General features: G+C 53.0%; 44 protein-coding genes, 1 tRNA gene, 1 other RNA gene and 4 pseudogenes (2 of these 50 running past the window's edge). 33 read left to right on the top strand and 17 right to left on the bottom strand.

The annotated features are described in order from the left end of the window. The 11 genes and pseudogenes from PREDE_RS08960 to PREDE_RS08905 form a co-directional block, all read left to right on the top strand. Positions 1-671, top strand: partial view of a putative zinc-binding metallopeptidase gene (locus tag PREDE_RS08960; protein WP_005846683.1) — the 3' portion only. The gene continues 283 nt to the left of window position 1, outside the view; only the last 671 of its 954 coding nucleotides appear in the window; the start codon falls outside the window, past its left edge; it ends in the stop codon at positions 669-671. A 1-nt stretch (position 672) separates the two neighbouring features. Continuing rightward, positions 673-1,698: a DUF4302 domain-containing protein gene (locus tag PREDE_RS08955; protein ID WP_005846681.1), complete on the top strand. Its 1,026-nt coding sequence runs from the start codon at positions 673-675 to the stop codon at positions 1,696-1,698. Between the two features lie 26 nt (positions 1,699-1,724). Next, entirely contained in the window at positions 1,725-2,357 is a 633-nt protein-coding gene (locus tag PREDE_RS08950; RefSeq protein ID WP_005846679.1) for a hypothetical protein, read from the top strand. An 18-nt stretch (positions 2,358-2,375) separates the two neighbouring features. Continuing rightward, positions 2,376-3,551 carry a DUF4856 domain-containing protein gene (locus tag PREDE_RS08945; RefSeq protein WP_005846678.1) on the top strand — a complete coding sequence of 392 codons (1,176 nt, stop codon included), beginning with the start codon at positions 2,376-2,378 and terminating at the stop codon, positions 3,549-3,551. A gap of 42 nt (positions 3,552-3,593) precedes the next feature. Further along, positions 3,594-4,697 carry a fibronectin type III domain-containing protein gene (locus PREDE_RS08940; protein ID WP_005846677.1) on the top strand — a complete coding sequence of 368 codons (1,104 nt, stop codon included), beginning with the start codon at positions 3,594-3,596 and terminating at the stop codon, positions 4,695-4,697. A gap of 10 nt (positions 4,698-4,707) precedes the next feature. Then, entirely contained in the window at positions 4,708-5,619 is a 912-nt protein-coding gene (locus tag PREDE_RS08935; protein WP_005846676.1) for a hypothetical protein, read from the top strand. 46 nt (positions 5,620-5,665) lie between these two features. After that, positions 5,666-7,156, top strand: a complete 1,491-nt coding sequence (locus PREDE_RS08930) for a leucine-rich repeat domain-containing protein (RefSeq protein WP_235777519.1) — start codon at positions 5,666-5,668, stop codon at positions 7,154-7,156. Between the two features lie 326 nt (positions 7,157-7,482). Continuing rightward, positions 7,483-7,656: a hypothetical protein gene (locus tag PREDE_RS08925; RefSeq protein WP_005846674.1), complete on the top strand. Its 174-nt coding sequence runs from the start codon at positions 7,483-7,485 to the stop codon at positions 7,654-7,656. Positions 7,657-7,900: 244 nt separating this feature from the next. Then, positions 7,901-8,233, top strand: a pseudogene (locus tag PREDE_RS13320) (IS5/IS1182 family transposase); the annotation flags it as partial. A gap of 370 nt (positions 8,234-8,603) precedes the next feature. Then, on the top strand, positions 8,604-9,539 hold the full coding sequence (locus tag PREDE_RS08910; protein ID WP_005848087.1) for an IS3 family transposase: 936 nt from the start codon (positions 8,604-8,606) through the stop codon (positions 9,537-9,539). Positions 9,540-10,002: 463 nt separating this feature from the next. Then, positions 10,003-10,983, top strand: coding sequence for a histidine kinase (locus PREDE_RS08905; RefSeq protein ID WP_015310395.1), 981 nt, complete (start codon positions 10,003-10,005; stop codon positions 10,981-10,983). Positions 10,984-11,018: 35 nt separating this feature from the next. On the opposite strand, the pseudogene istB reads toward PREDE_RS08905, so the two are convergent. Beyond that, a pseudogene (gene istB / locus PREDE_RS08900) lies at positions 11,019-11,809 on the bottom strand (IS21-like element helper ATPase IstB). Positions 11,810-11,820: 11 nt separating this feature from the next. Next, positions 11,821-13,392: pseudogene (gene istA, locus PREDE_RS14065) on the bottom strand (IS21 family transposase). A gap of 462 nt (positions 13,393-13,854) precedes the next feature. Between istA and PREDE_RS08885 the strand changes: the two are divergent. From PREDE_RS08885 to PREDE_RS08865, 5 genes and pseudogenes are all read left to right on the top strand, one after another. After that, positions 13,855-14,763: pseudogene (locus tag PREDE_RS08885) on the top strand (VapE domain-containing protein); the annotation flags it as partial. A 179-nt stretch (positions 14,764-14,942) separates the two neighbouring features. Further along, the gene (locus PREDE_RS08880; RefSeq protein WP_005846670.1) at positions 14,943-15,899 is read left to right on the top strand and encodes a toprim domain-containing protein; all 957 of its coding nucleotides are present in this window, start codon (positions 14,943-14,945) and stop codon (positions 15,897-15,899) included. A 4-nt stretch (positions 15,900-15,903) separates the two neighbouring features. Further along, entirely contained in the window at positions 15,904-16,365 is a 462-nt protein-coding gene (locus PREDE_RS08875) for a DUF3408 domain-containing protein (RefSeq protein ID WP_005846669.1), read from the top strand. Between the two features lie 363 nt (positions 16,366-16,728). Further along, the gene (locus PREDE_RS08870; RefSeq protein WP_005846667.1) at positions 16,729-17,160 is read left to right on the top strand and encodes a plasmid mobilization protein; all 432 of its coding nucleotides are present in this window, start codon (positions 16,729-16,731) and stop codon (positions 17,158-17,160) included. After that, on the top strand, positions 17,144-18,208 hold the full coding sequence (locus tag PREDE_RS08865; protein ID WP_005846665.1) for a relaxase/mobilization nuclease domain-containing protein: 1,065 nt from the start codon (positions 17,144-17,146) through the stop codon (positions 18,206-18,208). The genes PREDE_RS08870 and PREDE_RS08865 overlap by 17 nt, the downstream gene beginning before the upstream one ends. Positions 18,209-18,574: 366 nt before the next feature. Here PREDE_RS08865 and PREDE_RS08860 read toward each other — a convergent pair. The 4 genes from PREDE_RS08860 to PREDE_RS08845 form a co-directional block, all read right to left on the bottom strand. Continuing rightward, positions 18,575-18,645: transfer RNA gene (locus PREDE_RS08860), tRNA-Cys, on the bottom strand. A gap of 106 nt (positions 18,646-18,751) precedes the next feature. Continuing rightward, positions 18,752-19,822 (bottom strand): bifunctional histidinol-phosphatase/imidazoleglycerol-phosphate dehydratase HisB, encoded by a 1,071-nt coding sequence (gene hisB, locus PREDE_RS08855; protein ID WP_005846662.1) that lies wholly within the window; start codon positions 19,820-19,822, stop codon positions 18,752-18,754. A 10-nt stretch (positions 19,823-19,832) separates the two neighbouring features. Then, a complete protein-coding gene (locus tag PREDE_RS08850) occupies positions 19,833-20,708 on the bottom strand; it encodes a hypothetical protein (RefSeq protein ID WP_005846660.1) in 876 nt (291 codons plus the stop codon). Between the two features lie 59 nt (positions 20,709-20,767). Next, the gene (locus tag PREDE_RS08845) at positions 20,768-21,601 is read right to left on the bottom strand and encodes an RNA methyltransferase (protein ID WP_005846657.1); all 834 of its coding nucleotides are present in this window, start codon (positions 21,599-21,601) and stop codon (positions 20,768-20,770) included. A 44-nt stretch (positions 21,602-21,645) separates the two neighbouring features. Between PREDE_RS08845 and tamL the strand changes: the two genes are divergently transcribed. After that, positions 21,646-23,874 (top strand): translocation and assembly module lipoprotein TamL, encoded by a 2,229-nt coding sequence (gene tamL, locus PREDE_RS08840; RefSeq protein WP_005846655.1) that lies wholly within the window; start codon positions 21,646-21,648, stop codon positions 23,872-23,874. Positions 23,875-23,956: 82 nt separating this feature from the next. Here tamL and PREDE_RS08835 read toward each other — a convergent pair whose 3' ends face one another. Further along, a complete protein-coding gene (locus PREDE_RS08835) occupies positions 23,957-24,772 on the bottom strand; it encodes an MBL fold metallo-hydrolase (protein WP_005846653.1) in 816 nt (271 codons plus the stop codon). Between the two features lie 132 nt (positions 24,773-24,904). On the opposite strand from PREDE_RS08835, the gene PREDE_RS08830 reads away from it, so the two are divergent. Then, entirely contained in the window at positions 24,905-25,381 is a 477-nt protein-coding gene (locus tag PREDE_RS08830) for a hypothetical protein (protein ID WP_005846651.1), read from the top strand. Here PREDE_RS08830 and PREDE_RS08825 read toward each other — a convergent pair whose 3' ends face one another. Then, positions 25,382-26,269, bottom strand: coding sequence for a glycosyltransferase family 2 protein (locus tag PREDE_RS08825; RefSeq protein ID WP_005846649.1), 888 nt, complete (start codon positions 26,267-26,269; stop codon positions 25,382-25,384). It abuts the gene before it with no gap. Then, a complete protein-coding gene (gene uvrA, locus PREDE_RS08820) occupies positions 26,266-29,103 on the bottom strand; it encodes an excinuclease ABC subunit UvrA (RefSeq protein WP_005846647.1) in 2,838 nt (945 codons plus the stop codon). The genes PREDE_RS08825 and uvrA overlap by 4 nt, the downstream gene beginning before the upstream one ends. A gap of 600 nt (positions 29,104-29,703) precedes the next feature. Here uvrA and PREDE_RS08815 point away from each other — a divergent pair. Together PREDE_RS08815 and PREDE_RS08810 are read left to right on the top strand one after the other, a co-directional pair. Next, positions 29,704-31,917: a S9 family peptidase gene (locus PREDE_RS08815; protein WP_005846643.1), complete on the top strand. Its 2,214-nt coding sequence runs from the start codon at positions 29,704-29,706 to the stop codon at positions 31,915-31,917. Then, positions 31,914-33,131 carry a DUF4861 domain-containing protein gene (locus PREDE_RS08810; RefSeq protein WP_005846641.1) on the top strand — a complete coding sequence of 406 codons (1,218 nt, stop codon included), beginning with the start codon at positions 31,914-31,916 and terminating at the stop codon, positions 33,129-33,131. The genes PREDE_RS08815 and PREDE_RS08810 overlap by 4 nt, the downstream gene beginning before the upstream one ends. Position 33,132: 1 nt before the next feature. Here the strand turns inward: PREDE_RS08810 and PREDE_RS08805 are convergent, their stop codons facing one another. From PREDE_RS08805 to PREDE_RS08785, 5 genes are all read right to left on the bottom strand, one after another. Then, positions 33,133-33,420 carry a PqqD family protein gene (locus tag PREDE_RS08805; RefSeq protein WP_005846637.1) on the bottom strand — a complete coding sequence of 96 codons (288 nt, stop codon included), beginning with the start codon at positions 33,418-33,420 and terminating at the stop codon, positions 33,133-33,135. A 106-nt stretch (positions 33,421-33,526) separates the two neighbouring features. After that, on the bottom strand, positions 33,527-34,027 hold the full coding sequence (locus PREDE_RS08800; protein ID WP_005846635.1) for a S24/S26 family peptidase: 501 nt from the start codon (positions 34,025-34,027) through the stop codon (positions 33,527-33,529). Next, on the bottom strand, positions 34,000-34,902 hold the full coding sequence (locus PREDE_RS08795) for a hypothetical protein (protein ID WP_005846632.1): 903 nt from the start codon (positions 34,900-34,902) through the stop codon (positions 34,000-34,002). Before PREDE_RS08795 ends, PREDE_RS08800 begins: the two co-directional genes overlap by 28 nt. A gap of 8 nt (positions 34,903-34,910) precedes the next feature. Further along, positions 34,911-35,324, bottom strand: a complete 414-nt coding sequence (locus PREDE_RS08790; RefSeq protein WP_005846629.1) for a hypothetical protein — start codon at positions 35,322-35,324, stop codon at positions 34,911-34,913. Between the two features lie 156 nt (positions 35,325-35,480). Then, positions 35,481-36,956, bottom strand: coding sequence for a Do family serine endopeptidase (locus PREDE_RS08785; protein WP_027952455.1), 1,476 nt, complete (start codon positions 36,954-36,956; stop codon positions 35,481-35,483). 240 nt (positions 36,957-37,196) lie between these two features. Here PREDE_RS08785 and rnpB point away from each other — a divergent pair. From rnpB to PREDE_RS08765, 5 genes are all read left to right on the top strand, one after another. Then, an RNA gene (rnpB, locus tag PREDE_RS13345) (RNase P RNA component class A) lies at positions 37,197-37,578 on the top strand. A 54-nt stretch (positions 37,579-37,632) separates the two neighbouring features. Next, positions 37,633-38,058 (top strand): hypothetical protein, encoded by a 426-nt coding sequence (locus PREDE_RS08780; RefSeq protein ID WP_005846625.1) that lies wholly within the window; start codon positions 37,633-37,635, stop codon positions 38,056-38,058. Positions 38,059-38,115: 57 nt separating this feature from the next. Then, entirely contained in the window at positions 38,116-38,520 is a 405-nt protein-coding gene (locus PREDE_RS08775) for a YkvA family protein (protein WP_005846624.1), read from the top strand. Positions 38,521-38,565: 45 nt separating this feature from the next. Continuing rightward, positions 38,566-39,216: a carbohydrate-binding family 9-like protein gene (locus PREDE_RS08770; protein WP_005846622.1), complete on the top strand. Its 651-nt coding sequence runs from the start codon at positions 38,566-38,568 to the stop codon at positions 39,214-39,216. A 58-nt stretch (positions 39,217-39,274) separates the two neighbouring features. Further along, a complete protein-coding gene (locus PREDE_RS08765) occupies positions 39,275-40,363 on the top strand; it encodes a phosphotransferase enzyme family protein (RefSeq protein WP_005846621.1) in 1,089 nt (362 codons plus the stop codon). Positions 40,364-40,593: 230 nt separating this feature from the next. Here the strand turns inward: PREDE_RS08765 and PREDE_RS08760 are convergent, their stop codons facing one another. Then, positions 40,594-41,466: a sigma-70 family RNA polymerase sigma factor gene (locus tag PREDE_RS08760; RefSeq protein ID WP_005846618.1), complete on the bottom strand. Its 873-nt coding sequence runs from the start codon at positions 41,464-41,466 to the stop codon at positions 40,594-40,596. A gap of 196 nt (positions 41,467-41,662) precedes the next feature. Here PREDE_RS08760 and PREDE_RS08755 point away from each other — a divergent pair, with 196 nt between their 5' ends. Further along, positions 41,663-43,102 carry a potassium/proton antiporter gene (locus PREDE_RS08755; protein WP_005846616.1) on the top strand — a complete coding sequence of 480 codons (1,440 nt, stop codon included), beginning with the start codon at positions 41,663-41,665 and terminating at the stop codon, positions 43,100-43,102. A 128-nt stretch (positions 43,103-43,230) separates the two neighbouring features. On the opposite strand, the gene xylA is transcribed toward PREDE_RS08755, so the two are convergent. Both xylA and PREDE_RS08745 read right to left on the bottom strand, forming a co-directional pair. Further along, positions 43,231-44,550 (bottom strand): xylose isomerase, encoded by a 1,320-nt coding sequence (gene xylA / locus PREDE_RS08750; RefSeq protein ID WP_005846615.1) that lies wholly within the window; start codon positions 44,548-44,550, stop codon positions 43,231-43,233. An 18-nt stretch (positions 44,551-44,568) separates the two neighbouring features. Next, positions 44,569-46,068 (bottom strand): xylulokinase, encoded by a 1,500-nt coding sequence (locus PREDE_RS08745; RefSeq protein WP_005846613.1) that lies wholly within the window; start codon positions 46,066-46,068, stop codon positions 44,569-44,571. Positions 46,069-46,324: 256 nt separating this feature from the next. Between PREDE_RS08745 and PREDE_RS08740 the strand changes: the two genes are divergently transcribed. The 7 genes from PREDE_RS08740 to PREDE_RS08715 all read left to right on the top strand — a co-directional run. Beyond that, the gene (locus tag PREDE_RS08740) at positions 46,325-47,911 is read left to right on the top strand and encodes a glycoside hydrolase family 43 protein (protein WP_044127037.1); all 1,587 of its coding nucleotides are present in this window, start codon (positions 46,325-46,327) and stop codon (positions 47,909-47,911) included. A gap of 211 nt (positions 47,912-48,122) precedes the next feature. Continuing rightward, the gene (locus PREDE_RS14275; protein WP_235777518.1) at positions 48,123-48,908 is read left to right on the top strand and encodes a fasciclin domain-containing protein; all 786 of its coding nucleotides are present in this window, start codon (positions 48,123-48,125) and stop codon (positions 48,906-48,908) included. Then, the gene (locus PREDE_RS08735) at positions 48,859-50,589 is read left to right on the top strand and encodes a fasciclin domain-containing protein (protein WP_235777517.1); all 1,731 of its coding nucleotides are present in this window, start codon (positions 48,859-48,861) and stop codon (positions 50,587-50,589) included. Before PREDE_RS14275 ends, PREDE_RS08735 begins: the two co-directional genes overlap by 50 nt. A gap of 13 nt (positions 50,590-50,602) precedes the next feature. Beyond that, positions 50,603-53,887 (top strand): SusC/RagA family TonB-linked outer membrane protein, encoded by a 3,285-nt coding sequence (locus PREDE_RS08730; protein WP_015310388.1) that lies wholly within the window; start codon positions 50,603-50,605, stop codon positions 53,885-53,887. A gap of 33 nt (positions 53,888-53,920) precedes the next feature. After that, positions 53,921-55,651 carry a RagB/SusD family nutrient uptake outer membrane protein gene (locus PREDE_RS08725; protein ID WP_005846605.1) on the top strand — a complete coding sequence of 577 codons (1,731 nt, stop codon included), beginning with the start codon at positions 53,921-53,923 and terminating at the stop codon, positions 55,649-55,651. A gap of 17 nt (positions 55,652-55,668) precedes the next feature. Next, on the top strand, positions 55,669-57,597 hold the full coding sequence (locus PREDE_RS08720) for a fasciclin domain-containing protein (RefSeq protein ID WP_005846603.1): 1,929 nt from the start codon (positions 55,669-55,671) through the stop codon (positions 57,595-57,597). Positions 57,598-57,648: 51 nt separating this feature from the next. Continuing rightward, positions 57,649-57,671, top strand: partial view of a fasciclin domain-containing protein gene (locus PREDE_RS08715; protein ID WP_005846602.1) — the beginning only. It continues 1,576 nt past the right edge of the window; 23 of the gene's 1,599 nt are visible here — the first part of the coding sequence; the start codon lies at positions 57,649-57,651; its stop codon lies beyond the right edge, outside the window.

Raw genomic sequence — 57,671 nt, 5'->3', positions numbered from 1 at the left:
TTAGGAGTATTCAAATAGAAGGCAAAGGCTGCCTGCTTAACTACTGTTTGCCAGTACGCATTACTTTATATGGTGGTGGAAACCCAGACAAGAATGGTGTTGAGCGCATGTACAACATTGCGTCACAGCCGGTAGAGATGAGTATATACCATGTTAATGATTTTGATGCAAATGACAAGCAGAAAGTTCATAGACTTGTTCGTAGCGTATATCACCAGATGATGAAACGAGTGTTAGAGCAGATGCCATACAATAGGGCTAAATTTGCTACCATCAGTGAAGGAAAATATATCACCGACACTCAGCTTCTCTCCGAGATAAATGGTGCGAACAACGATATTGGGTTAGTGGGATATGCCAACAAACGTGGATTTTACACCTATCTTTCCATGCTAAATCCTGAGGACGACATGGCAGAGATGTTAAGCGTTATCTTGACATCTACACCTGCAAGACTTAAACAAGCAGAAGATGAAGCACGTACGCCAGACGAAGACTCTGACCCCGAGGTGAATAAACGCTATGAACAAGAGGCCGATCGTGCCTATCATGATTTTATGGCAAAAAAAATGTTTGTCGAGCAGTATGCTTGGAATAACTGGCACGTTAAATTGCTCACATTGCAACTTAAGAGTGTCAGGACCTTGAATAAATATCTAAATACAAAATAAGATGAAGTATCTTTCATACATACTCCTCACTATACTTGGTTGCGTTTTCTACAGCTGCCATGATGAAGAAAGAGAATTTGTGAACACACCTACCCAGCGCAAGAGGCGAGCCATTGAGGCGTTGAACACTGAGCTGGTTAACAACAAAGCAGGATGGTTGGTTATGTATTTCCCTAAAACAGACTCTTTGCTGTTTTCTAATATCAGTGATAAAATAAAAGCCGAATACCAATACGGTACCGATAGATATGGTTATGGAGGTGTTTGTTTTACCATGCGTTTTTTACAACATGGGAAAGTAGAGATGCGTGCCGACTTTGACCCCAAAAGTGTTACTACTTCCATAATGGGCGAATACAAAATAGGGGCAAATAGTTGCACCCAACTTACTTTTCTTACCACAAACTATATACACAAGCTGGTTAATGATAGTTATGGAGGCGCATGCGACTGGTTATACCAAGGACGTGATGAAGATGGGTTACTGGTATTCAAAACAGCCTCATACCTTAAGCCAGCATGCGAATATATTCTGATGAAGCCCTTGCAAGATGTGCATGAGTTTGCCGATGCAGTAAAACAAGCATACGATAACAGACGAGTGTTTGAGCGAATGAAAAATCCACAGTTATATATACACAGAGGTGGCCGTGTTTACTTTCAGAGCGATTACTATCTCGGCAGAAACGGTGGACGCGTGGCCACCACTGAGAAACAAAGATATTATCTATTTATGGAGGTGACGAAACCTAATCCTATCCCAGACTATCCACCTAAAGAATTTTCCGTGTTGGGTTCTGGGTATTGTGGCACGTCTAAGGGTATTACTTTTAGAGCAGGGTTGCGGTTAAACAACAAACAGGTGTTTGCCGACTTTCAACGTGTTGGCAACCATTTCGAAGCCGAATTGGTAGAAGTGTATAATCCGGAATGGAAAAGCATTAGGTTAGTAAGTAAGCATTTGCACCCGGAAGGAAAAATAACAGGCTTAAAAGCGGTTATTCAAGATATTCCTACCAATGAATAAAATATAAACAGATAACAACGAACGGTATGAAAATGAAATTATATATAATACTCTTTGTCTTTGCCATGATATTATTCTCAGCATGTTCACCTGCCGTAAACGACGATGCCGATGAAGATTACGACAAATTATTTCCATTTAAGGGAATAGAAAAACCAAAGATATCGTACGATGATCAAGCCTTGCAATTAGCAAGCATCGATATGAATGAGCATAGCTACATCTACCCGGGAGTTGAGATTAGCGGTGAGAAGCGTACTTATACGGTAACCCTGATCTGTTCTTTTTTTGAAAAGGAATTACAAGGCAGCTTGGTGCCTGATGGTGAACTTTCCTCGACTTATACTATTAGATACATTGATGCTGACAAGACGTTGAAAACCATTTTCACAAAAGGTTATGGTTTTGATGATAGCGAGGTAAAATTGCTTAAAAATGGAGAGGAGCAAAAAATTACTTTTCAAGCCATGTCAGGTTTCCCCATGTTTTTGCAAGTAAAGGGCGGAGGTCCAAGCAACTCATCAGTGCGCGCCACTATTTCGGCAGTATCCAATGATGGACTTACCATTGTGCGTCCTTTACATGTAGAGCAATTTCAAAATGAAGAGGGTATCAATTTAATTAAAAATCCATTTTGTGGATATATCATATTGCCATAAAGATAAAGGGATAAAACTATGAAAAATAAACCTAACATTTTTTTTTGTATGTTCATGCTGTGGTTGGCACTGTGTTCCTCCATAACATCATGCACAACATGGCAAGACGAAACCATTGAGTCATCGTACATCATGCCTACATGGCCTGACCCGGAATATAAGTTTGTCAGGAATGATGAAAGCAGTGTTAATACATTAGAGTGTGAGCTATTAAAAGAGCCTGCTGATATTGTATATCACTCGTTTATGAAAGAAGCTCGTATATCAAGTGTCGTACAGCAAGAGCGGATGAACGAATATTTTAAGCAAGGGGTGTATGGAAAAGCACCATTTGATGAAATAGCTAAATCTACAGTTCACAGTGTTGACAGGGAGCGCATTCTCGCTACTTTTCAACAATTATTCGATGAATCGAGAGCATTAAGTGGTTATGGCTACCCTCGCCCTGCTGATATACGCAACACCAAGGCACAAATGGGCAAAGGAGGATACTTAGGCTATAATATTGGCGATGAAAACTTAGCGTTTGTTAATGCCAAAGGTGTAGCCGTGGCGGAAGTGTACTATGAGATGATTAGGGGAAGCATTTATTTGGATAAAATCCTGAATGTACACCTTAACCCTGAGTTATACAACGACCAACAGCTTTTGAAAGATCAAGCAGCTTCTAATCTGGTAAACGGACATAATTACACAGAACTGGAACATCATTGGGACTTAGCTTATGGTTATTACCAATACTGGTTGCTCATTGTGCAAAAAAATGAGCACAGTGCGTTAAAGGGAAGTCGTATTAAACTTTACAACGCTTTTGCAGCTGGACGATTGGCCATGACCGAGTATAGGTTTGACGAGATGAGAACATGTCTTCATACCATTAGGCAAGAACTGTCTAAGGTGGTCGCCGTGCATGCCATACAGTTATTGTCAGGCGAAGTGACAAATGCGAATTTACACGAGGACATAAGCAATGCCCTGGTATTCCTGTCACGTGCATATGGTGCCGTGTTCTCGTTGCAGTTTGCCGTGAATACAGAAGGGAAACCATTATATACCTTTGATGAGATACAAACGCTTTTAGATGCACTTACCCAAAACTCTGGATTGTGGGATAAGCAGCGTCTGGAAGGCGATTCCACTATCCCTGGATCCATTGCCTATACTGTAGCGCAAATCAAGCAGCGCATAAAATGATAAGCATATATGCGATAACTCTTATAAGAAAAAAGTAAAACTATGAATTTATATAAACTATTATTGTTGGCGTTCCTATGTTGTACGTTAGACGTAACAGCTCAAACACATCCCAACTTGATATTGAACGGTGGGTTTGAAGAGTGGCGCACCGCCGGTATCTATGAGAAACCTGTGTGTTGGTATTTTTCAGTGGGTAGTATTGAAAAATCAAATCAAGCGCATGGTGGCAGCCACGCTGTCAAGTTGGTAGCAATCCCGCATACGCTTTCTATAATTGACCGAGAAAACAACTATTATTATATGAACATTGAGGGCGGAGCAACTTATCGCCTTACCTATTGGTATAAAGGTACGTTACAGCGTGCCAATTGTGTTTCCACCGTGATATGGTGCAAAGAAAAGCGCAAAGTTAAAACGACTGCAAAGAAAACATCAAGGGATATGATCACAGATGCCTCCCCTACTGAATGGAAACAAAAAACTATTGATTTTGTCGCTCCGCAAGGAGTGGATTGCGCGGGATTTTGTTTTGAAATGAAAGAAGAAAATACCGATGCCAATAACTATCTATTGATTGACGATGTAGTTTTTAAGAAAATAAAAAGTAGTACTGTTACCGAGGATGTACCGATGCCTTACGAGGTAAAGGTTTCTGCACAACAACGCGAAATTTTTATATCGTGGCATCCTGTGCAAGGCAGTGGCATCAAATACAATATTTTACTCAATGGAAGACAGGTGTCTACAATAAGCGCCACCGACTATATCTTGCAAAAACTGCAGCCTAACACTACCTACGAAATAGGCGTGCAGACGATTATGCCTAACGGAAAGAAGTCGAAAGTGGTAAAAAAAAACATTACCACAGAATTAATGATGACAAGCAGGGAGGATGAAAATCGCATTCCCTACATCTATCAAATCAAGAACTATGGTGATTGCCCACGAAGCATAGAGCTGTTTTTCAACGATTTGTATGATGTCAACGCTCAAATTAAATATACGCTTGACGGCATTGCCTTCGTCCCTGTCGACGGATACAAATTGGTTTTCAACAAAACGGGTAAACATATATTGGTTGTGGACATCATTGAGAGTGATGGCAAGGCTTGGACCTTGGAATATAACTTAAATGTGAAATAAGCTAATCAACATGAAGCATATATATATTTGGCTATCAGTGATAATACTTGGCATGTCGTTAACCGCATGCCACAATGAGTCGGATTTAGAACCGTCTAAAATATTGATAGGGGATAACAACTTATCATCTATTGATGTGTTTACGCACACGACCCGCATGTTAATCTTAAAGGGTGGGACAGGTAAATACAAGTGCAATGTCAACAACTCAAAGTTGGCTACCGTCAGCATCAACGAGGATACATTACGTGTTACTGGTATTTTAGAGGGTGAAACGTATGCCTCTGTTTGGTCGGGAGATGAGTGTCGCAAGTTGGATATAAATGTTATAGTGCCCAACATTACCTCTACCGAGGATGTCATACGATTGTTCCCTCGGGATGAGAGCCGATCAGTAAGCGTCAATGGTGGAGGCGGCATGGCACAAATGAGTGTGGAAGACCCTATGCGTGTTCTGAAGAAGGTTAAGTGGAACGCCAAGACCAACATCATAGAAATAGATACCTATTGCGAGGGCGACGCTTATCTCCACATCACAGGGCAGGATCACCAAACCAAAACGATTAAAGTAGAAGTGCGATGCAAGGGCGAGTCTGATGAGTCGGGAGTATACAGCACCACGTCGAGAAGTTTAAGCGCTTTGATGCGCAACACGTTGGTGGTACATCGCAAAGGTGTGGGTGTATGGATATTTAATGAGGCCAACCCAACAGCCTCCAAGAAAACCATCAAGATTACGCCTGCTATCATAAATCCTCAGCAAGGCTCCTATGTTGATGTTGAGCTCGGTTTTCGCTATCCAGACGAGTTCAGCTCTCTAAAAGAGGGCAAATACAAATTATACGTCCAGGAGGTCAGGGCGAACCATGTTGTACTTGCCGGGCGTGGATTTAAATTTGTAATACCTTACGAGAAAAAATAATATATCTAATTTTCTATCTATGTTTGCCATCTATCCTATATAACTGTTGGCAATAGAAAGACGTATTCAAATTATTAATCAAATATTACAATACAACATGCAAATCTCAACAATTAGAAAAAGCATAACAACCTTGGCGTTGTTACTGGTGTTTAGTGCGTCTCATGCGCAGAAAGTAATAAAAGTTGAAAAGCCCGGTGAACTTTCAAAACAAATCACCCCGTCCGAAAAGTTCTCCATTACAGATCTTACCGTATCGGGTAGTATTAATGGTGCCGATATCTTGTGCCTTCGCGAGATGGCTGGGCGGGACATAGAGGGGAAACCTACAGAGGGGAAACTTTCCACACTTGACCTCTCTATGGCTAAAATTGTTGCCAACGGTGGCAATTATTATCAGGTAAAGAGAGGTATGTCTACCAAATACTACTCATCTGCCTATGATGACGAGGTGAGTGCCTACATGTTCTACCAATGCCAGGCACTTATAACACTAAAATTGCCTACAAATACAAAGAGTATAGAACAACACGCTTTTAGCGGTTGCACTTCGCTTACGGAATGCATCATTCCGCAAAGCGTCGCTACGATGAGGGAGAATGCCTTTAAAGATTGTAGCAGATTAGCCTCAATAGCGCTTCCCAACTCGCTCAAGGAAATAAGTAAGTGTGCCTTTGCTGGATGCAAATCACTTACTTCGGTGACTTTTCCATCACAGTTGGAGAAAATTGGCGCACAAGCTTTCGAGAATTGCACCTCGCTTGCTACCCTTTCCGAATTTCCTCAATCATTGTTAGATATAGAGGACAAAGCTTTCTACAATACTGCTGTTACGGCGTACACGGTGGCAGAAGATAACGACTATTATTATGCCAGCAATGGAGTGCTTTACGATGCCGATAAAATATCAATACAACTGTATCCTGCAGGCAGCAGTGCAACTTCGTTTGAGATACCTGGAAGTGTTGCAGAAATAGACGAGTATGCCTTTGCTTATGCCCAAAACCTGAAGAATATCAGTCTTCCGGAAGGACTCACCAACGTGGGCAAATATGCTTTTGAGCATGCTGGGATTGAGCAACTTACTTCACTTGCCTCTAATCTTTCCATTGGAGAGTCGACATTCAGCGACTGTGCCGAGTTGCAAACTGTTGACTTCAAAGGGGCAATTGGTGGAATAGGAAATTATGCATTCAAAAACAACAAGAAACTTTCTGTCGTGCAGTTTACTGGTTCAGCCATACCTGAGTTCGGCCAGTACGTATTTACGCCTAAGACCGTAAAACTCAAAGTCTATGTAGAAAAAGACTTGATTGACAAATTTAAAGATGCTTTTACCACAAAAAAAGTGGCGTTAGGTAAAATGTACGAAATCCTTGACATCACAACCTCTGGAATTGCGAAGCAGTCTGTCTATGAGTTGAACATAGATAAAGTACACTTCGACGTGTGTGGTAGAAAGATAAGCAAACATGACAAAGGACTTCACATTATTCAGTCTTCTGATGGACGTGTTGTCAAGCGTATGGTAAAATAAAATTAGAACCCGAACTCTGCCACTCACTGTTCTTTCAATTAAGAATGATATTTTTACAACGAAAAATACGAATGGATCAAAAATTCTTTTACGTATATGGTTGTAACGAAAGAGCTTATGCTCTGGCAAACCAACTGAAAAGAGATGTGTTTTCGTGTTTTTCGTAGAGTCAATCAGCAAGTGCAAAATTACAAAACGTGTTTGAAGAATTCGCACTTGCTGGTTGCCCCTGCGTAGGCAGATTAAAGTAATTTTATTGGAAATAATTGGCATAAAAACTTGGAATTATTTATATTTGCACTATAAATGTTAAAAGTGTCAATAAAATGAAAATTAGAGATTTAGTACACATTTCGCCTGATCTCACTATGAAGGACGACTGGGTGGATGGAAAAGTTATTGATATCAAAGATAATCCGTTCGTTGGTGTCGTTGTATCAGCAAAGACAGATAACGGAGTGATATTCTTTGGACGTGAGGAACTCTTTAACCCCGCATGATATGTTCACATTAAGTTTCGATATGGTCATAGCAGGCCTTAAAGAGCTGTACGGTGAGCCATCCAACAACGCCTATACTATGAGATAAGGCAAATACTCGAAGCAAATGGATTTGATTGGATACAGAGTGGCAATATAATCATTTAAGAGACCTTTGCACAATAAAGCGGTCTATTTTACCACTTATCCTATTGTATATTAGCGTTTTATTTTGTATATTAGCACTATAAGATGACACAAAATTATGGCAAGACAAGGAAAATCAACCAACGACGAAGTCTCATTTGCAGACGTCATGTTAGAGAAGAGATGCAGGAAAGCTCAGAATGTATTTTTGAATCAAGTCGACAGGCTTATCGATTGGCGTCCTATTCGCACGCTGATCAACAAGAAGTACACTAAGCGGCAAAATGCGGCAGGAGCTCCGGCCTATGATGTTATCCTGCTTTTCAAAATGCTTCTTTTACAGACATGGTATGGATTGAGTGACTGTGCCTTGGAAGAGCGTGTCAACGACTCGGTGACGTTTTCTCGATTTTTAGGGCTGAGTATGGAAGCCGTCTCTCCGGATCACAGTATGTAGTGTACTGAATAAGTTGACACCTTCTCAATCACAAAGGAGTAAAAATTTATGTCTCATTACAATGAATCAGAGAAAATACTGTTATTACATCAGTATGTAACAAGTGGCTTAACCTTGCAAGAGTTCTCTTCTCGTCTTGGCATCCCTTTAAGCACTTTCCATCGTATTTATACAGAATATGGCTCACCCGACGTCTCGTCACTCGCAGATCTTATGAAAAAAGAAGATATCCCCGGTACGCTCGAAGAACTTCAAGCGCAGCTATTACGCGAGCGCAAGGCTCATGCAAAAGAAATCAAACGTCTTGAGAAAGAACTGGCCGTTGAAAAACTTTATGGTTTGGCCAACAAGACGATGATCGACCTTGCCGAGAAGAAATACAACATCCGCATACGAAAAACTCCGATGCCAAGTAATCAAGACCTTGTCGCAGGGAGAAGAAAGACAGGCTCTGGTAAACCATCCTGTCAGTTTACTCTGTGGTTATCTTGGCATAAGCAGACAAGGATATTACCGCCATGTGGATCGTTCTTTGGAGTTAGACGTCCTGCGCAGCAGCATCGTGTTCTATGCGCAGGAGCTCCGCAGCTCTTTACCCAAGGCCGGCATACGCATCCTTTACGAGCTATGCCGTCGCAAGTATGCAGATAAGTTTACCATCGGGCGCGACCAATGCTATGAGCTCTTCCGCTCTAATGGTCTGTGCCTTCGCCGTCGCAAACGCCCAAGAACGACCAACCCCAATCACAACTACCACATCTATGAAGACCTTCTCAACACAACGCCCAAGCTACATCCTACCCGTTTCGGTCAGCTGTGCGTTACGGATATCACCTACGTAGCAACCTCTTCAGGCTGGGCTTATCTCTCCTTAGTAACCGATGCAGCCTCACGTCTGATCGTGGGCTGGTGTCTGCATCCGACCCTTGAGAGCCAAGGTCCGATGAAAGCCCTCTCTATGGCCATCGACTGCTACAGAAAGTATAACGTCGAGCTCTCGCAGCTCATACACCATTCCGACCGTGGCGTGCAATACTGCTGCAACGCCTATGTCAACAAACTCAAATCTCTTGGTATACAAATCAGTATGACACAAACCGGAGACCCATTGCACAACGCCCTGGCCGAGAGAATGAACAATACGCTCAAGAATGGTTGGCTCTTCAGTACAGAAGACAAAAGTCTGCAGCAGGTCAGGCGCCTCACAAAGAAAGCCATCGAACTATACAACACGTTCAGACCACATCAGAGCCTGCAGATGAGAACGCCCTTGGAAGAAGTCGCAAGGTTGACGGCATAACTTCATCGGCACACATTATTAAGTCCAACAATAAAAGAAGGAGGTAGAAACAACCGCAACTAGAAAATAAAGATTAATTTTGCAATTAGAAGACAACTGTCAACTAATTATGTAGTTAAGAAAAGACGGCGACAAGCGTATTTGAACTTAACAAATAAACTTGTCAAAGAAGAATTAAATTAAGAACCAAAGTTGTCAACTAATCCTAGGACACTGCAAAGTAAACGACAAACTTAGCGTAGCACTTGGATGGCATATCGTAAAGGCAGATAACGGAAACGATTTATATTGGCACAATGGTGGTACGGGCGGTTTTTCTTCCTCTATGGTATTCGATATGAATGAAAAGAGTGGAGTCATTATTCTTTCCAATGTTTCTTTTCTGCATCCTCATGCGAAAAATGTAGACGCATTGTGTTTTGAAATAATGGAAGACTTGGCAAAAAAGTAATAGTAGATATATATGCAAGAGAGAAAGAAACAAAGCGTATTATATGATTTTCTTATGGAGAAGAGATACAGATGGACTCGCCATTTCCTGCTTATCATCTCCATTATCTCCGCAAACCAAATTTTTATCACCTATGGAGAACAGATTCGAGGCGGAGATGTTTGTGGTATTATATTTGCGCATATAGTAGCTTATCTGTTGCTGATATATCTGAATATGTGCATCTTCATTCCTAAATTGCTACAACAAGAAAGGTATGTGCAATATGCAGCTGTCTTGCTCGCTGCAATATTCACATTCGTGATAGCGAATATCGGCTTGGAGTATTACATTCATTTTAAGTATCAAATATCTTTCGGTCCATATTCTTTTTTTTCTGACGGACGCAATAAAGCAGTCGATTTCTTCTCCGATTTCTCGGTACTGACATTGTCGGTGACGAGTATTACTGTAATCGTCTTTTACAAACATTGGATTCAAATGACTGAGATGGAGGAACAAATCGGAACTCGCAGGCTAACCGTTGAGTTGGAAAATTTGAGAAACAATATCGGATCGGAATTTCTTTTGGCTAAATTGAAAAAAGCAGCTGCACTATGCCTGACCGAACCTCCGGAAGTATCTCCGCTATTATTGACACTGAGCCGGATTGTACGCTATCGCCTATACGATTGCAGCAATCCGGTTGTACCACTCAATTCCGAAATTAAAATCCTTAAAGACTACCTGAATTTGGAAAAGAAGTGCGGGGCTCTCGCCGATTTCACACTCTCTTGCCAAATGAGGACTGGTATTTGTTTTATTCCTCCATTGACGTTACTATCGTTTGTAGAAGAACATCTATTCAATTCACCGGGAAAAGACCGAATGGAAATAGAGATTGAAATATGCGCCGACACGCTTGTCTGTACCTGTGGAAAAGCCACTCTACTTTGCCCCCTTTGGCCAAGTAGAATTTGCTCCTGTTGGCCACAACATGATTGCCCCTTGTAAAGTTCTGGTGCAGGGGTCAATTTTATTTTACCCTTTTAGATACTCTGGCTTTTCTTAGCCCTTAACTTACGCATGCTTTCGCCATATAATTCTATGGTATGCGCCGTATGAATGATACGGTCAAGAATGGCATCTGCTATTGTCGGGTCCCCCACCATGTCATACCAGTTGGACGCAGGGTACTGTGAGGTTATGATGATGGATTTCCGTTCATGCCTGTCTTCGATAATTTCGAGCAGTATGGGCCGTTCCCTGGCGTCAAGATGCACAAGGAACAGGTCATCAAGGATAAGCAGCTGGCACCGCTCGATCTTCTTGAGTTCTGCCTCGAGTGTACCCTTGATTTTGGCCACTTTCAGTGCCCCGAGCAGTTTTGGGGCATTGGCATAGAAAGTGCGGAATCCCCTTATGCACGCCTCGTGGCCGAGGGCACATGCAGAAAGCTTTTTCCCGTACCGGAAGATCCTGTGACGAAAAGGTTCTGCCCTTTGTTCACGAAATCCAGGGTGGCGAGGCGTTCCATCTGATTGCGCTCCAGCCCCCGGTTCGTGGCATAGTCTATATCTTCAAGACAGGCCTTGTAACGGAATGCCGCATTCCTGGTAAGCCGTGCTATGGCAGCCTGGGCACAATGGTCCCATTCTCGTGCAAGAAGCATGGAAAGGAAAGTGTCCGCCGTCATGGCCTGCGGCGTGGTGCCGGCAAGGCTTTCCCTGAAGGCCTCCTCCGCCATACCATGCAGCTTCATGCGGTTCATCAAATCAAGCGATATGGCATTCTGATCCTGCTGTCCTGTAACAGGAGCTGTCTTGTTGTTTGTTTCCATAAATCCGAACTTTATAATTCTTGTTTGTCTTTTCTGTAATATTCACGTCCGCGTATGTTCTTGTGGGTCGGTGGCGCAGGGGAAGCCCCGAGGGGCTGTACCCTTCCGTCCTCATCGGGAAGGAAATCCGCGTCTTCTCCCAGTTCAAGCACCTCGCGTAAGGCCTGATATCCGTATTGCAGCTTCTGGTTTGCGCAGGCGCAGGCCGCGACCAGACGGTCACGCCCGTACTTTTTCTCCAGCGTCAGTATGCCCCGGCAGGCTCTGAACGCTTTGGGAGGATACTGCATGAGCCGCTCCACTTCCCGAAGATAGTTCAATACGGTGTTGTCCATTTCCGAGGCACGCCGGAAGAGTTCCTCCAAGTCCTTGTCATAAGGGCCGTAATGTCCCGGCAGGTAGTGCTCCTTTTTCCATGAATAAGCGTAGGGGACGTCACTGCGGTCATGGGCGGCGACAAGGTTCATGCCACAGTAGATTTCCACCGTGTCGGCATCGTAGAGGATCGTCACGCGTTTCCCCACATGTTCCTTGGGAACACTGTAATGGTGCTTGAACAGCGATACGTAGGAGTTCCTGCCGACGGTCATCAGCCTTTTCTCTTTCATGACGTAGCGTTTCAGTGGAAGCGGGCGGAGGTAGTCCTTCTCACCGCGCAGGAACATCTCCTTGCGTGACGCCTCCCGGCCGGCCATCACCTTTTCATTGAAATCGTGCAGGGAAACATGGATAGCGGCATTGAGATCGTCCAGACTGGAGAAAGTCATTCCCTCTATGTCCAGGTAAACGGAACGGTAGAGAAGCTTCACTGCGTTTTCAACAAGGGCCTTGTCCTTGGGGTGGCGTACACGGGCGGGATAGACCGCACAGCCGTAATGCTCGGCAAAAGCGGCGAAATCGTCATTGATGACGGGCTCGTTGCGGTCGCTTCGTGTGACGGCCGCCTTCAGATTGTCGGGGACTATTGCCGCCGGAGCCCCTTCGAAATACAGCATGGCATTCTCGCATCCCTTGATCAGGTCTTCCTTGCGCTGCGACCATACGGCCTCACAGTAGGTGTAATGACTGAACGGAAGGATGGCAACAAAGACTTCGGCCTTCTTCGTCTCGCCTGTCATCTCATCGACAACTTCAAGCCTGTCACCGGCAAAATCAACATACATCTGGTCTGCGGCATAGTGCTCGACATGGCCGACGACCTTGATGCGGAACTTGTACTGGCGGACTGCCCGCTTGAAGGAAGACAGCTGAAGACCGTCAGGATATTCAGCATGATACTCCTTAAACAGTTTTCTGACACTCTTCCCTTTGCGTGTCAGGCGGGATACATATCCGGGAAGCAAAGCCTCCAATTCAATCCTTTTGGAAGAAGGCTACCGACGTCGGGATTCCGTACCGACAAACATCTCATGCAACTGCTCCTCGGAAAGGGAGAGAAGCTGATCGATGCTTTTCCCACTTGAAAGGAACAGGCGGACATACTTGCGGACAGTGTTACGGGAAGTATGGAACGTGGATGCCGTTTCCTTGATACCCATCCCTGCCGCATAACATCTTAAAATGTTCTTGATTCTCTTGTTCATTTGCATAGATTTTATTATTACCCCTTACACCAGGACTCGGGTTCCCAAATCTACATAAAAAACTCTAACGACACTTGTACTAAGTGGTTAATGTTATTTTGGCCAAAAGGGTCAATCATATTATGGCCAAGGTGAGCAATCCTGTTTGGCCAAAGGGGTCAAAGTAGAGTGGCTTTTCCAGTAAAGAAACAGTCCGCAATTTATTTGCCTGTTTCCTTTCATCGAAGTACCTCTGCAGGAGGTAATCCCCGAAATTCAGGTCGGATTTTGCACTGTTCGTTACCGCTTTTCCCAATCCTCACTTGCAAAGGAGGTGGTAATGTTTTGGTAACGCTGCTCTGTCCGAAGTTGGTATAACCCCGTCTTTTCGAGGTTTTGCGTTGAAAGACTTAAAAATCAGAACTGACTGACTCACAATTCATTCACGCTATTCCACCTTTCTTGAACCTTGAGGATAGATTTTCAGTGAAAGCAATTTCCGATTTGGCCAGCTGCGTTGTTGTCCGTAATTCTAACAAATGGTTGCCGTATCTTACCAAATGGCTTGTGGCAGTGGTCGCCAATGCCATGGACGACCGTGAATGCCGTAACCATACCTGCCTCGTGCTGACAGGCGAGCAGGGCAAGTTCAAAACTACATTCTTGAATTTGCTCTGTCCCCCTGCATTGCATGGCTATAGCTACACAGGCAAGATATACCCGCAGGAGAAAGACACACTCACTTATATCGGTCAGAACCTTATCGTAAATATAGATGACCAGCTCAAAGCCCTCAATAAGCGGGACGAGAATGAGCTGAAAAACCTCATCACCTGTCCGATGGTCAAGTACCGTATGCCGTATGACAAGTACGTGGAGGAGCATCCCCACTTGGCAAGCTTTGTGGCATCAGTGAACGGCAATGACTTTCTTACAGACCCGACAGGCAGCAGAAGGTTTCTGCCCTTTGAAGTTCTATCCATAGACATAGAGAAAGCCAAGCGTATTTCAATGGACAATGTCTATGCTGAAGCCAAAGCCCTGTTAAAGTCAGGTTTCCGCTATTGGTTTGATGATGAAGAGATTGCCGAACTATACAGAGAGAGTGAGGACTTTCAAGTACAGACTGCAGAAATGGAGCTCTTGTTGCGTTGCTTCGAGAAACCAGCGGAAGATGAAAACTATTCGTTAATGACCACTACGGAGATACTCACCTATCTGGGTGTTTATACCCACCAGCCACTTGTTGCCAAGCGTATGGGCGAAGCCTTGAAGAAAGCAGGATACATAAAGGTGAGCAAATGAAGAAACGGTGGTAGCCCCATCTATGTCTACAAGATTAGGAAAATCTTGCCCTGCCCGCTCCTTCAAACTTGTAGTAGCCAAATGTAGTAGAATGTGTAGTATTGTCCTATACTACAAAGTAATACTGATTATCAATTACTTATCATAAAATGGTATGTAGTAAGAAGAAAGATGAAAAAGTTTGGAGGGGAAACTTTGGAAAAGATAAACCCATAAAACAGACAAGCATAAATAATTATCATTCAACCCATTAAAGTATCAAAACAATGAAAGAAGAAGATTTATCACTTATCAAGCGATATTCCATTGTGGAGTATCTCGAAAAGAAGGGTGTCAGGCCTGTCCGTAAAACACCTACCTATGCCATGTACCGCTCACCACTCAGGGAGGAAACACATCCGAGTTTCAAGGTGGACACGGAAAAGAACCTTTGGATAGACTATGCCGAAGGCAGGGGCGGAAGCATCATCGACCTTTATATGCGCTTGGAGGACTGCACGCTCTCGGAAGCCATCTGCCGTTTGGGGCAGAACGCTTTAGAGCATACAGCGTACAGCTCCAATTCTCCAAAGAGAGAAATATCCATCAGCCCAAATCAAATAGAGAATGTAACAGCAAGCGGTACAAGGAGACTGATATGCCTATCAGACACCTTGCCGCCGCATTTGCAGGAGTACCTCAAAAAGGAACGCTGCATTGATTTGGAAAAGGCAAAACCCTTTCTCAAATGTATCAGTTACGAGGTAAGGGGAAGAAGATATGAAGCTATCGGCTTTGCTAATTCTTCGGGTGGTTATGAACTACGGGACAATCATTTGTTCAAGGGAACGATTGCCCCGAAGGACATCACTCCGATATTTGAGGACAAGGCACAGCCCGTCTGTCTGTTCGAGGGATTTATGGACTTTCTCTCTTTTCTTTCAATGAAAGGGGAAGTAACCAACCAATGTCTCGTGATGAATTCCGTGAGTAATGTAGCAAGAAGTATTCACTACCTGAACGAGAGGAATATAACCTCCGTTCGTACTTTTCTTGACAATGACTATGCAGGGCAGAGAGCAGTACAGGAATTTGTAAACGCAGGTTTTAAGGTAGAAGATATGGCAGTGTATTATAGAGACTTCAAAGACCTCAACGATTTTCATATCAGCCGTGTCCGTGAGCATGAGAAATCTCAAAATACAAGCAACAAAATAAAACAAGTCAAACTTAAAATAAGATAGAGTGATGAAAAAGGAAAGAAGAAACATGGAAGAAATAGATCGTTTCATAGGAAAAACTTTTGGTATGAGCCAAGCTGAAAATTCAAGTGAACAATCTGTCTCTGAATTCCGGGAAAAGGGAATGAAAACTATTCAAGAGCAACAACAACAAGAAACAGAACATGCCATAGAGCATGCCACGCCATCCGAGCCTGTACTGCATACAGAGCATGCAACTATTCAACGACGCATCAGTGCCAAGATGAGAAAGGAGACACTCGAAGCATACAAGCAAGCGTTCCTTGTTCCGACAAAGCTAAGTGAGAGAAAAGCGGTCTATCTGAGCAGGGAGACACAGGAACCTGCCGACTTCATCGTACGCAGGTTGGGTGACAGGGGCAGCAACCTCTCAAGTTTCGTGGAGAATATCGTGCGCATTCATTTGGAAGAATACGGAGAAGATATAGAAAAATGGAGGAAGCTGTAAACAACAGAAAAACGGTCAAGGACTATCGAGTAAAAGGATGTCCCTTTCACTCAAAATCCTCGACCGTTTTAGGGTAGTACCAACAATAGATTTTTACTGAACACATTGAACGGTGGGAATGCCACGAACGCAGTTAATCTTCTGAATGCATAGCATTCATTTTTGGACGACAAAACGCTTTATGCGTAAACGTTTCGTTAGCTGACATTGTAAGACGTCAGTTTGTACCCACAAACTGCGCCCTGCTCCCCTCGTCAGACTATCGGGGAGATTAGACCGTAATCACTCCGTTCTCATCGGTCAGTGTTCAGAAATTAAGAAACAACGAATCATCTACAATGATTAACTTTCAAGGAAACTTATATGAATGGATACAAAGGAAAACCTGCCAAATGGCAGCAACGAGGCAAGGAAGAAACGAGGATGAACAAGACAGAGTTCATCAAGGTAAGATGCACATTAGAGGAAAAGCAGCGTATCAAATCAAAGGCGGAAAACACAGGACGAAAGTTCTCGGATTACTGCCGTGAGATACTCCTTAACGGAGAAGTTACAGCCGTTCCCAAGATGACCGACAATGAGAGGGAAGCCATTGCCATTCTCCAGCATACAGGAAGGTTCTATGGGCAGGTTTCCAATCTCATCAAGGTCAAGGATGAAAGGTGGGTACTCATCACAAAGAACCTTTCCTTATGTGCCAAAGAAGCATTTAAGCGGTTTTACGACCCTCATTTTCGTATAGATGATGATATATATAAGGTCTTAAATATGACAAGAGATGATAGGAAAATGTAAGGCGATAGCCCACGGAAGCACAGCTTTGGATTATATTTTTAGAGAGCGCAAACTCGGTTATAGGCTTGCCTTCCACAATCTTTGCAGCAGGGAGCCAAAGACTATCCATGAGGAAATGAAAGTGGTCAGCGACTACAACAGCCGTTGCAGGAACAAGTTCCTCCGCATTGAAATCGGAATAGCACCACAGGACGAGAAAAAACTGCCTGTGTCCGAACTTATGTGGATAGCCCATCAGTTTGCCAAGCGAATGGGACTTGACGACCACCAATGGGTGGCTGTAACGCACAAGGACACCGACAACAGGCATATCCATATCATTGCCAATCGTATCAGCCTTTATGGAGAGGTCTATGATACCACCTTTGTAAGCAACAGAGCAGCGAGGGTAGCGGAGGAAATCAGCAGGGAGAAAGGCTTGACCATCGCAAAGGAGGTCAAGGCGGAAAGGAAACACCAAAAGGAAAAATCTAATCCGACGAGAGAGCAAACGAAACAGCAGGTACAGAATATTTGCTATACCCTGCTTGACAAGTATAAAGGCACAGGCATCACAGGGCATTCCATGTCCCTCTACGAGTTAAACAAAAACGGGATAGCCATAGAGCGCATGAAAAACAAGCAGGGCAAAGTCTATGGCTTGAAGTTCTCATACGGAGAACATAAATTCAAGGCTTCCGAAATCGGCAGGGAGTTTGGCTACCATTCCTTGCAGAAGAACTTTGAAGCAACCAACAAGGAAGAAAAGAAGAAACCACACCAAACGATACAAGAGGCAACAGAAAAGAAAGAGCAACCTGATGCAGGTTATCAACTTGTACCTAAAAGTCGTTCATATATGCCACAAACAACAGAAAAAACTCCGCAGATTGCACAGGTTATCGGTACAATGGCAGACGCAGCCATTAGCGCAGCCGATGAAGTGGTGGAAGGATTGGGCGATTTGATTACACCAACTGCACAGGGCGATGACTATGCCGAAACTACATGGCAGCGCAGACTCAGAAATCAAGCCAACAGAAAGAAGAAAAGAGGAAGAGGTATATAACCCACAGCCAGCCAAACAATCAACCAAAAGCGCAGAAAAGAGAATATTTCGTCAAAAACGCTTGTTATTCGCAAGCAAAGTATTATCTTTGCAAACAGAATAACAAGCGTTCTTTCTTTAGCAGAAAACAGCGACACAAAGCATTTCGCTCGTTTCCAAATCGTTACCTGTTTAGTTATACCAACAAGGTAACTTCTTTATTTTCAATTAGATACATTTTAATAATTATCTTACGCCGTGACGTCCGTGCGGTGAAGAGGAAAAAGGAGGACGGGGAGGAAGAGCCCGCAGACTGACGGCGCGGTGGCGGCGGGCGAAAAACGGAAATCGGGAAGACGCATCGTTGCGTCTTCCCGATTGGAAGAGAGGTGCCTGGCGGAGTCGAACCGCCTTGAACGGTTTTGCAGACCGTTACCTGACCGTTCGGACAAGGCACCCTTTCCGCACCGAAACGGCTATCGGTTTGCGGTTGCAAAAGTACAGATAAAATCCCACACCGCCAAATTTTATCCGATGTTTTCTGCCAATTATTTGTCCGCCGCCTCACAGCGTGCCCTTGGTGGATGGCAGTTCGTAGTGGTAGATGTCGCGTCTGACGGCCATTTTCAGGCTCCGGGCCAGGGCCTTGAAGATGCCCTCTATCTTGTGATGCTCGTTTTGTCCCTCGGCCTTGACGTTGAGATTCATGCGCGCCGAGTCGCTCAGGCTCTTGAAAAAGTGGAGAAACATCTCCGTGGGCATCCCGCCAACCATCTCCCGATGGAAGTCGGCGTCCCACACGAGCCACGGCCGTCCGCCGAAGTCGAGGGCCACTTGGCAGAGGCAGTCGTCCATGGGCAGGCTGTAACCATAGCGTTCGATGCCGCGCTTGTCGCCCAGGGCGCGCAGCAGGCACTCGCCCAGGGCGATGGCTGTGTCCTCGATGGTGTGGTGCTCGTCCACCCAGAGGTCGCCCCGCGTCTCGATGGTGAGGTCCATCATGCCGTGCTTGCCTATCTGCTCGAGCATGTGGTCGAAGAATCCCAGGCCGGTCTTCACCTGCGTGTGGCCCGCGCCGTCGAGGTTGATGCGCACGTGGATGTCGGTCTCCTTGGTGGTGCGGCGCACCTCGGCCACGCGCTCTCCGGCAAAGAGCAGCTCGGCAATCTTGTCCCACGTGAGCCCGTCGCGCCCCAGGATGAGGGCGCGGCAGCCCAGGTTGCGGGCCAGCTCGGCGTCGGTCTCGCGGTCGCCGATGACCCAGCTCCCGGCCAGGTCGTAGGCCGGGTTGCCGGTGTAGGCCGTGAGCATGCCGGTGCCGGGCTTGCGCATGGGCGAGTTGTCGGCGGGGAAGTGGCGGTCGATGAGCACGTCGTCGAACGTGACGCCCTCGCCCTGCAGCGTCTGGAGCATGAAGTTGTGCACCGGCCAGAACGTGTCTTCGGGAAACGACGGCGTGCCCAGTCCGTCCTGGTTGCTCACCATCACCAGCCTGAAGTCGAGGTGCTGGCGGATGAAACCCAGGTTGCGGAACACGCCGGGCATGAACCGCAGCTTGGCAAAGGAGTCGATCTGCTCGTCTTCGGGCTCCTCGATGAGGGTGCCGTCGCGGTCGATGAATAGGATGCGTTGCATGGCTGTGGGGTCAGAGGGCCGGGGCGGGACAATGGAGGGTTTCGATGTGGCCATAGGCATAGTGGAACACCATCAGCACCCACACCATGACATAACAGTCTGCAAACTGGCACATGGCCCCGACAACGAAGTTCAACGGGCCGAACCAGGCCGGCAGAAGACTCGGGTCGCCGAGGAGCATGCCGCTGGTGTTGACCATGCCGGCAAGGTAGAGAATGGCGAGGGGCAGCATGAAAATGCAGCTCAGTATCAGCGTGATGATGGCCACAAGCAGGGCTGTGAGGAAGAGGTAGCCCCAGTGGCGGAAGCCCGTGAGCAGCGGGCGGCCGAAGACGGTGCTGACGCGCTGCTGCGGCTCCATGCAGTATTTCATGCTCGAGTAGGCAAGGGGCAGCAGCACAAGCAGCTCTACGAACATCAGCCCGTAGGCGATGACGCCGCCCAAGGCCAGCTTGCCCAGCTGGTCGTGGCCGCCCGTGGAGAAGCCGATGCCGAAGCTGATGCCGAGCGTGGCAAGGGTCAGGGCGATGCCAAGGCCTGTCATAGTGAGGACGAGGCGGGCCATGCGGGGCAGGTTTGTGTCCATGGACTGCCCGTTGAGCAGCCCCATGACGGCGGCCAGGAACCAAATGTAGGCGACGAGCACCAGCAGCACAGAGCCGAGCATGGCGGCATAAAGCAGCGTGGGATGCTCGGCCATGTGGAGGCCGGTGGCCAAAAGGGCCTGCGGAGAAGCGAGCACCGTGGTGAGGCTGAGCAGCAACGAGAGCACCAGTGCGGGCTTCCACGTCTTGCGGAGAATGCTCCAAGCGTTGGTGCTGAAGAGGTCGAACGCGGCCTTGATGCAGCTGCTGACGCTGCGCCGCTTGTACAATTCTGTTTCCATAAGGGTTGTGGGTTGATTTGTTGAGGGGTTATGAGGTGGGGTGCTGCGTGGCCGCGGGGCTACGGGCACCGTCGTCTGAACTCGCCGCACACCAGTGCCGTGGCGATGGCCACGTTCAGGCTGTCGGCCGTTTCGCGGGTGGGCGGGTAGTTGGGAATGAGCAGTCGGCGCGTCACCAGCCGGCGCACGGCCGGGGAAATGCCGTTGCCCTCGTTGCCCATCACGATGAGGCCCGTGGGCGAGAGCGGCTCGCGGTAGATGTCGGTGCCGTCGAGCAGCGTGCCGTAGACGGGGCAGTCGGTCGGCAGCCGGCCGATGAACGCCGGCAGATCGGTGTAGCAAAGCTCCACGCGGGCTATGCTGCCCATCGTGGCCTGCACCGCCTTGGGGTTGTAGGCGTCGGCCGTTTCTTCCGAGCAATAGATGTGTTCGATGCCAAACCAGTCGGCCATGCGGATGATGGTGCCCAGGTTTCCGGGGTCCTGCACGCCGTCGAGGGCCAGGCAGAGCTCGTGCGTGGGTGGGCAGTCGGCCGTTTCGGCAGCGGGCTCGGGCATGGGAAACACGCCGATGACCTGCTGCGGATGTTGCAGGAACGACGTCCTGCGCAGCTCGTCCTCGGTCACGTCGCACAGCTCGGCCCCCTGCCACGCGTCGGCTTTGTGGCGGTGGTCATGGAGCCACTCGGGGGTGGCGATGAGCATGTGCGGGCAGAAACGGGTCAGCAAGTCGCCCACCACCTTGGGGCCTTCGGCCACAAAGAGGCCTTCCTGCCGGCGCGCTTTCTTGTGCTCCAGCGCGCGTACAAACTTCATCCTGGCCTTGCTGATCATGCTGCAAAGGTAAAGAATAAGTTTGGAAATAGGCGAAAAACCGGTGTTAATCTGTGCCATCTCAGATAAAAAACACTATCTTTGCACGGTAAAATAAGAGATAATTGAAAACGTCGCATGCTTTCTTCCTCCTGCTCGGGGCGGTTCTGCTGGCCGCGTGCAGCTCCACCAAGTTCGTGCCCGAGCGGAGTTATCTGCTCGAGAGCGTGGAGCTGAAGAACGACGACCGCCGCATAGACCTCTCGTCGCTGCTACCCTACGTGCGCCAACAGGGCAACACCAAGTGGTTTTCCATGTTCAAGATACCCTTGGGTACCTACGATCTTGCCGGTCGCGACACCACCAAATGGATCAACCGCACGCTGCGGAGGATAGGCGAGGAGCCCATGATCTTCGACAGTGTGCAGGCCCGCCTCTCCGTGGCCGACCTGCGCACGGCCCTGCAGAACATGGGCTACATGCACGCATCCGTGACCCTCGACACGCGCACGCGCGGCAAAAAGCTGAAGGCCATCTACCGTCTTCACCCCGGTGAACCCTATGCTATCCGCCGCGTTTCCTACGACATTCAGGACTCGGCCATTGCCCGCGTGCTGGCCAATGACCGTTTGCGGGCCCTCCGGCGCAAGAACTACCGCGACGAACGGCTGCAGTCCGGCGAGAGGTTCACCGCGGCCCGGCTCGACGAGGAGCGCCGACGCCTCACGGCTCTCCTCATGGATTCGGGCTACTATCGCTTCCACAAGGACTTCATCCAGTACAGCGTCGACTCGGCCGCCCACAGTAATGAGGTGGACGTGACGCTGCACCTGCTGAAATACCGCGCGTCGGGCGCTCAGCCCGACACGCTCCATCCGCGCTACACCATCGGCGACATCCGCTATCTGGCCGACGGGAACAATGCCGTGCAGCTGCGCCGGCGCGTGCTCGAAAACGGCACCGCCCTGCAGCAGGGCCGGCCTTTCAGCGCGTCGGCCCTGCAAAAAACCTACAACAACTTCGGCAAGATGCAGGCCGTGAGGTACACCAACATCCGTTTCCGCGAGCGTACCGACACGGCGTTGCTCGACTGCGACATCCAGCTGAGCACCAACAAGCCCCACTCGCTCTCGTTCCGTCCCGAGGGCACCAACACCGCGGGCGACCTCGGTGCGGCGGCCTCGCTCACCTATGAGAACCGCAACATCTTCCGCGGTTCGGAGCTGCTGAGCGTGGAGCTGCGCGGGGCTTTCGAGGCCATCACGGGGCTGGAGGGCTACCGCGACGAGGACTACGAGGAGTATAGCGTGGAAACCAAGCTGTCGTTTCCGCGCTTCATCGCCCCCTTTCTCTCCAACACCTTCCGCCGGCGAAGCAATGCCACCTCGGAGCTCTCGGTGTCGTGGGACCTGCAGAACCGGCCCGAGTTCCACCGTCGGGTCTTTTCCACGGCCTGGCGCTACCGTTGGGCCGAGCCCCATCACCACACCACCTACCGGCTCGACGTGCTCGATCTGAACTACGTCTACATGCCTTGGATCAGCGAAACCTTCAAGCACGACTACCTGGACAGCGTTTCCAACCGCAACGCCATCCTGCGCTACAACTACGAGGACCTGTTCATCATGAAGCTGGGTTTCGGCATAACCTACAGCGACGGCACCGATGCCGTGAGGGCAAATGTGGAAACTGCAGGCAACCTGCTCCATGGCGTGGCGGGGGCCGTAGGGCTGAAACGCAATGCCAACGGACGGTACACCTTATTTAATATAGCCTTTGCGCAGTACGTAAAGTTCGATGCAGACTACACCCATCTCTTCCGCTTCGACCGCCACAACACGCTGGCCGTGCACGGAGACCTGGGCATTGCGTGGCCCTATGGCAACAGCACCATCCTGCCTTTCGAGAAGCGTTACTTCTCGGGAGGGGCCAACAGTGTGCGCGGATGGAGCGTGCGCGGGCTGGGGCCGGGCAGCTATCGCGGCACGGGCGGCCGCATCGACTTCATCAATCAGACGGGCGACGTCAAGCTTGACCTCAATGCCGAGTACCGCACCTACCTGTTCTGGAAGTTCAATGCGGCGGTGTTTGTGGATGCCGGCAACATCTGGACGCTGCGCAACTACGCCGATCAGCCGGGCGGACAGTTCCGTTTCGACCGCTTCTACAAGCAGATAGCCGCGGCCTACGGCCTGGGCATTAGGCTCAATTTCAATTATTTTTTGATTCGTTTCGACATGGGCATGAAGGCCGTGAATCCCGCTTACGACAGCCGGCGCGAGCACTGGCCCTTGCTGCATCCGCGGCTCAGCCGCGACTTTGCCTTCCATTTTGCCGTCGGCATGCCGTTCTGACGCGTCGCTCCGGCAGTCCTTTCTTTTACCACAAACGGCAAAAGAAAAGCCGCGCCGCGGCAGCAGCGAGAGGGATCGGCGGCTATAACAGGCGGAAAATCTCGGAGGGGGTCTTGCGTTTCAGCACGTCAAGCCGGAAGTCGGCACCGTTTTCGTTGCCTGCCACGATGCCGTGGGCGCGCAGAATCTGCTTCACGGTCTTTTCGGCCAAGTCGGGATGGTTGTTCTCATCGCTCAGATGGCAGAGCCAAACATGGCTTAAACCCACCGTGGCATTCTCGGCAATGGCCATGGCGCAGTCCTCGTTGCTCATGTGGCCGAGGGGGCCGCGGATGCGGTCTTTCAGGCGTTCGGGGTAGGGACCGCGGTCGAGCATCTCGCGTTCGTAGTCAGCCTCGATGACCAGATAGTTGGCACGGCCGATGAAACTCTTGATTTCGTCGGTGAGATGGCCCACGTCTGTGAGTAGCACAAAGGTGGCGCCTTGGTGCTGAATGCAGTAGCCCACATTGTCTGAGCTGTCGTGCGGAATGGCAAAGGGCGTGATTTGGAACTCGCCCAAGTGGAAAGACACGCCGTGTTCGATGATTTTTACTCGCTCTACAGGCACCTTGCTGCGCACGCACCAGTTCTTTTCTATGCCCACGTGAACCTTGTGAGTGGCATACACCGGCAGCCCAAACTCCTTGCTGAGACTGCCTACTGCCCGCACGTGATCGGCGTGGTCGTGGGTGATAAGAACGTGTTTAACTCTGTCAAATGATATTCCGTAGTTTTTAAAATACTTCTTCAACGCGCGTACTCCAACGCCAGCATCAATGAGGAGACCGTCTGTCTCCGTGAACAGGAAGCTGCAATTACCACTGCTTCCACTGCCGAATGATATATATTGCAGCATTTTACCTCAAATTTTCTACAAAGGTATGGAAAAGCGAGGATATGGTCAAGTTTTTATGTACAAAAAAGTTTAAGGACATTTCTTCTTGTCAAAATTTGGTTAACTTTGCAGTGAAAGCAAAAGCGACAAGCCATGAAACAGATGATTTCGACGGGTGCCGGCGCCTGGAGCACGGTGTGCACGGTGTGGATTTTGGTGTTGGCGGCACTGCTGGCCGGCGGTTGCCGGGAGAGCAGTGAAAGCCGGCTGCGGACGGAAGTGGACTCTTTCGCCGTGGCCTATTTCAATTGGAATCTCAAGCGTGCGGCGGCGTTTGCCACCGAAGAGTCGCGTCCATGGCTGGCTTATGCCGCCTCACAGGTGCATCAAGAGGAGGTGGACCTGCTGCGCGGCATGGACGAAGGGGCCGGTTGCGAGCTGGGTGACATCAGTTATCCGGCCGACAGCATGGCCCTGGTGGAGGTGCGGGTGAGGCATTTTGTGGGCATCGACACCCTCGGCCGCTCGGGACGACTGGTGGAAAAGGCTGTCTACCGGTTGCCGGCGGTCTTTCGCGGGGGCAGGTGGAGGGTGCATCTTTCGGCCCTGCCTCGTGCCGAAAAAGAATGATTAGTCTTCGGCGGCAGCCATCAGACTGAGCAAATAGCCCAGTTTGTAGCATTTGAACAGCTGTAGCGAGGGCGCGTCTGACACCAGATTGCGCCGCCATCGCTGCCCCAACAAACGATAAACAAACAGAAAAGGCCCGGCCAGTCGCATGCGGCGCAGCGTTTCTGCCATTTGCAGAAGCGGGGAGAAGCCGTCCAGGTCGGCCCGAAACCGGTGCAAAGTCTCGATGCCCTCCTCCGTTTTCCGTACAAACCGGGCATTGTCTTCGTAGCGCGCGAAGCCGACGGGCGCGTCGATGTGGGCCACGCCGACCCCTGCCGTCTGCAGTTGCTTGCCCAGCAACACATCCTCATACCCATATTTGCGAAACCGTTCGTCGAGCGGATGGCGCAGCATCACGTCGCGCCGTATCAGGCTGTTGGACACCTTGAAGTCGAGATAGGGCGTGCGCCGGCGGCGTGCGGCCGTGTGGACGGGTGCCGCCGCGCGTTCGTAGCGGTGGCGCAGGTTGCCCGCAGGGCCGGGCAGCACGCGGTAGCCGCCGTAGCATGCGGCCGCATGCCGGCCGGCCTCCACCAGCTTGCGCAGATGGTTGTCGTCCACCACCACGAGGTCGGCATCGACATAGAGCAGCCATTCGCCCCGGGCCTCGCGGGCCAGGCGGTTGCGAATGGCGGCGCGCCCCGCGTTCTGCTCCTGCCGGATGTAGCGGCAGTGGGCGCGGCGGCCAATGGATTCGAGGCGCGCCACCACGCCGGCATCGGTCGAGGCGTCGTCGCCCACGAGGAGTTCCCACTGCAGCCCGCCGATGGCCTCGGCCTGGCGGGCCAGCCCGGCGGCCAGCTCCGTGCAGTCGTCGTTGAACGCAGGGATGAGGATGGAAATCATTTCAGCTCGCGTTTGAGGTATTGCCCTGTGATGCTCTGCGGGCACCGGGCCACCGTCTCGGGCGTGCCGGTGCACACCACGTTGCCGCCCCGGTTGCCGCCGTCGGGGCCAAGGTCGATCACCCAGTCGGCACACTTGACGACATCCATGTTGTGTTCGATGACGAGCACCGTGTGGCCGCGCTCAATCAGGGCCTCGAAGGCCTTGAGCAGCCGGGCGATGTCGTGGAAGTGGAGGCCCGTGGTGGGCTCGTCGAAGATGAAAAGGCTCGGCTCCTGCTTGTCCTGCCCGATGAAGTAGGCCAGTTTCACGCGCTGGTTCTCGCCGCCCGAGATGGTCGAGGAGTTCTGTCCCAGCTTGATGTAGCCCAGTCCCACGTCCTCGAGCGGCTGCAGGCGGGACACGATGGCGCGCTGCTTGTGCTTGCCAAAGAAGGCCAGGGCCTCGGAGACGGTCATGTTGAGCACGTCGCTAATGTTCTTGCCCTCGAAGCGAACATCGAGAATATCCTGCTTGAACCGCTGTCCGTGGCAGGCCTCGCACTCCAGCGTGAGGTCGGCCATGAACTGCATTTCCACCGTGATGAAGCCCGCGCCCTTGCACTCCTCGCAGCGGCCGCCCTCGGCATTGAACGAGAAATACTGTGCCGTGAAGCCCATCTGCCGGGCCAAGGGCTGGTCGGCATAGAGCTGGCGAATGGCATCATAGGCCTTGAGATAGGTGGCGGGGTTGGAGCGTGTGCTCTTGCCGATGGGATTTTGGTCTACAAATTCCACGTGGCGCACGCCGTCGCCGTCGCCCTCGAGGGAGAGAAACTCGCCCGGTGCGTCGCACACCTCGTCGAAGCTCCGCTTGAGAGCGGGGTAGAGAATGCCCTTGACCAGACTCGACTTGCCCGAGCCCGACACGCCCGTGACCACGGTCATCACGTTGAGCGGAAACTCCACACTGATGCCGCGCAGGTTGTTCATGCGACAGCCGTTGAGCCTGATCGAGCGGTTCCAGGGCCGTCGCGATGTGGGCACGCCGATGGTCTCGGCCCCCGTGAGATAGCGTATGGTGTAGCTTCGTGGGTGTGAAGCCAGTATCGTGTCATTGTCCGTCGTGTCGCCGCGGCGCAGGCTTTCGGGCAGGCTGCCCTCGTAGACAATCTCGCCGCCGTGGGTGCCGGCGTCGGGACCGATGTCGACAAGCCAGTCGGCCTCGCGGATAATCTCCTCGTCGTGCTCCACTACGACCACCGTGTTGCCCAGCTGCTGCAGCTTGCGCAGCACGCCGATGAGTCGCCGGGTGTCGCGGATGTGGAGGCCGATGCTCGGTTCGTCGAGGATGTAGAGGCTGCCCACGAGCGACGAACCCAGCGAGGTGGCGAGGTTGATGCGCTGGCTCTCGCCGCCCGAGAGCGTGTTGCTGCGGCGGTTGAGTGTGAGATAGCCCAGCCCCACCTCGCACAGGAATTCGAGGCGCGAGCGTATCTCGACGAGCAGCCGCCGGGCCATCTGCCCCTCGTGCTCGGTGAGCTGCAACTGGTCGAACCACTCGCGCAGATTGGCTACGGGCATTTCCACCAGGTCGGTGATGCTGCGTCCGCCCACCTTCACCCACGTGGCCTCTTTCTTCAGCCGCGTGCCCCGGCAGTCGGGACACACGGTCTTGCCGCGGTACCGGCTCATCATCACGCGGTATTGTATCTTGTACTGGTTCTCTTTGACCATTTGGAAGAAGGCGTCGATGCACACGCTGTCGGCCCTCCGCCCGCCATTCTTCTTCATGTCAGTGGGCAAACCGTGCCACAGCATGTCCTTTTCGCGCTGCGAGAGCTCGTAGTAAGGCTTGAAGATGGGAAAGTCGTTGAGCTGCGCCCTGCGGCAAAACTCGTCCTGCCACATCTTCATCTTGTCGCCGTGCCAGCACTGCACGCAGCCGTCGTAGACCGAGAGCGTGGAGTTGGGAATGACGAGTTTCTCGTCAATGCCTATGACGCTGCCGAAGCCTTCGCACGTGGGACACGCGCCCAGCGGCGAGTTGAAGGAGAACATGTTGTCGTTGGGCTCCTCGAATTGAATGCCGTCGGCCTCGAACTTGGACGAGAAATCGTAGCCGATGTTCGAGGGCAGGAAGACCAGCCGGCACGCCCCGCGGCCCTCGTAGAGGGCCGTCTCGGACGAGTCCACGACGCGGGCGATGGCGTCTTTCTCGTGCGACACGCTCATGCGGTCTATCACCAGGTAGAGCCCTTGGGCCGACAGCGGCTGGCCCATCACGTCCTCGATGCGCACCACCTCGCCGTCCAGCATGATGCGGCTGAAGCCTTCCTGCAGGTACATCTCCAGTTGCTGTTCCGTCGAGCGGCCGTCGGCCACGACGAGCGGAGCCAGAATCATGAATCGGGTTCCGTCGGAATACTGGAGCACTTGTTGCAGTATATCCTCCGTGGAGTGCTTCTTCACCTCCTGCCCCGACACGGGCGAGAACGTGCGGCCGATGCGTGCATAGAGCAGCCGCAGGTACTCGTAAATCTCGGTCGACGTGCCCACCGTCGATCTTGGGTTGCGTGCTATCACCTTCTGCTCGATGGCAATGGCCGGCGGCAGCCCCTTGATGAAGTCGCACTCGGGCTTGCTCATGCGGCCCAGGAACTGCCGGGCATAGCTCGACAGGCTCTCCACGTAGCGCCGCTGGCCCTCGGCATAGAGCGTGTCGAACGCCAGCGACGACTTGCCCGAGCCTGAAACGCCGGTGATGGTGACAAATCGGTTGCGGGGAATGCGTAGGCTGATGTTCTTCAGATTGTTCACCCGTGCGCCTTTAATCTCGATATAGTTCTCGTCCATAATTGCGAAGCCTGTGGTTTATTCTTGCAAAATTACGAAGAATTCTTGGAAAAACCGTCGCGGCGGGCGGTGAACGTTTGTGCCAAACATGCGTGCCGGCCTCCGTGCCGGCCCCTTACTTCTCACAGATGGCACAGATTTCACAGATGCTTCGCGTAGAATTTTCTCACAGATTCCACAGATTTCACAGATGCCAATCCCCGCGCAGCATCTGTGAAATCTGTGGAATCTGTGAGAAAATTCTACGCACGCCAGCTGTGAAACTTGTGTAATCTGTGAGAAAAGCCTTGCGAAACGTCCGTGAGCACCGTGCGGCCCGTGGCAAATAGCGGCGCAACGGCCGTGCGATTACGCCGTTATCGCGCGGCCAAAACGGTGAAAACGCGATGCGATTGCACCGTGGACGCAACGCCATTGCGCCGCAGACGCCGGCCGACCCGTGGGCGACCGCCGACGGAACCACGGTTGCTGCCGCCCCATAAATCTGCCGCCCACGCACCGATTATTCTGCCGAAGCCTTGGCGTGTTAAGCATTTTTGGCTAACTTTGCAGCAGGTGCGGGGCACGACGGCCCCGTGCACAACCGATATACGCTCACCCATGAAGAAGATTATCACCATGTGTACAGCCTTGCTCCTGGCCGCGTCGGCCACGCTGGCTGCCGACAAGCTCGACCTGAAGTCGATTACCCAGGGCGCCTTTGCCGCCGAAAGTATCAGTGGCATCAGCCCCCTGGACGGCACCGACCAGTATGCACGCATCTCGAAGGACGGCACGCAGATTGTGCAATACTCGTTCAAGACGGGTGCCCAGACGGCCGTACTCTTCGACGTGAACCGCACGCAGGGCGAGAGAATAGAGGCTTTCGACGGCTATGTGATGTCGCCCGACGGCCGCCGTATGCTCATCCGCACGAAGACGCAACCCGTGTACCGACGTTCGTACAAGGCCGTGTTCTACATCTATACCATCCAGAGCCGCAAGCTGGAACGCCTGTCCGACGGCGGCCCGCAACAGGCCCCCGTGTGGTCGCCCGACGGCAATCAGGTGGCTTTCGTGCGCGACAACAACATCTTCCTCGTGAAACTGCTCTACGACAACAGCGAGAGCCAGGTGACCAAGGACGGCCGCACCAACGCCGTCATCAACGGCATCCCCGACTGGGTGAACGAGGAAGAGTTCTCTTTCAGCCACGCCCTGACGTTCAATGCCGACGGCACCATGATCTGCTGGCTGCGCTACGACGAGACGGACGTCAGGGAATACAGCCTGCAAATCTACCAGGGCATGGACCCCACCCACACGGAGAACGCCGTGTATCCCGGCATCTACAGCTATAAATATCCCAAGGCCGGCGAGGCCAACTCGCGCGTTTCGGCCTGGAGCTACGACATCAAGACCCGCCGTGCGCAGCGTCTCGACGTGCCCCTCGACGCCGAGGGATACATGCCTCGCATACTGCCCACGGCCAGTGCCGACCGTATTGTGGTCTACACCATGAACCGACACCAGGACGTGCTGAGCCTCTACGGCGTGAATCCACGCAGCACCGTGGCCCGGTTGCTCGTCAGGGAGAGCGTGCCCCGCTACGTCAAGGAGGAGGCCATGGCGGGCATCCGCATGGGCAAGGACTACATTCTCATGCCCTCTGACCGCGACGGCCACATGCGCCTCTACCTGTACAACATGAACGGGCAGCTGCTGCGCAAGATTGGAAACGGCGACTTCGACATCACGGCGGTCTATGGCTGTGACGAGGCCAACGGCGACGTGTACTATCAGGCAGCGGCTCTCGGGCCGCACGACAGGCAGGTCTACGTGGCTCACAAGAACGGCAAGACCGAGCGGCTGACCGACCGGGCCGGATGGAACTCGGCCATTTTCTCGGCCGATCTGAAGTATTTCATCAACACATGGAGCGACCGCAACACACCTTATATATATACTACGCGCAGCCAGAACGGCAAGGTGGTGTCCACACTGGTGGACAATGCCGCGCTCAAGGCCAGGATGCGGCAGTATGGCTGGGGGCAGAAAGAGCTGTTCAGCTTCACCACTTCGGAGGGCGTGAAGCTGGACGGATGGATGCTCAAACCGGCCGGATTCGACGCCTCGAAGAAGTATCCCGTCATCATGTTCCAGTACAGCGGGCCGGGCAGCCAGCAGGTGGTCGACTCGTGGAACGTGGGTTCGATGGGTCAGGGCGGCGCCTACGACGAGTATCTGGCCCAGCAAGGCTTCATCGTGGTGTGCGTGGACGGCCGCGGAACGGGCGGTCGTGGGGCCGAGTTTGAGAAGTGCACGTATCAGCGTCTCGGCCTGCTCGAGGCCCGCGACCAGGTGGAGACCGCACTCTATCTGGGCCGGCAGCCCTACGTGGACAAGGACAACATCGGCATCTGGGGCTGGTCCTACGGCGGATTCTGCACGCTGATGAGCATGAGCGAGGGGCGACCGGTGTTCAAGGCCGGCGTGGCCGTGGCGCCGCCCACCAGCTACCGCTTCTACGACACGGTGTACACCGAGCGCTACATGCGCACGCCCAAGGAGAATCCCGACGGCTATGCCGACAACGCCATCAGCCGCGCCGCGCGGCTCAGTGGGGCCCTGCTGCTCTGCCACGGCATGGCCGACGACAACGTGCACCCGCAGAACACCTTCGAGTATGCCGAGGCGCTGGTGCAAGCCGACAAGGATTTCAAGGAGAACTACTACACCAACCGCAGCCACGGCATCCATGGCGGCAACACGCGCAACCATCTGTTGCGCCAGATCACCGCGTGGTTCGTGGACCATCTTAAAGCAAACAAATGATGCGAACCCTGCTTTTTGCCCTGTGGCTGGCCATGCTGCCGGCCCCGGGCCGTGCCGCCGAGGTGACGGTGACGGCTGTCAATCCGCTGGACTTCCAGCGGCAGGAACTCATAGAGATAGGCCTCGACAGTCTGCGCCGGCGGTTGGGACTGGCCGAGGGCGAGCCGTTTGTGGTGCGCAACCCGATGGGGCAGCAGGTGGCCTGGCAGATTACCCACGACGGGCGGCTGCTCATCGACGCCCCCGTGAAACCTCACGGGCGCACCGTCTACACCGTGGCCCCGGGCACACCGGAGCCTATGCGCAGCTGGGTGAGCGGGCGGATGTACCCCCTGCGCAAGGACGACATAGGCTGGGAAAACGACCGCGGGGCCTATCGCGTCTATGGGCCCGCCCTGCAACGAACGGGCGAACGCAGCTTTGGCATAGACGTGTGGACCAAGAATTCCAAGGAACTCGACATGGCCCAGCGGTATTACAAGGACTATGAGGGCAACGTGACGGGATGGGCCAACGCCGAGAACGGGCGCAAAAACAGGGATATCGACCTGCACACCTCGTTCCATCTGGACCATGGCAACGGCATGGACTGCTATGGCGTGGGCCCCACAATGGGCTGCGGCACGCCGGCGTTGATGCTGGGCGACAGCCTGGTGCTGCCTTATTGTTACCAGCGTTACAAGATATTGGACAACGGGCCGCTGCGCTTCACCGTGGAGCTGACCTATGCGCCCACGCGCGTTGGCGGCGATACGCTGGTGACGGAGCATCGCATCATCAGCCTGGACAAAGGGTCAAACTTCAACCGCATGACCGTGTGGTACGAGGGATTGTCGCGCCCGCGCGACCTGGCTGCCGGTTTTGTCATCCATACAGCGGGGCGCGAGAGCGTGGTGACTGGCCGCGACTACGTGCAGTATGCCGACCCTACCGACCGTCCCGACCGCTACGGCGGCCAGCTCTACATCGGCGTGCTCTTTCCCGAGGGGGCGCAGACGCGCCGGTTGCTCTATGCCCGCGCCTCGGGCAGCGACGAGGGCCATGCTGTGGGGGTGAAGAAAGGGTTGCGCAACGGCGAACGCTACACCTATTATTTTGGCAGTGCGTGGAGTGAGTACGACGTGCGCACACAGGCCGAATGGGACTTGCGCGTGCGCCAGACGCTGCAAATGCTGGCCCGCCCCTTGCAGGTAAGCCTGGGTTCGGCCCGCTGAATCAGTCCAGAAGGATGCCGGCCGTGCGCCACTGGCCCACCACCGTCTCTGCGTCGGCCAGTGCCTGTTCGCGGGGCAGCGGGGTGTCGTCGTCTATCTGGTAGTTGTCCATCAGCAGCTCTGCCAGATCGTCTACGGTGAAGTCTTTGTCCTGAATGGCGTTCCAGAGCAGGGCCGAGCTCTCGTTCATGCTGATGATATTGCTGAAATCCATATTCTCCTTGCCCTCGGCCACGATGATGTTGTGGCCACAGATGTTGCGGATGTTGAATCCTTTTTTTGCTTTCATATCTTGGTCTTTATAGTGGGGTCGGTCTGTTTTCACGGGGCCGCCGATGGCCGTCGTGTGTCCGCCCCCAGTGTATTCGTGTTTTTATCCGGGTTTATTCGTGTGTTTACATGGGGCCGAAGAGGGGCAGCCACAGCCGCCGGTAGGCTCCCAGGAGGTAGCGTCGCACGGGCAGCAGGTGCATCCACAGCCAGGAGTAGAGCCTCCACTTGAGGCCGTCGGTGCGCTCGAGCGTGTCGCGCCCCTTGCGGTAGAACCCGATGGCAGCCCCTTTCACGTTGTGGAGCAGGCATTGCTCGGTGCCGATGTTGCCGTCGCCGCGCAGCGTGACGAGCTCGCCCTCGATGCGGACAATGCGGTGGAACACGTAGCGTCCCTCGCCAATCTCGGCCAGTACGGGGTCGCCCACGCGCGGATGCACGGCGAGCGTCAAGAGGGCTTTGTCGCGGTTGTCCTCGAGAAAGGGGCGCATGGAGAAGCCGCGCAGCCGCAGGGTCACGGTGTGTCCCTCTTCCATGAGCCGCACAATCTCGGGTAGCAGTTGGGCATTGGGGAATTGCAGCTCCCGCCTGGGCAGGGCTACGTTCTTCGGATGGCTTGATTGCATAGGATGGCGGCTTCTTGATTGGGCAGACAGTGCAGGGTGTAGATGCCTGTGGTTTCGACCAGTCGGGTGAGGGTATCGCAGATGCGGTTGTAGATGTCGGGGTCCCACTTCATGGACGAACAGGCCGGCAGCACCGAGGCAAAGGCATCCACGGGCGACAGCTTGTCGATGGAGTTGGCCGGGGCACGGTCTATGCGGGTGATGGCGCCGAGCCGGGCCTTCACGTTGCGGTAGCAGGGCGTCTTGCCGCTCCACGGCCCGCCGTAGATGTAGGGCGTGCCGTCGATGATGCGGATAATGGGATTGTCGTCGTTCATGAGGTCGCAACCGGGCAGGTGGCGCAGCCAGAGGCTCACCTGTGTGGACTTGCCCGTGCCGCTTTTGGCAATGAAAGCATAGCCGTAGCCGTTCTGCCGCACCAGCGAGGCATGGATGAGCACGGCCTGCTCGCGGCTGGCGGCAAAGGCGAAGACGAGCATGAGCGCATTGTTCAGGCCGAAGCAGCGCATATTGTAGCTGCCGTTCAGGGCACATTGGCAGTCGCTGAAGTCCTTGTTGGTGATGAGCAAGGCACAGTCGGTGCCCGAGATGTCTCTGATGATATACTGGTAGCCGCCGTTGGACAGACGGTCCACCACGGTGTTGCCGTTGCCTGTGTCGAAGACGCGGATGTGCTCGCGCTCGCGCTTGGGCCGCGGCCGCAGTGTGTCGGCAATGGTGAGTTGGAAGAGCAGATCGGTGCTGTCGAACCGCTCTGTACGGAACGGCTCGAACGAGGGAAGCAGGTGCATGCCGTTGCATTCGCCGTCTTTGAAGACAAGACGCACGTTGAAATCGGCGATGCGGAAGAGGTGGGCGTGTGGCGTTCCGGTCATGGCAGGGATTACTCGCCCGCCCCGTTGGAAGCCGGGATGGGCTGGAACCGGAAGTCGGATGCCGGAATATACTTGATGGTGTAGCGGCCGCCGCTGAGGTAACGCTTGCGCAGGGCGAGGTATTTTTTATCGGCTTCCTTGCGCGTCAAGGCAAAGGCGGTGACGCAGGTGGCGTTCTTGAAGCCGTTGGCGGCCAGATAGTCGCGCAGCTGATAGGAGTAGTCGTTGCGGCTGTAAAGGAAATGAGTGCGGCTCTCCACGCTGGCGGAGTCTATCTGCTGAATGTCGGTGAAGTAGACTGTGGAGTCGTTGAACGAGGCGGCAAAGCCGTACATGTAGACCGTTTGGGTCTTTTCGGCTGCCGATGCGTCCAGAGCAAGCAGGGCGACAACCATGGTGAGCAAATATTTCTTCCAATTCATTTTGCTGGGATTGAGTGCATGACGGATGGGGCTTTCAAGGTGCAAAGGTACGAAAAACTTGTGACGATACCCGGTTTTTGGCCGAAAAAAGAAGAAAAAAGGCGGAACACTCGTTGTGAATGTCCCGCCTCCATGATGAGTTTGTCGGCAGAGGGCCTATTCCTCGCCCACTTTGATGGCTTTGTAGTCGGTCTTGCCCGAGGGCCAGATGCCGGTGATGAAGAGCACGGGAGTCTTGCTGGTCGATGCCGATTTCACGGCTTCCTGCAGATCTGAGATGGTCTTCATGGGCTCGTCGTTGGCTGTGAGGATGATGAAGCCGTCGCTGATGCCACCCTGTTTGAAGGCTCCGCTCTTCACGTCCTTCACCTGAAGGCCGTAGCTGATGCCCAGCTGCTTCTTCAGACTTTCGCTCACGGGGAGAACCTTGGCGCCGAGCACGTCGAGGTCGGCCGTCTTCATCACGCGGGTGTTGCCCTGCCGGTTCTTCACGGTGACGGTCTTGCTCATCTTCTTCTTGTTGCGCAACCAGGTGATGGTAGCCTTGTCGCCGGGTCGCTTGCTGTTGATAACCTCTTGCAGTTCGGCCATCTTGCTGATGTTCTTGCCGTCTATGGCAGTGATGACGTCGCCTTTCTGCAGGCCAGCTTCTGCAGCTGCACCGTTGTCTTCGACCTCGGCAACGTACACGCCTTCGTTGGTTCCGAGGTCGGGTGCCTCCTTGTTTTCATCCTTTTGGCTGTTGATATAGTTGAGCACGTCGCTGCCCTTGATGCCCAGATAGGCCCGCTGCACGGTGCCGTATTCCTTGAGATCGGCCACCACTTTGTTCATGATGCTGGTGGGAATGGCGAAGCCATAGCCCGAGTAGGAGCCGGTTTCGGAGTAGAGCATGGCGTTGATGCCGATGAGTTCGCCGCGTGTGTTGACCAGTGCGCCGCCCGAGTTGCCGCGGTTGATGGCGGCGTCGGTCTGGATAAAGCTCTCCACACCGTTCTGTCCCAGCGTGCGGGCCTTGGCGCTGATGATGCCGGCCGTCACGGTGTTGTTGAATCCGAAGGGGTTGCCCACGGCAATCACCCATTCGCCCACACGGATTTTGTCAGAGTCGCCAATGGGCAGGGTGGGGAGGTTCTTGCCGTCTATCTTGATGAGTGCCAGGTCGGTCGTGGGGTCTGTGCCGATAATGCGGGCGTTGAACTCACGGTTGTCTTCCAGGGTTACGGTGAGCTCGTCGGCCCCGTTCACCACGTGGTTGTTGGTCACGATGTAGCCGTCGCTGCTGATGATGACACCCGAGCCCGTGGCTTCTTTCTTCGGGGTGCGCACCTGCCGCCGTTGCTTGCCACCATTGCCCTGTCCCTGCGGATTGCCGAAGAAGCCGAAAGGGTCAGAGAAAAAGTCGGAGAACGGGTCGCTCTGCACTTCCACGGTCTGCGTCTTGGAGTTTTGCACATACTTGATATGAACCACGGCGGGCAGGGCCTTGTCGGTGGCATAGGTCAGGTCTACGGGCTGTCCGCTCTGCGCCGTCTCGTTGGCGGCTGCCTGGACTTTGATGAACGAGCCTGCAGAGAATGCCACTGCAACGACGCAGAGGGCTGCAAGCAAATAATAGGAATACTTTTTCATGTTCATGTTATGATTTTATTGTTTGTCCGCTTTTGGTTTAATTCGCTTGCAAATATAGGCGCAAAAATCGTCAATATGCCATTCTGTCCTATACCTTTATCCGATTTTAACACTTTGATTTTAACACTTAACGGCTATTAAGCCGTGCCGACCGGCTTTTTACATTCGTTTAAAAACTTGCAAAACTTGGGGAAGAATGGCCCGTTCTCAGAATTATTTGCTACTTTTGCAATCGGTAAGGCAGTGCCCCGGCTCTGTCGCCGGCATCCCTCGGGATGCGGGAGGAAAGTCCGGGCAGCACAAGGCGCTCCACTTCCGAAAATAGAAGCTATTGGTGACAGTAGGCGCAGGCAGAAGAGAATGACCGCCATCCCCCGCGGATGGCAAGGGTGAGAAGGTGGTGTAAGAGACCACCGGGCGGCGGGCGACCGTCGTGCCGTGCCGGCTGGAGGCTGCAAGTTCATGTAAACCATCGTCATGTCAGGGTTGCCTGCCCGAGCCACTTCGAGTGGAACGATGGAGGGTAGAACGCTTGAGGTGCAGGGCGACCTGCATCGTAGATAAATGACAGAGCTCCTTCTCAAGGAGGATACAGAACCCGGCTTATCAGGGCGCTGCCTTGCTTTTTTATCTTTTTCGTCATATAATAAAAGCCCTCGGCGGGAGTTTATAGGATATGAAAGATTTGCAACCCAACATTCTGGACGACTTCGAGCACCGCATTATCCGCACGATGGAGCGTCACGGCAACGAGCCCGACTTTCCCACGCTGGAGGCCAGCCACGTCACACGTGAGCAACTGGACAGCTACCTCTTCGATTATCAGTCCATTCTCGACAGCGAAGGGACGCAGCGCGCACAGCAGACTTTCTATGGCATCGTGGCTCTGGTACCAGTCATCGTAATCAGTGCTTTCCCGCTGGACAGCCTGCCTTGGCGCTCAGAGACCACGTCGCTGCTGGTGGGCATTGTCGTCGGCGTGGCCGTGGCCCTGTTGCTGAAAGGCGTGCGCGTGCTGCTGAAACGCCGCCGGCTGGGCCGGCTCAAGGCCGACAATCCCGAGGCGGCCGCCCTGACCGAGGCTATAGAACGGTGGGCATGAGCGGCGGTGCGGCCCGTCACCCGGAGACATCATGAACCCCTCATCATGAGACTACGTATGAATAAGATTGAATTACCCGACTTCATGGCCTACAAAAACAAGTTCACGGCCAATGGATTTGTAGAGAAAATATCGCGCGTGGCCAAGCGTGCCGGCGCCAAGTTTGTGTATGCGGCCCTGATACTCTTCTATACACTGGAGAGCGACAAGGTGTCGCTGAAAGAGAAAGCCATCATCATCGGTGCCTTGGGCTATCTCATCAGTCCGCTCGACGTGATGCCCGATGCCATCCCCATTGCGGGACTGAGCGATGATTTGGCCGTGCTCGTCTACGTGCTCCACAAGGTTTGGGGCGAGGTGTCGGAGGACGTGAAAGCCAAGGCGCGGGCCAAGCTCGCCCAATGGTTCGACGACGACGAGATCGAGGAAGCCGACCATCTCTTCGATCCAAATGCGGAATAACTTGAAGCTGCCTTTTGCGGCTTTATCTTCAATCATACTTATCCAATGAAAACACTTGTTGTACCGGCTCTTGCGACCGGACTGCCCGAGGCGGCCGGACTGCCGGAGCTCATGGACGGTGCCCGGCTGGCGTGGCAAACGATAGGCTGCGTCAACTGGCCGGAGTTCTCCTATTGTCCTGCGGTGAGGTTCCGTGTGGCCCGCACCGACCGTGCTATTCTGCTGCATTACCACATTGTCGAAGACAGCGTGAGGGCTGTTGCCCGGCATGATGACGAGCGTATCTGGGAGGATTCGTGCTGCGAGTTCTTCTGCCAGTCTGCAGAGGGTGGCATCTACTATAATATAGAGGTGAACTGTGCGGGCCGCATGCTCATCGGTGCCGGTGCAAGCCGCGAGGGGCGTACCCATGCCCCGCAGCACGTGCTCGACACCGTGGGCCGCTGGTCTTCGCTGGGCATGGAGCCGTTCGACGCGCGGCTGGCCCACACCGAGTGGGAGCTGGCCCTTGTCGTTCCCGCCTCTGCCTTTTTCTTGGGCGGGGTGTCGTTCGACGGCGGCACTCGTCTGAGGGCCAATTTCTACAAGTGTGGTGACCTGCTGCCCACGCCCCATTTTCTCTCTTGGAACCCCATTGCGGCCCCGGCCCCCGATTTCCACCGCCCCGACTGCTTCGGCGAGCTGATGCTCGAGTAGGCGCTTCGGAGCATCGTGCGGGGGCCTGCCAGAATGTGTCCAACTAAAAACAGCAACAATGAATACAGACCGAACAAACGAAATCCTTTCACACTTCATCCTAAATGGCACACCCATTGCCGTGACAACCCTCGGCAGTGGACTCATCAACGACACTTTTAAGGTATCTACGGTCGAGAAAGACTGCCCCGACTACGTGCTCCAGCGCATCAATCATGCGGTCTTTACAGACGTAGCCCTGCTGCAGCACAACATCGAGGCCGTCACGGCCCATATCCGTGCCCGGTTGGAGGCGCGTGGGGAGAAAGACATTGACCGCAAGGTGCTGCACTTTGTCAGCACACGTGAGGGTGCCACCTGGCACCATACCCCAGAGGGTGACTACTGGCGCGTGTCCATTTTCATTCCCCGCACGCAGAGCTTCGATGCCGTCACGCCGCCTAATGCCTACGATGCGGGTAGGGCTTTCGGTGGGTTCGAGAGCATGCTGGCCGACTTGGACGAGCCGCTTGGCGAGACCATTCCCGACTTTCACAACATGAGGCTTCGCCTCGACCAGTTGCGCGATGCCGTGGCACGCGATGCCCATGGTCGGCTTGCCGGTGTGCGCACGCTCGTGGACAGTCTGTTGGCCCACGCCGAAGACATGTGTCTGGCCGAGCGGCTGCATGCCGCCGGACTCCTGCCCAAGCGTATTTGTCACTGCGACTCCAAGGTGGGCAACGTGCTCTTTGACGAGGGCGGCGGCGTGCTCTGCGTCATAGATCTTGATACCGTCATGCCGAGTTTCGTGTTCTCTGACTATGGAGACTTCCTGCGGACGGCTGCCAATGCCACCGTCGAGGACGACCCCGACGAGTCGCACGTGGCCCTGCGCTGGGATGTCATTGAGAGTTTCACTCGTGGCTACATCGAGTCCACGCGCTCTTTCCTGACGGCCACCGAGCGTACCCACCTGCCCTTTGCCATGGCCCTCTTCCCCTATATGCAGTGCGTGCGCTTCCTCGCCGACTATCTCAACGGCGATACCTACTACAAGACCACGCATCCCGGCCACAATCTTGAGCGTGCCCACAACCAGTTCCGTCTCTATCAGCTGGCCGAGGCGGGCATGCCACGCCTTTCAGCATTCATCAGCTCACTTTGAGCGAAGCCAGAGCATGCAGCTCATAACAAGACGCCCCCTGAAAGTCTAAGGAAGACTTTCAGGGGAGGCTTCTTTTTGTGTACAGCCCTGCGGCTGCATGCCAACCTAAAATTACTTGAAAAAGATCACCCCGTAGTCGTTGAACTGGTCGTCCAATACTCACAACTTGCCCATATCAGAGAAGTTGAAGCAGCACAACAAATGGGTCTTAGCTTCTATTGATGCTGTGTTCAGCCCAGATATTTCATCAGAATCTTCACGTGGCCGCTTTCGCGCAGCTTGGCAATGCTCTTCTCACGAATCTGTCGCACGCGTTCGCGCGTGAGTCCAAGCTGGTCGCCAATCTCCTCCAGTCCTAATTCGTTGCAGCCTATGCCGAAGCACTCGCGCAGGATAATCACCTCGCGCTCCTTGAGCACGCTCTCCAGTACCGTGTTCAATTCCTGGGCCATGCTCTCGTGATCTACGCTCTTGTCCGTGCGACTGTCGTCGCCGCTGGCCATCACGTCGACCATCGAATTGTCTTCACCTTCCTGAAACGGCGCGTCTATGCTCACATGGTGACCGTCGGCCATCATGCTCTGCCCAATCTTTTCCACCTCTATATTAGTGGCATCCGATATTTCCTGCATGCTTGGGTGCCTCTCGTGTACCTGCTCGAAGCGGTTGATTTCATGGTTGATTTTGCTCAGTGAACCCACTTGGTTGAGTGGTAGTCGCACGATGCGGCTCTGCTCGGCAATGGCCTGCAGGATGCTCTGCCGAATCCACCACACGGCGTAGGAGATAAATTTGAAGCCACGGGTCTCGTCAAACTTCTGTGCAGCTTTGATAAGCCCGATGTTGCCCTCGTCGATAAGGTCGGTGAGTGACAGCCCTTGATGTTGGTATTGTTTGGCTACAGACACTACGAAGCGCAAGTTAGCTGTGACAAGTTTTTCTTTGGCTTTTTCACCCTCGCGGCCGCCTTTCTTGATTTTCTGTGCCAAGTCTATCTCCTCATCAATTGTGATAAGAGGAGCCCGACCAATCTCTACCAGATACTTGTCCAAAGCCTCGCTGGAGCGATTGGTGATGCTTTTCTGAATCTTTAATTGTCTCATTCTTACACACAAACATTTTAAACGCCCTGAGAGAAGCGTTTCTTATTATTCCTCCAAAATCGAAATAAAAATAAGTAAAATATCAATAGGTTGTTATTTCTCTATCTGTTATTTATGGATTAATAACGTTTATTGAATATTTTTCCAAACCCTTTGGCTGAGATAACTGGCTTATTCTTCGTAATTTTGCACTAATATGGTATTTACGGTTGAGAACATTATCTTTCTGGGTTCCGTCCTTGTTTTTGTGAGTATCCTCATCAGCAAGACCGGTTACCGCTTTGGGGTTCCTACGCTGTTGCTCTTTCTATTCACGGGCATGGCCTTTGGCAGCGAGGGGCTGGGCATTGCATTCAATCAGGTGGCGGATGCTCAGTTCATCGGCATGCTTTCGCTCAGTGTGATTCTTTTCACTGGGGGTATGGATACCAAGATGCACGACGTGCACCCTATCTTGGCTCCCGGCGTATTGCTGGCCTCGCTTGGCGTGGTGCTTACGACGGCGCTGACTGGACTTTTTGTCTTTTTCCTCTCCCGGGCCACAGGTCTCGACATTCATTTGTCGCTGGTGCTTTCCATGCTTCTTGCCGCCACGATGTCGTCCACAGACTCGGCTTCGGTTTTCAACCTGCTGCGCACACAAGGCATCGGACTGAAGCATCGGCTTCGTCCCATCCTCGAACTGGAGAGTGGCAGCAATGATCCCATGGCCTATATGCTCACGCTGGCACTGGTTGAAGTAGCGGCTACAGGTGCCGAGTTTTCAACACTTCATCTGCTGGGCAACCTCCTGGTGCAGTTTTTCCTGGGCGGACTGCTGGGTTGGGGGCTCGGACGTGTCTGTTCGTGGGTGGTCAACCGCATCAACCTGCCTAATCCATCGCTCTATCCTGTGCTGTTGCTGAGCTTCATTCTCATCATCTACACATTCACAGACATGCTCCACGGCAACGGGTATCTGGCTGTCTACGTGGCTGGACTTGTGGTGGGAAACCGCCGTTTGTCATATCGTCGGGAGATGACCACTTTCATGGACGGGCTCACATGGTTGCTTCAAATCGTGATGTTTCTCACGCTGGGACTGCTTGTCAATCCCTCAGAGGTGTGGCAGATAGCCTATATCGGGCTGGCCATCGGACTGTTTATGATGCTGGTATCTCGCCCGCTGTCGGTCTTTATTTGCCTGCTTCCTTTCCGTCGGCTGCCCGTGCGGGCCAAGCTATTCCTTTCGTGGGTGGGCCTGCGTGGCGCGGTGCCTATCATCTTTGCTACCTATCCGATGATGGCTGGCCTTGAAGACGGCAATCTGCTGTTCAACATAGTGTTCTTCATCACCCTGCTGTCGCTGTCGTTGCAGGGTACCACCATTTCGTGGGCGGCGCGGCGGCTGGGACTGGACTGCGAGCAGGAGAAGCCTGCAAGCGAATTTGGCATTGAGATTCCGGAGGAGTTGGGGCCGCAACTTAATGAGCAGGCCGTCACGCCCGAACTGTTGGTCCGTGGCGAACATCTGGCCGACGTAGGATTTCCCGAGGGGCATCTGGTGATGCTTGTCAAGCGTGGTGACAGCTTCATTGTTCCCAACGGACAACTTAAGCTCCATGTAGGCGACGTGCTGCTCACCATTTCCAAGTAGCTGCGGACAGGAAAACCATCTGCACGATAAAGCAAAGTGGGGAATGCACCTGCCCGCTTTGTTGGCGGTGCGGGCACATTCCCCATAAGTACATCCTTTTCTCCCTGTACGCAGGGCTGTGACGAGACCTACTTACTATACAGGGCGACGATGGTCTCGTAGAGTTCTTGTTTGCCACTGATTTGACGGGGCTCACCGTTCTGCTTGGCATAATCTACAAGGTCTTCGAGACTCAACCGGCCCTCTTCAAAGGCCTTGCCCTGTCCCTCGTCAAAACTGGCATAGCGGTCGCACAGCATCTGGGGCAGCTCGCTCTCGTCAAGGATGGCTGCTGCATTGAGCAGAGCACGGGCCATGGCATCCATGCCACTGATGTGGGCCAGGAAGATGTCTTCTGGATCGGTGGAGTTGCGGCGAATCTTGGCATCGAAGTTACTGCCGCCGTTGCCCAGTCCGCCGTTGCGGATAATCTGCATCATGGCTTGTGTGAGCTCGAAGTTGTCGATGGGGAACTGGTCGGTATCCCAGCCATTCTGCGCATCACCGCGGTTGGCATCAATGCTGCCCAGCATGCCGTTGTCCACAGCCACAGCCAGTTCGTGCTCGAAAGTGTGACCCGCCAATGTGGCATGATTCACCTCGATGTTCACTTTGAAGTCTTTGTCGAGGCCGTTGGCGCGCAGGAATCCGATGACGGTCTCCGTGTCCACGTCGTATTGGTGCTTGGTGGGCTCGCATGGCTTAGGCTCGATGAGGAACGTGCCCTTGAAGCCCTGGGTGCGTGCATAGTCGCGAGCAGCGGTGAGCATGCGGGCCAGATGATTCTTCTCACGCTGCATCTGGGTGTTGAGCAGACTCATGTATCCTTCGCGGCCACCCCAGAACACATAGTTCTGACCGCCGAGTTTGATGGTAGCATCAATTGCATTCTTGATTTGTACGGCGGCGCGGGCCACGACATCAAAGTTGGGATTGGTGGCTGCCCCATTCATATAACGCTTGTCACTGAAGACGTTGGCCGTGCCCCAAAGCAGTTTTTTTGTGGGGTCGGCAGCCATCTTTTCTTTCAGATAGTCGGTGACGGCAGCCATGTTGGCTTCATAGCGGTCGATGTCGTCGTCGGGGTCTACGAGGTCGACGTCATGGAAACAGAAATATTCGATGCCCAGTTTGGTCATGATTTCAAAGCCGGCATCCACCTTATCCTTGGCACGCTGCACAGGGTTAGCATCGGCATCCCAGGCATAGTTGCGGGTCTGCCCGCCAAACTGATCGCCACTGGCCTGTCCCAGCGTATGCCACCAAGCCATGGCAAACTTGAGCCAGTCTTTCATTTTTTTGCCTTTGACTACGCGTTCGGGCTCGTAGTAGTGGAAAGCCATGGGGGTCTTGCTCTCGGTACCCTCAAATGGAATCTTGCCAATTTCGGGGAAATACTCTTTTGTCATAGTTGTTTTTATTTTTAGTTAAAAGAAAGATTCGTTGGCCAATACAGCTTTCCAACGCTCGTAAGCCTCATGATATTGTGCGGCTTTATGGCTGTCGGGCTCGATGACGGCCAGTCGTTGTAGGGTAGAGAAAGCCTCGTTGTGGTCTCTGTAGATGCCACAGCCCATGCCTGCACCTCGGGCTGCTCCAGCTGATCCATCGGTCTCGTAGAGCTCGATGGCAGCCCCGCTGGTGGCAGCCAGCGCATCGCGAAAGATAGGACTTAAGAACATGTTGGCCCGCCCGGCGTGGATTTTGCGGATGTCCATGCCCATCTGGCGCATCACTTCCATGCCGTAGCAGAACGAGAAGACGATGCCCTCTTGGGCGGCACGCACTACATGAGCCCTCGTGTGGCGGTTGAAATCGAGGCCGTGGATGGAGCAATCTGTTTTGCGGTTCTCAAGCACACGCTCGGTGCCGTTACCAAAAGGTATGATACTCACACCCTCGCTGCCCACCGGCACGGTGGCGGCCAAGGCATTCATATCGGTATAGTCCAGATCGGGGGTCACATTACGGTGGGTCCAGGCGTTGAGGATACCTGTACCATTGATGCAGAGCAGCACGCCTAGACGCGTTACATCTGGGCTATAGTTGACATGGGCAAAGGTGTTGACGCGGCTTTTGGAATCGTAACCCGTTTCGCCCAGCACGCCATAGACTACACCGGAGGTGCCGGCCGTGGATGCTATCTCGCCGGGATTGAACACGTTGAGCGAAAGCGCATTGTTGGGTTGGTCTCCGGCACGGTAAGATACGGGGGTGCCCTCGCAGAGCCCCAGTTCGTCGGCAGCCTCGCGGCTTACGCTGCACTGCACGGCAAAAGTCGGAACCACAGTGGGCAGCAGTGAGGAAGATATACCATAATAGTCGAGTAGGAACTGGGCGGGTCTCCGATCGGCAAAGTCCCAAAACATGCCTTCGCTGAGGCCGCTGATGGTAGTGTTGACCTCGCCGGTGAGCCTCATGGCCATGTAGTCACCGGGCAGCATCACTTTGTCGATACGGGCATAGATGTCGGGTTCGTTCTCCTTGACCCATGCCAGTTTGGCGGCAGTGAAGTTGCCTGGCGAGTTGAGCAAGTGTCCCAGACAGCGGTCGCTGCCCAAATCACGGAATGCACGCTCGCCATAGGGCACGGCACGCGAGTCGCACCAGATGATGGCATCGCGCAGCACGCGTTGGTTTCGGTCTACGCATACCAACCCGTGCATTTGATAAGAGATGCCGATGGCTTTCACGTCTTTGCCACGGGCTCCGGTCTGTGCCATAACTTTCTTGAGAGCCAGACAAGCATTAGTCCACCACATGTGTGGGTCTTGTTCTGCCCATCCGGCTTTGACGGCCTTGATGGGAGCCTCATGCTTGGGAAAGAAAGCCGTGGCGGCCGTGGCACCCGTCTCTGCATCGACGAGGGAAGCTTTGACACTGCTCGACCCGATGTCGAAGCCCAGAAGATATTGCCGGTTGTTCATGGTTGTGGTTTTTAAATGGAGATTGGTTTCTGGGGGCAAAGATAAGCAAAATATCCTAATAGTATTGTTTTGTAGCTTTTCTTTTTGTGGCTGTCTTTTTTCCAAATGTCTCAAAAGACTACTGATGTTCAATGGCGGTTGCGTATCTATAACATAAGGAGACGTTAAGGAAAAAGGCTCTGTGAGGAATCGGCTACCTTTGTTGTCGCTAAAACCAAGGCAGTACAACCAAGGCTGCTCATACGAATATACCGACATGAAGAAAACTATCGCGCTACTTCTTGCCTTGCTGGCCTGCACCTTGGCCATGGGACAGCAGCAGTTCTCCAATCCTGTGTTGTGGGCGGACGTGCCTGATCCGGATGTCATTCGGGTAGACAGTGACTTCTATATGGTCACCACTACGATGCATCTCATGCCAGGGGGCCCCATCATGAAATCGCGTGATTTGGTGAACTGGACTACTGTGGGCTATCTCTTCGACAGGTTGACGGACTCGCCTAAATATAATATGGTGGGCGGAACGGTGTATGGACGGGGACAGTGGGCCACGTCGCTGAAGTATTACAATGGGCGGTTCTATGCCTTATTCTCGCCCAATGACCAGCCAGGTGGAGAGACCTATATCTTGACGGCCGAGCGTGCCGAGGGGCCTTGGCATCAGGTGAGCCGGTTGCCCCACTTTCATGATGCTACGCTCTTTTTCGATGACGACGGCCGTGCATATGTGTTCTATGCCACGGGAGACATGGTGGAGCTGACGACTGATCTGCGGTCAGTGAAGCCCAATTCACACGTGCGTCTATTCGAGCGTGACGGAGAGGAGGACAACCTGCTTGAGGGTTCGCGTGTGGTGAAGCACGAGGGACGTTACTATCTGTTGATGATTTCCTGGCCCAAGGGCCGGGTTCGCCGCGAGGTGTGCTATCGGGCTGACTATATCCGAGGCCCTTATGAAAAGCGCACGGTACTTGACACCTCGTTTGGCGGATTCGGAGGCGTGGGACAGGGCACCATTGTCGATACGCCCGATGGGCGATGGTATGGCATGATATTTCAGGATCGCGGCGGAGTGGGACGCGTGATGACACTCGTGCCCTGCCGTTGGGAACAGGGTTGGCCGCTGTTGGGAGACAGTCTTGGACGGGTGCCCGAGGTGATGGATAAACCCGTACAGGGCTATACCGACGGACGGATTGCCGGCAGCGATACTTTCGACGGTCCGACGCTGGGGCTTGACTGGCAGTGGAACCATAATCCAGTGGACACGGCCTGGTCGCTCTCCGAGCGGCCGGGGTGGTTGCGGTTAAAGACTTCGCGCTTGTCCGAAAATCTCTTTGTGGCACCCAACACCATCAGCCAACGGCTGGAGGGGCCGGGTTGTGAGGCTGCGGTAAGGATGGATGTGTCTCAGATGCGTGAAGGTGACGTGGCTGGTCTCTCCGTGTTTCAGAGTGATGCCGCCCTGTTGGCCATAGAGAAGACAGTGACAGGTTGGGAACTGGTGGGCAGTAGGCAGTCGGTGAAGATGGAAGCCAAAGACCATCGGGTGACCGGCGTGCAGCGTGAAGACGATATGCGGGTGCCTCTGGACAGCCCCCTTGTATGGCTCAGACTTCAGGCAGATTTTACCTTGGGACAGGATTTGGCCCGATTGCAATACAGTACCGACGGGCAGACATGGCACACGGCCATAGACCGTTTCAAGATGCAGTTTGATTATCGTCGGTTCTTCATGGGAACACGCGCAGCCATCTTTAATTTCGCCACTCGGCAAGTAGGTGGGTTTGTAGACGTGGATACCTTTGAATACAGTCGGAACAATGGTTTTGAGACAAAATGAAAAAGATATGAAACACTGGGAGAAACGATGAGACATGTACGAAAGGGATGTGAACCCAACGGATAGGGCTTTGAACGAAATCTCCATACCTTTGCACTGCCTCTAAACCAAAATATCACCCATAAACGAATCATCAAATCACAAGTATATCATGACAACTAAACAATCTTTGAAGCGGAAGCTGAGGAGAGTCTTGGCCAGGGTCTCTAGAATGAGTCTGCTACTGGCAACATGTAGCCTGGGCGGGGTGTCGTGTTCGCAGTACGACCTTGACACAAGGATGCCCTCCTGGCTGGGGCAGTCTATCTATGATTATCTGAAGGATGCCGGTAATTATACCTATACGGTACGGATGATCGACGATTTGGGCTATGCCGAGGTTTTGGCCCGCACGGGGTCGAAAACCCTCTTTGTGGCCGACGATGCCGCCTTCGATCGCTTTTTTCAGAACAACAGTTTTGGAGTGAAGAGTTATGACGCACTCACTGTCTCGCAGAAGAAGATGTTACTCTACGGTGCGATGATTAACAACAGCTTCCAGATCAATAACCTCTCCAGTACCGAGGGGCCTGTAGAGGGCGACTGCATGCGGCGGCTGTCATCAGGGACGGTGTACGACAGCGTCCCCGTGCTAAAGACAGCTGACATGCCCAACAATCCTTATTGGTCTCGTTATCGTGAATTGGGGCAGGTGGTGTGTCTGGAAGACATGTCGGCAGTGCCAATGATTCACTTCATTGAGCGGCATTTGGTGAACAACAATATTACCAACGAAGACTATAATTTCATCTACAACAACACGACCCGTCGGCAAAGTGGCGATGCGAGTGTGAACGGTGTACAGATCGCAGAGCAGAACATCAAGTGCTCCAACGGATTCGTTCACAAGGTGCAGGATGTGATGACACCATTGAAGAATATGGCCACTTATTCGAAGCAAGAGCCAAGTGTCGGAATTCAATGCGTTGCTGGAGCGGTTTTGTGCACCTTATTATAGTCAGGCGGCCACGGAAAACTACAATCGCCTCTATAATCAGAGTGTGGATTCCGTATTCCAAAAGCGCTTCTTCTCGGTGAAGAGCCAGCAGGGGCAGCCCGTCAATGTCTCGCCCGACAATGGTCCGGTGGAGCAGTTGAAGTTCGACCCCGAGTGGAATACCTACTATTCCGGTGAAGCCACCAGCTCGTCGCAGAGCGTGGCTCTGGAGCAGGACATGGGACTGATGATGGTGCCCAGCAATGCGGCCATGACCGACTACTGGAACCATGGAGCCGGCCGTGTGCTGAAAGACTACTATGGATCGTGGGAACGCGTGCCCGATTATGTGGTGGCCGAACTCATCAACAACAATATGATTTCATCATTCGTGTCGAGCGTGCCGAGCAAGTTTGGTAGCATTATGAACGATGCCAACGACCCTATGGGCGTGAAACGGAGTGATGTGGACAGCGTGTGGCTGGGCTGCAATGGTGCCGTTTATCTTACTAATAAGGTGTTTTCGCCGACCACCTACGTAAGCGTACTGTTCCCGGCTTTCATCAATCAGACCATGAACATCATGCGTTGGGGTGTGTACAAGTGCCAGTACAATGTCTATCTGAACTCGCTGAACTCCACCTATAGCTTCTTCATCCCCAACAACAAGTCACTGTTGGAGTATGTAGACCCTTGTTCCTATGGCAAGAGTTCGACGCAACTCTTCAGATTCCACTACGACGGGTCGAAGCCGGACGACAACGACCGCGTGTGGGCCAGCATCTGGAACTATGACACACTGACCGGCGAGGTGGGCGACTCCATCGGGTGCGCTTCCTACGAGCAGGTGGTGGATCGGTTGCAGGATATTCTTGAAAACCACATTGTGGTGGGCGACGTGACCGACGGCCACACTTACTACCGCACGATGGGAGGCTCTGAAATCAGGGTGGACCATGTTGCGGCCGGAAAAAACGGTATGACCGTATCGGGCAGCTGGCAAGTGAATGAAGACGAGGGTACGGCCGTGAACGACATCTATGACCAACAAAACGGCCGTAGTTATGTGCTCAACAATCAGCCCATCATGTGTACCCGCATGACGGTGCGCGACATTCTGTCCCAGCATGACGAGTACAGCAAGTTTCTGGAGCTGATGGATGGCAGCGGACTTTTCGAGACTATTCACAATGGGCGCAATGCCTGCGGAGGCACGAACATCAGTGTGTTCAACACCTATCACTATACGGTGTATGTGCCAACCAACAAATCCCTCGAGGAGCTCATCGCCAGTGGCAAGCTGCCCACATGGCAGGACGTGGAAGCCGATGAGGCTGCGAGCAACATGGGCAAGAAGACTGCCGACTCGACAGCTATCGTAAACTTCCTGCGCTATCATATTCAGGACAATGCCATCTTTATCGGAGCACAGGCCATGAGTGGCGATTACGAAACGGCCTCTTTCGACCCCACAAACGACAGTTTCTACAAGCTGCACGTCAATTCCGATGCCAACGGCATCACGGTGACCGATGCCCGGGGCAACAAGCGCCACGTGCTCACCTCCAACGGCAAGCTCTACAACCGTATGGCCAAGGAGTATCAGTATAACAGCAGCGATGCCGCACGTGCCACACAGATAGAGACCAGCTCTTCGGCCGTGGTGCATCTCATCGACGGCCCGCTATTCTATGCAAAATAAATATAATCGAGATATGAAAAGGACAAGCATTCAACGAATATCCGCACTTGCCATGGCAGGCCTGCTGTCATTGGGACAAATGAATGCTCAGGAGGCGGGCCAGATTGTCACCGGTACAGTGAATGACAGTTTCGGCCCGGTGATGCTGGCCAATGTGGTAGAGATAGATGCTTCGAAGCGTATCGTATCGTCTACGCAAACCGACATCAACGGTAACTTCTCGCTGAAAATTCAGAATCCCAAAAACAGGCTGCGCATCTCTTTTGTCGGAACCAAGACACAGACGCTGGAACTGAACAAGACCGAATACATTGTGGTGCTGGAAGACGAGAAGACCATTCCCGAGGTGGTGGTGAGTGCCCGTCGGCGTTCCGGCGGCTCTGGGTTGAACATCCCTGTGGACGAAATTTCTACAGCCCAGCAGTCTATTAGTGCCAAGGAATTTGAGGGACTGGGCGTGAGCACCATCGACGAGGCTCTGCAAGGACGTATTGCCGGACTTGACATTGTGGCCAATTCGGGCAATTTGGGAGCGGGCACGTCCATGCGTCTGCGTGGTGTGAGTTCGGTCAACATGAGCGGCGAACCCCTGATAGTGGTCGACGGCAACGTGTGGGAGACCGACAGCAAGTTTGATGTGAACGGAGCCAATGATGAGAAATTTGCCGAGCTGCTCAACGTGAATCCCGAGGATATCGAGAACATCTCTGTGCTCAAGGATGCCGCAGCTACGGCCATCTGGGGCTCGCAGGGGGCCAATGGTGTGATTGAAATCAAGACCAAACGGGGTGCACGTGGCCGTACCCAAGTGACCTATAGCTATCGGCTGACAGGAACCTACCAGCCCGAAGGCTATAAAATGCTTACCGGCGACCAGTACACCATGCTGATGAAAGAGGCCTACTTCAATCCCAAACTGAGCGATGCTGCCAGCAATATCGTGGAGTTCAACTATGATCCCAGCTATTCGGAGTACGAGATGTATAACAACAATACCGACTGGGTGAAAGCCGTGAAGCAGACAGGCTGGCAACAGCAACACTATGTGTCGCTGGCCGGTGGCGGCGAGAAGGCCAACTTCCGCGTGACGGCCGGTTACGATCACCAGTCGGGCAGTATCATCAAGCAGTTGCTCAATCGTTTCACGTCGCGTGTGGCACTGGACTATTTTGTGAGCGACCGCATCAAAATTCAGACCAACATCGCCTTTACCTATACGAGCAATGACCGTAATTATACCGACCTGCTGGCCATTTCGTACAAGCGCATGCCCAATCTTTCCATCTTCGAGCAAGACAGACAGGGCCGCAACCTCGACACCTATTATCATATATTGCCGACGGTGAGCTCAGAACTGAACAATCTGGTGGGCCAGTTCAATCCGGTAGCCATTGCCAATCTGGCCACCAACCGCGAATCAAGCTACAACATCGAGCCGGAGTTCAAGATCAACTATGAGTTGCTCGGCACCAATGAGAACAAGAGCCGGCTCACCTACGAGGGCAAAGTCGTTTTCAATATCTTCAACAAATACAACGATACTTTCCTGCCGGCAGCCATGAATACGCGTGGATGGAGCAACAAAAACCAGAATCTCTCGACTGCCGTTTCCAATAAGAGTCTGGGTATTACCACGACGCACACAATGACCTACACGCCGCATTTCAGCAATCGGGACCACTCGCTGATGGTGATGCTTCGCGGTCAGATGACCGACGGCAACAGCAATGCCCAGACTACAGGCGAGTATGGACTGCCCACAGGAACCATCACCGACACCGGGGCGGCCGGCATCATCAGTCAGTTCAACACCTCGGCCAGTCGTTGGCGCAGTGTCTACTTCACGTTCTCGGCCCACTATGCTTACAAGGGCCGCTACATGGCCGATCTCTCCGTGCGTCGTGACGGTTCCACGAAATTTGGCCCGTCGCAGCGATGGGGCAACTTTCCGGCACTGTCCATCAGATGGAACATCAGCAAGGAGCCATGGTTCAAGAAGTCGATGCCTTGGTTCAGCATGCTGTCGCTTCGTCCTGGATGGGGCATTGTGGGCAACCAGCCCAATGGCGAATACCTTTATCTAAGCAAGTACACCAACGGCCAAGGCTATCTAGGCGAAGGCTCCGTCTACCCCAGCAATATTCAGCTGAAGAACTTGAAGTGGGAGCAGAAGGAGACCTACAACCTCGGTCTGGACTTCGGTTTCTTCAACGACAAGATTAGTGGCAACGTGGAGTTCTATGTACAGAACACCAGTGATCTACTGATGGTCAACCGCGGCATTCCGCACTCTTCGGGTTTCACGGCCCTGTCTTATCAGAATGTGGGCAACATGAAGAATGTGGGTTGGGAGTTCAATGTCAATGGCAACAAGATTGTAAAAGCCGGTCCTTTCTCTCTGGACTTCAACATTACGTTTGCCAACAACAGGAACAAGATTACGAAGATGGACGAGACGGTGCTCAACAATATGAACAAGGAGTTCAACTATCGCAACGGTTCTTATCTCACACACGTGGAGTTGAACCGGGCCTTCGGCTCCATCTACGGATTCCGTTACAAAGGTGTTTACCAGTACACCGACTATACTCGGGACGAAGTGAGTGGCGTAAGTGGCCCCAATGCACCTGTGGTACGCGATGTCTACGGCAATGTGGTGCTCGACGAGAAAGGACAGACCAAGCCCATGACTTTCGGCTACGGCACCAACTCGCAGTATGAGTTCAGGGGTGGTGACGCTATGTATGAAGACATCAACCACGACGGTACCATCAATGAACTGGACATTATCTACTTGGGTTCGTCGCTGCCGAAGATTACAGGTGGCTTTGGATTTAAGATCAATGTCGGCCGTTTCACTTGGAACAACCAATTCAATTTCCGTTGGGGCAACAAGATCATCAACATGGCCCGCATGAATGCCGAGAACATGTACAGCAACGACAACCAGAGCCGGGCCGTGGACTGGCGTTGGCGTGTGGAGGGCGACATGACCGATGTACCGCGTGCCCTGTATCAGAGCGGTTACAACTGGCTGGGCAGCGACAGGTTCGTCGAGGATGGATCGTTTCTCCGACTGAACTACAGCCAAGTGTCCTACAGTTTCTCGTCCAAGACCTTGAGACGTATCGGACTCTCCCGTCTGAGTTTCTATGTCTCGGCCAACAACCTGTTTTGCCTGACCAGGTACAGCGGTGCCGACCCAGAAGTGAACTATGGCAGCTACGGCATCGTCTACGACAATGCGCAGACCCCCCGGGCACGTTCGTTCACCGGTGGCATCACCATTGGACTCTAAACCTTACAAATGCAATAAGACAATCTATAAGATATGAAAGCATTATCGATAGTTCAATCCATCAACAAGCGTCTTGGCGGCCTGCGGACCATGCCGGCAAGGGTGCTGGTGGCTGGCTTGTCGGCACTGGGGCTGACCTCGTGCAACTCTTTCCTCGACACATTGCCGCTCAATGATGTTGTGCTGGAAAACTTCTGGACGCAGAAGTCAGACGTGACCAGTGTGCTCAACAGTTGCTATGAGTCGTTGGAGAGCAACGACTGCTTGACGCGCATGGGCTTATGGGGCGAGGTGCGTTCCGATAACATGACGGCCGGCTCGGCGCCGAACGCCCAACTGACCGACCTGCTGAAGGAGAATCTTCTGCCTACCAACAGCTACACCGACTGGCTCTCTTTCTATCAGACCATCAACCGCTGCAACACCGTGTGCCACTATGCCCCCTTGGTACAGGCCAAGGACCCCAACTATACGCTGGCCGAGATGCGTGCCAACATTGCCGAGGCAAGTGCCATCCGCGCCTTGTGCTATTTCTATCTCATCCGTACTTTCCGCGATGTGCCCTATAGCACACGGCCGAGCATTGACGACACGGGCGTGTATCAGTTTCCTGCATCCAAGTTCGGTGTGGTGCTCGACTCCCTGATAGCCGATCTGGAGAGTGTCAAGGACTACGCCGTGCGCCGGTACTACACCGACGACAATGTCAAGGCCTACTACAACTCGTCCAGGATTACGCGCTGGGCCGTCTATGCGCTGCTCGCCGACATGTATCTGTGGAGGGGCGATTGGGACAAGTGCATAGACTGTTGCGACCAGATACTGGCCTACAAGCGCCGGCAGTATGACGACATGCGCAGTGAGGATGCCGGCAAGGTGTCTGACCTTTATCTCTTCAACGGCTATCCTTTACTAATGGAAAGGCCTACGGGAAGCGTGCTTTCGGGCAGCGCTTACGGTGCAATCTTCGGGCGAGGAAGCTGTTTTGAGAGCGTGTTTGAGCTGTATTTCAACGAGAATCAGGCCGTAAACAACAACTGGATACGGAACTTTTATGGCAGCAGCTCCACGATGATCGGCCAGCTGAGTGCCCCCGACTTCCTCTATAAGGATGCGGCCATCGGCAACAACAAGCTCTTCACCCACAACGATTGCCGGGTGTATGAGAACATGCAGCACGTGTCGTCGCGCTATGCCATTACCAAATACGTGCGTCAGTCAGTGTCGATGAATACCAATAATGTCACCGGCGAGGCCGACCTGCGCCTGAGTTTCTCGCGCCGCAGCAACGCTTACAGCAACTGGATCGTTTATCGCATGACCGACATCATGCTGATGAAAGCCGAGGCTGAGGTACAGAAAGGCGAGGCCCATTTTGCCAAGGCCTTCTCGTTGGTCAATGCCGTGAACAAGCGTGCCAAGAATGCTTATACCTCCAGTGTGACGGATACGCTTGTGGCCGGCAACTACCAGAGTCGGCAGCAGATGGAAGAACTGGTGCTCGACGAGCGTCAGCGCGAACTGATGTTCGAGGGCAAGCGCTGGTTCGACTTGGTGCGCATGGCACGTCGCGACGGCGACACGCGTCGGCTGGTGAGCTATGTTGTCAATAAGTATGTGGACAACGTGAATGCCATCCGCATCAAGCTCGCCGACCCGAACATTATTTATTGGCCTTACTATGAGGATGAAATCAAGATGAATCCGCGCCTCGTCCAGAATTCGGCCTACAATACGGGCGACAATTCCCAGTTGTCTCACTAATAGAAGTTTTGTGTGATATGAAAACGACCAAGCAAATCGCATTCTCCCTGTTGGCCGTCGTCCTGACGCTGACGCTGGGCTTCCTTTTCCAGAGCTGCTCTGATGAGGAGATGCCTACCACTTATTATACATCGGTGAAACTGACGGCTGCGGGATTTATCTCCTCGCGCCAGGACACCTACAGCCAGTTTGAGGCCATCCTCAACCGTGCCAACTACTATACGTTGCTCTCCACCTATGGCAAGTTCACGCTCTTTGCACCTACCAATGCAGCCGTGGACCAGTTTCTGAAACAGAACGGATGGACCAGTGTGGACCAGATTCCCCAAGCCCAGTGCGATACCATTGCCCGCACGCACATCGTGAAGCGGGGAGCCTATTTCACGACCGACGTGAGCGATGCAGCCCTGCCAGAGATGAACATGAACGACCGTTACATCACCATTTCTTCAGACTCCGATGTCGCGCATGGCAATGCTTTGGTATTCTTCGTCAACAAGACGGCCAAGATAACCGAGCGTGACGACTCTGTGACCAACGGCGTGGTGCACACCATCGACCATGTGCTGGGTGCCAGCAACCTGTTTCTGCCCGACCTCATCGACGAGAACCCGGAACTTCGCCTCTTCAGTGAGGCTCTGCATCTCACGGGCATGAAAGACTCCATCTCCAAGTATCTTGACGAGAGTTATACGATCAGTCTCGACTCGGTAGTCGATGGTGTGCCCACCATGTACGGTGGCCGCCCCACCCAGGCCTACTGGCCCGAGAAGCGTTATTTCAAGTTCTCGGCCTTTGTCGAGACCGACTCCATCTTTGCCCTGCACAACATCCACAGTCTGGACGACCTCAAGGCTTATGCCAAGAGGGTGTACGACCAGACCTATCCTGTGGATGCCGGCCGGTACGATGATGACTGGACCAACCGTCGGAATCCGCTCAACCGATTCATTTCCTACCATCTGATCAATCGCCTGGGCAACTATAGCGACTGGGTGAGCTCCGGCGAGATTCGTGAGCAGTGCTGTGTCACGTCAGTGCTCGACCCTGAAGATTATTATGAGACCATGTGTCCCGGCACCATCATGCGCTTTAGCGGTCCGTCGGCTGGATTGTTCATCAATCGCAAAGGGCTGCAAAACAATTTCTCCATCCGTGGTGTCAAGGTGCTGTCTCCGTCAGAGTCGGGCCATGCCGACCAGAACGCCCTGAATGGCATTTACCATTTCATCGATGACATTTTAGTCTATTCTCCCGACGTTCGCGACAAAGTGCTCAACACACGCATCCGTGTGGACGGCACCACCATGAGCCCCGACTTTATGAATGCCGGTGCCCGCGGCCACTTTGGCGAGAACTATCTTACGGCCTTCAAGCATGCCTACATTCAGGACTGGAAGGTGAGCGACGAGACTTTTATCGGCGTACACAGCAATGAACTGGGCTGGCACTCCTACGAGGGCAATGCCATTTGCCTCATGGGCATCTATGATGTGACGATGAAGCTGCCGCCCGTGCCGAGCGGCACCTATGAAATCCGCATGGGCTATACCGTGGGCACGGAGCGCGGTGTGGTGCAGGTCTATCTGAACAATGAGCCTTGCGGCATTCCCATCGACTTGCGTATCTACGGTGTGGCTCCCAACATTGGTTGGGTGTCGGATGGCGAGGACAACGACGAGAACACCGCCAACGACAAAGCCATGCACAACCGTGGCTATATGAAGGGCATGGACAGCTATCGCTCCAGCGGTGGCAATGTGTTCCGTGAGAATGTGGAGAACCTGCGCCGCGTCCTGACAACCACCTATCTGGATTCGGAGAAGACCTACTGGCTGCGCTTCCGCCAAGTGCTCGACGACCCGAAGTGCTACCTCTCCTTCGACTATATCGAGCTTTGTCCGTCCAGCATCTACAACAGTCCCAGGGGCGAAGACCGGCATTAGTCACGGTTGATTGGTATTTTGAAATGAAATAATGAATTATGAATTGTGATTATGACATTCTCATTTAGACATAT

This window comes from Prevotella dentalis DSM 3688 (genome assembly GCF_000242335.1).
Lineage (GTDB): Bacteria > Bacteroidota > Bacteroidia > Bacteroidales > Bacteroidaceae > Prevotella > Prevotella seregens.
This window is presented reverse-complemented; position numbering and strand designations above follow the sequence as displayed.

What these genes read in the sequence shown, in the direction of transcription:
- PREDE_RS08955 (WP_005846681.1), top strand. Translation starts at nt 673, where the DNA reads ATGAAGTATCTTTCATACATACTCCTCACTATACTTGGTTGCGTTTTC.
- PREDE_RS08950 (WP_005846679.1), top strand. Translation starts at nt 1,725, where the DNA reads ATGAAAATGAAATTATATATAATACTCTTTGTCTTTGCCATGATATTA.
- PREDE_RS08945 (WP_005846678.1), top strand. Translation starts at nt 2,376, where the DNA reads ATGAAAAATAAACCTAACATTTTTTTTTGTATGTTCATGCTGTGGTTG.
- PREDE_RS08940 (WP_005846677.1), top strand. Translation starts at nt 3,594, where the DNA reads ATGAATTTATATAAACTATTATTGTTGGCGTTCCTATGTTGTACGTTA.
- PREDE_RS08935 (WP_005846676.1), top strand. Translation starts at nt 4,708, where the DNA reads ATGAAGCATATATATATTTGGCTATCAGTGATAATACTTGGCATGTCG.
- PREDE_RS08925 (WP_005846674.1), top strand. Translation starts at nt 7,483, where the DNA reads ATGAAAATTAGAGATTTAGTACACATTTCGCCTGATCTCACTATGAAG.
- PREDE_RS08905 (WP_015310395.1), top strand. Translation starts at nt 10,003, where the DNA reads ATGCAAGAGAGAAAGAAACAAAGCGTATTATATGATTTTCTTATGGAG.
- PREDE_RS08880 (WP_005846670.1), top strand. Translation starts at nt 14,943, where the DNA reads ATGAAAGAAGAAGATTTATCACTTATCAAGCGATATTCCATTGTGGAG.
- PREDE_RS08875 (WP_005846669.1), top strand. Translation starts at nt 15,904, where the DNA reads ATGAAAAAGGAAAGAAGAAACATGGAAGAAATAGATCGTTTCATAGGA.
- PREDE_RS08870 (WP_005846667.1), top strand. Translation starts at nt 16,729, where the DNA reads ATGAATGGATACAAAGGAAAACCTGCCAAATGGCAGCAACGAGGCAAG.
- PREDE_RS08865 (WP_005846665.1), top strand. Translation starts at nt 17,144, where the DNA reads ATGATAGGAAAATGTAAGGCGATAGCCCACGGAAGCACAGCTTTGGAT.
- hisB (WP_005846662.1), bottom strand. Translation starts at nt 19,822, where the DNA reads ATGCAACGCATCCTATTCATCGACCGCGACGGCACCCTCATCGAGGAG.
- PREDE_RS08850 (WP_005846660.1), bottom strand. Translation starts at nt 20,708, where the DNA reads ATGGAAACAGAATTGTACAAGCGGCGCAGCGTCAGCAGCTGCATCAAG.
- PREDE_RS08845 (WP_005846657.1), bottom strand. Translation starts at nt 21,601, where the DNA reads ATGGCACAGATTAACACCGGTTTTTCGCCTATTTCCAAACTTATTCTT.
- PREDE_RS08835 (WP_005846653.1), bottom strand. Translation starts at nt 24,772, where the DNA reads ATGCTGCAATATATATCATTCGGCAGTGGAAGCAGTGGTAATTGCAGC.
- PREDE_RS08830 (WP_005846651.1), top strand. Translation starts at nt 24,905, where the DNA reads ATGAAACAGATGATTTCGACGGGTGCCGGCGCCTGGAGCACGGTGTGC.
- PREDE_RS08825 (WP_005846649.1), bottom strand. Translation starts at nt 26,269, where the DNA reads ATGATTTCCATCCTCATCCCTGCGTTCAACGACGACTGCACGGAGCTG.
- uvrA (WP_005846647.1), bottom strand. Translation starts at nt 29,103, where the DNA reads ATGGACGAGAACTATATCGAGATTAAAGGCGCACGGGTGAACAATCTG.
- PREDE_RS08815 (WP_005846643.1), top strand. Translation starts at nt 29,704, where the DNA reads ATGAAGAAGATTATCACCATGTGTACAGCCTTGCTCCTGGCCGCGTCG.
- PREDE_RS08810 (WP_005846641.1), top strand. Translation starts at nt 31,914, where the DNA reads ATGATGCGAACCCTGCTTTTTGCCCTGTGGCTGGCCATGCTGCCGGCC.
- PREDE_RS08805 (WP_005846637.1), bottom strand. Translation starts at nt 33,420, where the DNA reads ATGAAAGCAAAAAAAGGATTCAACATCCGCAACATCTGTGGCCACAAC.
- PREDE_RS08800 (WP_005846635.1), bottom strand. Translation starts at nt 34,027, where the DNA reads ATGCAATCAAGCCATCCGAAGAACGTAGCCCTGCCCAGGCGGGAGCTG.
- PREDE_RS08795 (WP_005846632.1), bottom strand. Translation starts at nt 34,902, where the DNA reads ATGACCGGAACGCCACACGCCCACCTCTTCCGCATCGCCGATTTCAAC.
- PREDE_RS08790 (WP_005846629.1), bottom strand. Translation starts at nt 35,324, where the DNA reads ATGAATTGGAAGAAATATTTGCTCACCATGGTTGTCGCCCTGCTTGCT.
- PREDE_RS08785 (WP_027952455.1), bottom strand. Translation starts at nt 36,956, where the DNA reads ATGAAAAAGTATTCCTATTATTTGCTTGCAGCCCTCTGCGTCGTTGCA.
- PREDE_RS08780 (WP_005846625.1), top strand. Translation starts at nt 37,633, where the DNA reads ATGAAAGATTTGCAACCCAACATTCTGGACGACTTCGAGCACCGCATT.
- PREDE_RS08775 (WP_005846624.1), top strand. Translation starts at nt 38,116, where the DNA reads ATGAATAAGATTGAATTACCCGACTTCATGGCCTACAAAAACAAGTTC.
- PREDE_RS08770 (WP_005846622.1), top strand. Translation starts at nt 38,566, where the DNA reads ATGAAAACACTTGTTGTACCGGCTCTTGCGACCGGACTGCCCGAGGCG.
- PREDE_RS08765 (WP_005846621.1), top strand. Translation starts at nt 39,275, where the DNA reads ATGAATACAGACCGAACAAACGAAATCCTTTCACACTTCATCCTAAAT.
- PREDE_RS08760 (WP_005846618.1), bottom strand. Translation starts at nt 41,466, where the DNA reads ATGAGACAATTAAAGATTCAGAAAAGCATCACCAATCGCTCCAGCGAG.
- PREDE_RS08755 (WP_005846616.1), top strand. Translation starts at nt 41,663, where the DNA reads ATGGTATTTACGGTTGAGAACATTATCTTTCTGGGTTCCGTCCTTGTT.
- xylA (WP_005846615.1), bottom strand. Translation starts at nt 44,550, where the DNA reads ATGACAAAAGAGTATTTCCCCGAAATTGGCAAGATTCCATTTGAGGGT.
- PREDE_RS08745 (WP_005846613.1), bottom strand. Translation starts at nt 46,068, where the DNA reads ATGAACAACCGGCAATATCTTCTGGGCTTCGACATCGGGTCGAGCAGT.
- PREDE_RS08740 (WP_044127037.1), top strand. Translation starts at nt 46,325, where the DNA reads ATGAAGAAAACTATCGCGCTACTTCTTGCCTTGCTGGCCTGCACCTTG.
- PREDE_RS14275 (WP_235777518.1), top strand. Translation starts at nt 48,123, where the DNA reads ATGAGTCTGCTACTGGCAACATGTAGCCTGGGCGGGGTGTCGTGTTCG.
- PREDE_RS08730 (WP_015310388.1), top strand. Translation starts at nt 50,603, where the DNA reads ATGAAAAGGACAAGCATTCAACGAATATCCGCACTTGCCATGGCAGGC.
- PREDE_RS08725 (WP_005846605.1), top strand. Translation starts at nt 53,921, where the DNA reads ATGAAAGCATTATCGATAGTTCAATCCATCAACAAGCGTCTTGGCGGC.
- PREDE_RS08720 (WP_005846603.1), top strand. Translation starts at nt 55,669, where the DNA reads ATGAAAACGACCAAGCAAATCGCATTCTCCCTGTTGGCCGTCGTCCTG.